General features: G+C 67.4%; 46 protein-coding genes (2 of these 46 cut by a window edge). 20 read left to right on the forward strand and 26 right to left on the reverse strand.

All coding sequences use genetic code 11. The annotated features are described in order from the left end of the window. The 7 genes from ACXJLH_RS01910 to ACXJLH_RS01940 all read right to left on the reverse strand — a co-directional run. On the reverse strand, window positions 1-1,164 hold the 5' portion of the coding sequence (locus tag ACXJLH_RS01910; protein ID WP_457442290.1) for a hypothetical protein. 330 nt of this gene lie to the left of the window's left edge; the window shows 1,164 of its 1,494 coding nt (coding positions 1-1,164); it begins with the start codon at window positions 1,162-1,164; its stop codon lies beyond the left edge, outside the window. A 13-nt stretch (window positions 1,165-1,177) separates the two neighbouring features. Continuing rightward, a complete protein-coding gene (locus tag ACXJLH_RS01915; RefSeq protein WP_056197049.1) occupies window positions 1,178-1,621 on the reverse strand; it encodes a phage tail protein in 444 nt (147 codons plus the stop codon). A gap of 20 nt (window positions 1,622-1,641) precedes the next feature. Then, window positions 1,642-3,510 (reverse strand): phage tail sheath family protein, encoded by a 1,869-nt coding sequence (locus ACXJLH_RS01920; RefSeq protein ID WP_457442291.1) that lies wholly within the window; start codon window positions 3,508-3,510, stop codon window positions 1,642-1,644. 31 nt (window positions 3,511-3,541) lie between these two features. Then, window positions 3,542-4,312 carry a hypothetical protein gene (locus ACXJLH_RS01925; RefSeq protein ID WP_457442292.1) on the reverse strand — a complete coding sequence of 257 codons (771 nt, stop codon included), beginning with the start codon at window positions 4,310-4,312 and terminating at the stop codon, window positions 3,542-3,544. Then, a complete protein-coding gene (locus ACXJLH_RS01930; protein WP_056197052.1) occupies window positions 4,309-4,899 on the reverse strand; it encodes a DUF4255 domain-containing protein in 591 nt (196 codons plus the stop codon). Before ACXJLH_RS01930 ends, ACXJLH_RS01925 begins: the two co-directional genes overlap by 4 nt. A gap of 1 nt (window position 4,900) precedes the next feature. Then, on the reverse strand, window positions 4,901-5,212 hold the full coding sequence (locus ACXJLH_RS01935; protein ID WP_057299541.1) for a DUF3467 domain-containing protein: 312 nt from the start codon (window positions 5,210-5,212) through the stop codon (window positions 4,901-4,903). A gap of 161 nt (window positions 5,213-5,373) precedes the next feature. After that, on the reverse strand, window positions 5,374-6,375 hold the full coding sequence (locus tag ACXJLH_RS01940; protein WP_457442293.1) for a sigma-54 interaction domain-containing protein: 1,002 nt from the start codon (window positions 6,373-6,375) through the stop codon (window positions 5,374-5,376). Between the two features lie 766 nt (window positions 6,376-7,141). On the opposite strand from ACXJLH_RS01940, the gene kaiC reads away from it, so the two are divergent. Genes kaiC through ACXJLH_RS01960 form a run of 4 tightly spaced genes read left to right on the forward strand, consistent with a single transcriptional unit; the run spans window position 7,142 to window position 11,800 of the window. Continuing rightward, window positions 7,142-8,902: a circadian clock protein KaiC gene (gene kaiC / locus ACXJLH_RS01945; RefSeq protein ID WP_162247781.1), complete on the forward strand. Its 1,761-nt coding sequence runs from the start codon at window positions 7,142-7,144 to the stop codon at window positions 8,900-8,902. Next, window positions 8,899-9,201, forward strand: a complete 303-nt coding sequence (locus ACXJLH_RS01950; RefSeq protein ID WP_457442294.1) for a circadian clock KaiB family protein — start codon at window positions 8,899-8,901, stop codon at window positions 9,199-9,201. Before kaiC ends, ACXJLH_RS01950 begins: the two co-directional genes overlap by 4 nt. After that, entirely contained in the window at window positions 9,188-11,611 is a 2,424-nt protein-coding gene (locus ACXJLH_RS01955) for an EAL domain-containing protein (protein WP_457442295.1), read from the forward strand. The genes ACXJLH_RS01950 and ACXJLH_RS01955 overlap by 14 nt, the downstream gene beginning before the upstream one ends. Before the next feature lie 21 nt (window positions 11,612-11,632). Continuing rightward, window positions 11,633-11,800, forward strand: coding sequence for a heavy-metal-associated domain-containing protein (locus tag ACXJLH_RS01960; protein ID WP_457442296.1), 168 nt, complete (start codon window positions 11,633-11,635; stop codon window positions 11,798-11,800). Between the two features lie 94 nt (window positions 11,801-11,894). Here the strand turns inward: ACXJLH_RS01960 and ACXJLH_RS01965 are convergent, their stop codons facing one another. Together ACXJLH_RS01965 and ACXJLH_RS01970 are read right to left on the reverse strand one after the other, a co-directional pair. Further along, the gene (locus ACXJLH_RS01965; protein ID WP_056197063.1) at window positions 11,895-12,230 is read right to left on the reverse strand and encodes an HPF/RaiA family ribosome-associated protein; all 336 of its coding nucleotides are present in this window, start codon (window positions 12,228-12,230) and stop codon (window positions 11,895-11,897) included. A 151-nt stretch (window positions 12,231-12,381) separates the two neighbouring features. After that, entirely contained in the window at window positions 12,382-14,748 is a 2,367-nt protein-coding gene (locus tag ACXJLH_RS01970; RefSeq protein WP_457442297.1) for a nitric-oxide reductase large subunit, read from the reverse strand. 601 nt (window positions 14,749-15,349) lie between these two features. Between ACXJLH_RS01970 and ACXJLH_RS01975 the strand changes: the two genes are divergently transcribed. The 7 genes from ACXJLH_RS01975 to ACXJLH_RS02005 all read left to right on the forward strand — a co-directional run bounded on the left by ACXJLH_RS01975 (window position 15,350) and on the right by ACXJLH_RS02005 (window position 25,549). Beyond that, window positions 15,350-17,968: a DUF2235 domain-containing protein gene (locus ACXJLH_RS01975; protein ID WP_457442298.1), complete on the forward strand. Its 2,619-nt coding sequence runs from the start codon at window positions 15,350-15,352 to the stop codon at window positions 17,966-17,968. A 207-nt stretch (window positions 17,969-18,175) separates the two neighbouring features. Continuing rightward, window positions 18,176-19,099 carry a hypothetical protein gene (locus ACXJLH_RS01980; RefSeq protein ID WP_457325491.1) on the forward strand — a complete coding sequence of 308 codons (924 nt, stop codon included), beginning with the start codon at window positions 18,176-18,178 and terminating at the stop codon, window positions 19,097-19,099. 15 nt (window positions 19,100-19,114) lie between these two features. Next, complete coding sequence (locus ACXJLH_RS01985; protein ID WP_056197069.1) at window positions 19,115-19,570, forward strand: hypothetical protein; 456 nt, start codon at window positions 19,115-19,117, stop codon at window positions 19,568-19,570. A 552-nt stretch (window positions 19,571-20,122) separates the two neighbouring features. After that, on the forward strand, window positions 20,123-22,144 hold the full coding sequence (locus tag ACXJLH_RS01990; RefSeq protein ID WP_457442299.1) for a glycoside hydrolase family 2 protein: 2,022 nt from the start codon (window positions 20,123-20,125) through the stop codon (window positions 22,142-22,144). A 26-nt stretch (window positions 22,145-22,170) separates the two neighbouring features. Next, window positions 22,171-23,745 carry a GH39 family glycosyl hydrolase gene (locus tag ACXJLH_RS01995; protein WP_457391002.1) on the forward strand — a complete coding sequence of 525 codons (1,575 nt, stop codon included), beginning with the start codon at window positions 22,171-22,173 and terminating at the stop codon, window positions 23,743-23,745. Continuing rightward, entirely contained in the window at window positions 23,742-24,614 is an 873-nt protein-coding gene (locus ACXJLH_RS02000) for an alpha/beta hydrolase family esterase (protein ID WP_457442300.1), read from the forward strand. The genes ACXJLH_RS01995 and ACXJLH_RS02000 overlap by 4 nt, the downstream gene beginning before the upstream one ends. 20 nt (window positions 24,615-24,634) lie before the next feature. After that, entirely contained in the window at window positions 24,635-25,549 is a 915-nt protein-coding gene (locus tag ACXJLH_RS02005; protein WP_457442302.1) for a ThuA domain-containing protein, read from the forward strand. A 279-nt stretch (window positions 25,550-25,828) separates the two neighbouring features. Here the strand turns inward: ACXJLH_RS02005 and ACXJLH_RS02010 are convergent, their stop codons facing one another. The 8 genes from ACXJLH_RS02010 to ACXJLH_RS02045 form a co-directional block, all read right to left on the reverse strand. Continuing rightward, window positions 25,829-27,298, reverse strand: a complete 1,470-nt coding sequence (locus tag ACXJLH_RS02010) for an NAD-dependent succinate-semialdehyde dehydrogenase (RefSeq protein WP_457442303.1) — start codon at window positions 27,296-27,298, stop codon at window positions 25,829-25,831. Between the two features lies 1 nt (window position 27,299). Further along, window positions 27,300-28,388 carry a tartrate dehydrogenase gene (locus ACXJLH_RS02015; protein WP_056197080.1) on the reverse strand — a complete coding sequence of 363 codons (1,089 nt, stop codon included), beginning with the start codon at window positions 28,386-28,388 and terminating at the stop codon, window positions 27,300-27,302. Window positions 28,389-28,407: 19 nt separating this feature from the next. Beyond that, window positions 28,408-30,036, reverse strand: coding sequence for an ABC transporter ATP-binding protein (locus ACXJLH_RS02020; protein WP_457442305.1), 1,629 nt, complete (start codon window positions 30,034-30,036; stop codon window positions 28,408-28,410). Then, window positions 30,036-30,905 carry an ABC transporter permease gene (locus ACXJLH_RS02025; protein WP_457442306.1) on the reverse strand — a complete coding sequence of 290 codons (870 nt, stop codon included), beginning with the start codon at window positions 30,903-30,905 and terminating at the stop codon, window positions 30,036-30,038. Before ACXJLH_RS02025 ends, ACXJLH_RS02020 begins: the two co-directional genes overlap by 1 nt. A gap of 13 nt (window positions 30,906-30,918) precedes the next feature. Continuing rightward, window positions 30,919-31,875, reverse strand: coding sequence for an ABC transporter permease (locus tag ACXJLH_RS02030; RefSeq protein WP_457390990.1), 957 nt, complete (start codon window positions 31,873-31,875; stop codon window positions 30,919-30,921). A 24-nt stretch (window positions 31,876-31,899) separates the two neighbouring features. Then, window positions 31,900-33,516, reverse strand: coding sequence for an ABC transporter substrate-binding protein (locus tag ACXJLH_RS02035; RefSeq protein WP_457390988.1), 1,617 nt, complete (start codon window positions 33,514-33,516; stop codon window positions 31,900-31,902). A gap of 74 nt (window positions 33,517-33,590) precedes the next feature. After that, entirely contained in the window at window positions 33,591-34,880 is a 1,290-nt protein-coding gene (locus tag ACXJLH_RS02040) for an NAD(P)/FAD-dependent oxidoreductase (protein WP_457390986.1), read from the reverse strand. Between the two features lie 20 nt (window positions 34,881-34,900). Next, a complete protein-coding gene (locus ACXJLH_RS02045; protein ID WP_457442308.1) occupies window positions 34,901-35,566 on the reverse strand; it encodes a haloacid dehalogenase type II in 666 nt (221 codons plus the stop codon). Between the two features lie 496 nt (window positions 35,567-36,062). Between ACXJLH_RS02045 and ACXJLH_RS02050 the strand changes: the two genes are divergently transcribed. The 6 genes from ACXJLH_RS02050 to ACXJLH_RS02075 all read left to right on the forward strand — a co-directional run bounded on the left by ACXJLH_RS02050 (window position 36,063) and on the right by ACXJLH_RS02075 (window position 42,081). Then, the gene (locus tag ACXJLH_RS02050) at window positions 36,063-36,950 is read left to right on the forward strand and encodes a GNAT family N-acetyltransferase (protein WP_457442309.1); all 888 of its coding nucleotides are present in this window, start codon (window positions 36,063-36,065) and stop codon (window positions 36,948-36,950) included. A gap of 7 nt (window positions 36,951-36,957) precedes the next feature. Continuing rightward, complete coding sequence (locus tag ACXJLH_RS02055) at window positions 36,958-37,887, forward strand: 2-hydroxyacid dehydrogenase (protein ID WP_457442311.1); 930 nt, start codon at window positions 36,958-36,960, stop codon at window positions 37,885-37,887. Window positions 37,888-38,020: 133 nt separating this feature from the next. Beyond that, entirely contained in the window at window positions 38,021-39,460 is a 1,440-nt protein-coding gene (locus ACXJLH_RS02060) for an aminotransferase class III-fold pyridoxal phosphate-dependent enzyme (RefSeq protein ID WP_457442312.1), read from the forward strand. Window positions 39,461-39,509: 49 nt separating this feature from the next. Next, window positions 39,510-40,004: an Lrp/AsnC family transcriptional regulator gene (locus ACXJLH_RS02065; RefSeq protein ID WP_056197100.1), complete on the forward strand. Its 495-nt coding sequence runs from the start codon at window positions 39,510-39,512 to the stop codon at window positions 40,002-40,004. A 366-nt stretch (window positions 40,005-40,370) separates the two neighbouring features. Continuing rightward, complete coding sequence (locus ACXJLH_RS02070) at window positions 40,371-41,333, forward strand: porin (RefSeq protein WP_457442313.1); 963 nt, start codon at window positions 40,371-40,373, stop codon at window positions 41,331-41,333. Between the two features lie 379 nt (window positions 41,334-41,712). Then, window positions 41,713-42,081 carry a DUF1428 domain-containing protein gene (locus tag ACXJLH_RS02075; RefSeq protein ID WP_056197103.1) on the forward strand — a complete coding sequence of 123 codons (369 nt, stop codon included), beginning with the start codon at window positions 41,713-41,715 and terminating at the stop codon, window positions 42,079-42,081. A gap of 499 nt (window positions 42,082-42,580) precedes the next feature. Here the strand turns inward: ACXJLH_RS02075 and ACXJLH_RS02080 are convergent, their stop codons facing one another. From ACXJLH_RS02080 to ACXJLH_RS02090, 3 genes are all read right to left on the reverse strand, one after another. Further along, the gene (locus ACXJLH_RS02080; RefSeq protein ID WP_056197105.1) at window positions 42,581-43,021 is read right to left on the reverse strand and encodes a hypothetical protein; all 441 of its coding nucleotides are present in this window, start codon (window positions 43,019-43,021) and stop codon (window positions 42,581-42,583) included. A gap of 375 nt (window positions 43,022-43,396) precedes the next feature. Then, window positions 43,397-44,068, reverse strand: coding sequence for a hypothetical protein (locus ACXJLH_RS02085; protein WP_157281518.1), 672 nt, complete (start codon window positions 44,066-44,068; stop codon window positions 43,397-43,399). Window positions 44,069-44,413: 345 nt separating this feature from the next. Then, window positions 44,414-45,583 carry a M20 aminoacylase family protein gene (locus tag ACXJLH_RS02090; RefSeq protein WP_457442315.1) on the reverse strand — a complete coding sequence of 390 codons (1,170 nt, stop codon included), beginning with the start codon at window positions 45,581-45,583 and terminating at the stop codon, window positions 44,414-44,416. Between the two features lie 164 nt (window positions 45,584-45,747). Here ACXJLH_RS02090 and ACXJLH_RS02095 point away from each other — a divergent pair, with 164 nt between their 5' ends. From ACXJLH_RS02095 to ACXJLH_RS02105, 3 genes are read left to right on the forward strand one after another with little or no spacing between them, the layout of a single operon-like run. Beyond that, window positions 45,748-47,217 (forward strand): aldehyde dehydrogenase family protein, encoded by a 1,470-nt coding sequence (locus ACXJLH_RS02095; RefSeq protein WP_457356561.1) that lies wholly within the window; start codon window positions 45,748-45,750, stop codon window positions 47,215-47,217. Then, window positions 47,214-47,933: a cupin domain-containing protein gene (locus tag ACXJLH_RS02100; RefSeq protein WP_457442316.1), complete on the forward strand. Its 720-nt coding sequence runs from the start codon at window positions 47,214-47,216 to the stop codon at window positions 47,931-47,933. Before ACXJLH_RS02095 ends, ACXJLH_RS02100 begins: the two co-directional genes overlap by 4 nt. A gap of 20 nt (window positions 47,934-47,953) precedes the next feature. Then, the gene (locus ACXJLH_RS02105; RefSeq protein ID WP_457442317.1) at window positions 47,954-49,279 is read left to right on the forward strand and encodes an NAD(P)/FAD-dependent oxidoreductase; all 1,326 of its coding nucleotides are present in this window, start codon (window positions 47,954-47,956) and stop codon (window positions 49,277-49,279) included. Between the two features lie 11 nt (window positions 49,280-49,290). Here ACXJLH_RS02105 and ACXJLH_RS02110 read toward each other — a convergent pair whose 3' ends face one another. The 6 genes from ACXJLH_RS02110 to ACXJLH_RS02135 all read right to left on the reverse strand — a co-directional run. After that, window positions 49,291-52,431 carry an efflux RND transporter permease subunit gene (locus ACXJLH_RS02110; RefSeq protein ID WP_457442318.1) on the reverse strand — a complete coding sequence of 1,047 codons (3,141 nt, stop codon included), beginning with the start codon at window positions 52,429-52,431 and terminating at the stop codon, window positions 49,291-49,293. Continuing rightward, a complete protein-coding gene (locus ACXJLH_RS02115; protein ID WP_457323117.1) occupies window positions 52,428-53,720 on the reverse strand; it encodes an efflux RND transporter periplasmic adaptor subunit in 1,293 nt (430 codons plus the stop codon). The genes ACXJLH_RS02110 and ACXJLH_RS02115 overlap by 4 nt, the downstream gene beginning before the upstream one ends. A gap of 4 nt (window positions 53,721-53,724) precedes the next feature. Beyond that, window positions 53,725-54,987, reverse strand: a complete 1,263-nt coding sequence (locus ACXJLH_RS02120) for a TolC family protein (protein WP_457442319.1) — start codon at window positions 54,985-54,987, stop codon at window positions 53,725-53,727. A gap of 91 nt (window positions 54,988-55,078) precedes the next feature. Further along, window positions 55,079-55,483: a hypothetical protein gene (locus ACXJLH_RS02125; protein WP_457442320.1), complete on the reverse strand. Its 405-nt coding sequence runs from the start codon at window positions 55,481-55,483 to the stop codon at window positions 55,079-55,081. 106 nt (window positions 55,484-55,589) lie between these two features. Further along, entirely contained in the window at window positions 55,590-56,108 is a 519-nt protein-coding gene (locus tag ACXJLH_RS02130; RefSeq protein WP_457442321.1) for a DUF305 domain-containing protein, read from the reverse strand. A gap of 533 nt (window positions 56,109-56,641) precedes the next feature. Further along, window positions 56,642-57,671 carry the 3' portion of a family 43 glycosylhydrolase gene (locus ACXJLH_RS02135; RefSeq protein WP_457442322.1) on the reverse strand. Its footprint extends 938 nt past the window's final position, so the window shows 1,030 of its 1,968 coding nt (coding positions 939-1,968); the start codon falls outside the window, past its right edge; its stop codon occupies window positions 56,642-56,644.

Genomic DNA, 57,671 nt, shown 5'->3' on the forward strand with positions numbered 1-57,671 from the left:
GCGCAGCAACTGGCCCAGCAGGCGCACGACGCCGGCGCTGCGCCATTCGCGCACGGCACTCAGCGACGGGTCGCTGAGCAGCCGGATGCCGTTGGCCGTGGGGCCGAAGAGGGCGAAGGTCTCGGCCAGCGGCCAGCCGCTGCGGCGGCTGTCGAGGTTGGACAGATAGCCGGCGAACTGGCCGCGCGGGGGCGAGCGCAGCTCCTCGTCGCGCGGCTGGGGCACGACGGCCAGCACGCCCATGGGCGCCTGGCCCGCCGCCGGCCGCACCGGGCCGTTGGCGAGTACCGAGGCGGCGATCAGCCCGGCCAGCGCGCCGTCGGGCGGGATCAGGCCTTCGGGCGTGCGCACCTCGCGCAGCGGCAGCAGCCAGGGCGTGGCGCACTCCACCATGCTGGTCTGCAGCGTGATGGCAGCACTGAGCTGGCGCGCGGCCTGGGTGTCGCGTGCGGCCAGCGGCGCGGCGACCAGCAGCATGACATCGCGGCGCTGGCGCGCGAGCGTGTTGCGCAGCCTCAGCACGTTGACGTTCCAGAGCTCGAAGGCCGCGTCGGACAGCCGCGGTGCCGCAAGTTGCCGCACGCCGTTGGTCGGCGGTGTGGCGAAGGTGGACGTGCCGCATTCGACAAAGACTTCGGGCACGACGGCAGCCACGCCTGGGTCGCCGGGGATGGGAGGCTGGTTCAGGTTGGCGTGCAGCTCGGGCAGGTCAGGCGCCAGTACGAAGCTGACGTCCTCCAGCGTCCAGGCCTGCTGCATGGCGACGTCCAGCGCGTCGAACAGCGTCACGGCGGGTGTCGAGCCCAGCGGCCAAGGCAGACCCAGGCAGAGCACATAGGCCTTGCGCCCGCCGTTGGCGAAGAAGTCGCGCACCGCCAGGCCCAGCCAGTCGTCGGCGAGTTCGCTGCGGCCCTGCACGGCGCGGGCATGCCAGTCGAACAGGTTGTCGAAGGCGTCCCAGGTGTCGATGGGCGCCGGCATGCCGAGCAGGGTCTCGCGCACGGCGGCGTCCTTGAAGCCCCTGGCGTTGAGCCAGTCCGACACCGTCCGCGGCAGCGCCACGCCGGCGCGGCGCGTCGTCCAGCCCACGAACAGCGCGATGTCGGCGCGGGCCGGATGCGGGCGCTCGACAGGGCGGGTCGACTCGAAGCTCAGTCCGTACATGGAAGCGGCCCGCTCACGCGGCCTCGATCTCCAGGCCTTCAGACGACAGCACCAGCTCTTCCATGGCGACGTCGCCGCCGCCCTTGGCCGCCAGCGTCGGGCCGGTGTACTTGAGCGGGATGGCGTTGCGCAGCAGCCAGACCTGCACCGGGTTGCGGGCCTCGTCGAGCAGGGTGATGGAGATGTTCTTCTGCGCGTTGACGCCGGTGGTGCGGGTCTCCTTCACCCAGTCCCACAGGGACTTGGAGCTGATGATGCCGCGCTTGAGCGTCACGTCGCCGACCTTGTGGACGCCGGGGATCTTGCGCACATGGTTCTCGGCGTCGTTGCCGTAGCGGTACTCGGCCACGGTGATTTCCGAGCCGAGGCCGGAGACGTCGGAGAAGCCGCCGAAGGCTTCCGCGCCGTCGAAGTTGACGAGGAAGTTGAAGGCGCCGTAGGGGACTTTGCGTGCCATGGAAGTGCTCCTGCTGCTGGTCAATCACGCGAGTCGGCGGTCTTCTGGCCGATGCGGAAGATCACGAACTCGGCCGGCTTGAGCGCCGCGACGCCGATCTGGCAGACCAGGCGGCCGTTGTCCAGGTCGTTCTGCGTCATCGTCGAGCGGTCGCAGCGCACGAAATAGGCCTCCTCGGCCTTGCCGCCCAGCAGGGCGCCATTGCGCCACTCGTTGTAGAGGAACTGCGCGATGGTTTCGCGGATGTTGGCCCACAGGCGCTCTCCATTGGGCTCGAACACGGCCCACTGGGTGCTGCGGTCGATGGAGGCTTCCAGGTAGTTGAAGTAACGCCGCACATTGACGTATTTCCATTCGGGGTCGCTGCTGGCCGTGCGCGCGCCCCAGACGCGGTAGCCGCGGCCCGGGAAGTAGCGCAGGCAGTTGACGCCGAGCGGGTTGAGCACTTCCTGCTCGCCGAAGCTCACATCACGCTCGAAGCGCAGCGCGCCGCGCACGACCTCGTTGGCCGGTGCCTTGAAGACGCCGCGCTCGATATCGTTGCGCGCATAGATGCCGCAGACGAAGCCCGACGGCGGCAGGGCGATCTCGCGCGGGATGTCGTCGCGGCCCGGCCGGGCATTGGGGTTGGCGATGACGACCCAGGGGTAGTACATCGCGGCGTATTTGCTGTCGATGGTGGCGCGGGCTTCGCGCGCGGCACCGGCGTTGAGGCCGGTGTTGGTGTCGAGCACGGCGATGCGGTACATGCGCCGGCCTTCGGCGTGGGTGATCAGCGAGTTGCGGATGGCGTCGCGCGCGGCATAGGCGCTGGAGCCGGGGGCAGCGACGATGGCGATGTCGTCGAGTTTGGCCAGGGCGGCGAAGGCGCCGATGTAGCTGGCGTCCATGGGCTCGGCGCCGTCGTTGCCGCCGATCAACGCGAAGGAGCCGCGGCGGCCGGTGGCGTTGGCGGCGGTCGGGAACAAGGCGGCGAGCAGCTGGAAGGCGTTGACGGCGCTGCCGAGGTTGGCGGCGTAGAGGTTCTCGATCTGGTCGACGCGGCGGTTGGGTTGCGGCGGCATCACGGTGCCGAGCCAGCGTGGGTGACCGCGGTCGTAGCCGAGGTCGTCGATGGCCAGGCTGCCGCCATCGGCGTCGGTCGCAATGACGGCCAGCGTGATCAGCGAGACGGAGGCGAGCAAGGCTGCCGCGGCGTCGCGCTGGGCCTGGTTGCCGGCGGCGGCGATGGCGGCCTGGGCGGCAGCGTCGGGTGCGGTGACGGCACCATCGCCGGCGTCGGTCAGCGCATGCCAGCCATCGGCACGCTTGACGAAGTAGCTGTGGGGCGCGGCCACACCGCTGCGGGCCAGCGAGCCCAGGGGCGTGCTGTCCAGCACGCGCTGCGGGGCGGGCGCGATGATTTCCCGCGTCTGGATGCCGCGCAGCTGGGGCTGCTCACGGGTGGGCACGGCGCCGTTGCCACTGGCGCCCGGGAAGCGGGCGACGAAGCGGATGCGGTTGGTGTCGTCCTCCGCCGCCAGTACCGCGGGCGCGACGGCGGCGGGGCGCAGGTCGGCCGTGCTTGCCAGGCCGGAGTCGTTGGCGCCGCGCGCCAGGAACACGCGCGCCACATAGAGCCGCGAACCGCCCTCGTTGAAATAGGCCCGCACGGCATGCGCCAGGAAGTTGATCGCGTCGGCCTGCAGGTCGAGATTGGCCGTGCCGCCGTAGATGCGCTCGAAGTCGGCGAAGCTGGTCAGGATCTCGGGCAGCAGCTCGGCCGTGGCGATGGGGCCCTTGCGCGTGGGGCCGGCGAAGGCCGTGGTGCTCGTGCCCACGCCTTCGATGGACTTGGCTCGAAAGCTGGTTTCTTCCACGTACACGCCTGGGGCGAGGTATTCGGGCATGGTGTGCCTCCTTCAATCGGTCAAGCAGGGCTCAGGGGAGCGTCAGGTTCATCACTTCGATGCGGCCGCTGGCGAGGTTGCGCGGCACGATGAGTCGAGAGAGACCGGCGCCCAGGGGGCGGTCGGCCAGCAGGTCGGGGTCGACGAGGGCGCCGGGCGCCAGCGTGGTGTCGGCGCTGACGACGATGTCGACGGCGATCTCGGTCTCGACCACCAGTTCCTCGGCGCCGGGCGTGATCTGCGCCACGCCGACGACGGCCACCAGCGCCTCGCCGCGCACGTCCGTCATGCCGCGACCGAGCACGGCCTCGTTGCCGCTGCGGTGCACGCGGATGGCCGCCTGCGCCGCGGGCGCGCCGTTGCGCCGCACGCTCAGGCGCAGGGCGGCCCAGGTGGGGAGGAGGGCGGTGGCGGTGGTGGGGTCGAGGGTGATGGTGGCGGCTTCGAACAGCGGAGCCGTTTCAGCCGGTGCAGCTGGGAGTGGCGAACGGGGCAATGCCAACGTGAAACGACGCGGCAGATAGCGGCCGGCGGGGTCGCTCACCGTGCCAGGCAGTGACAGTGCCGGGGCGGGCGGGATGGGGTCGAAGGCGTTTTCATAGTCGCGCCGGGCGTCGAAATTGGCGGCATCGTCCAGAGCCGTGACGACGAAGAAACCGCTGCGGTTGCGCTGCAGCCGGGCGCCGGGCAGGTCGACGCGCAGCGGGCTGTCGATGGTGTGGCCCGACATGGCATCGACGAAGCGCAGCGCGCCCCAGACGCGGCGCACGTCGGTCTCGATGCTGTGGAAAACCACGCTCATGCCGGCACGCCTCCATAGTCGAAGCGCCGCGCCACGACGGGCAGGGCGTCCGGCGCCTCGACGTCGAGCTGCACGATGCGGGCCACATACGGCGCGCTCAGCCGGTAGCTGGGCGTGATGGCGTCCCAGATGCGCATCATGTCCTCCACCGTGATCTCGGCAGGGATCAGCTGCACGACCTCCTCGGCCGACCAGCCGCCGTTGCTGGACAGCGTGGACGCGTCGAGGATGGGCTCGCGGTGCAGCTCGCGCAGCACCCAGGCAAACGCGGCCAGCTCCAGCGCGGTGTTGGCCGACCAGATGGACAGCAGCAGGTGCACGTCCAGCGACAACGGCCGGTTGGACAGGCCCGGTGTGCGGCGTGCATCGCTCGCACTCAGGTTGCGCATCTGCTCGTTGACAGTGACGCGATAGGGCCAGACCGATAGCACCGCGCCCTGCACGTTGAGGTCCGCCAGCAGGCCACCGCTGCCGATGGCCTGGAAGCTCATGTCGCCATGCCGCGCGCGCAGTTCGGGCGTCCAGGCGTTGTCCAGCCTTCGGGCCAGCGACTCGGCCAGGGAGAGGAGGGCGGATTCGTTGGCCATGTCAGAACGTGGAGTCCTGCGCGACGATGCCGTTGCCGACCGGGACCACCGGGCCGTACTCCGCCTCGTAGCGCTGCATCGCTTCTGACAGCAACTGCAGCAGGGCCATGGCATAGGACGGCGTCATCACCACGCGCGTGGGCATCCCATGCGTCAGCGCCTCGCCCTCGTAGGCCTGGGCCATGCGCAACAGCACTTCGCTGCGACTGAAGCCGACCTCGAACTGGTTGGCATAGTGATAGCCGGCCGATGAGGCGGCGACCGGGCAACCCTCGGCGGCCCAGTCACGTCGAACGTCGGTTGGCGACTTCATGCGCTGTATTGCGCAAGTGGCGTGCCATGCTCGGCGGTGGCCGCCGCCCCTTATGAATCAAGGAGTTGCGTGTTCGGCCGTGAACGATGTCACATGAGCGATGTGACGTTGCGCTACGAAAACCTCAGCGGATCAAGCACTTGCGGTGTCACAGCGGCGTGTTACGGCGCACGTGCATTGCGGACCGGCTCCGGCGCGATGTGGAACTGCTTCATCTTGCGATACAGGGTCATGCGGGACCAGTGCAACATCTCGGCGGCTCGGGTGCGGTTCCATTCGCAACGCTCGAGGGCTTCGATCACGCGGCTCGATTCATCGTTGACCAACGACGCCGCGCCGGACAGTGGCAGTTCATCGGGCTCCAGCGGCCGGCCGTCGAACACCAGCCCGGCGGCCTCGACCAGGTTGCGCAGTTCGCGGGCATTGCCCGGCCAGCCGTGCTGCTGCATCAGCAGCATGGCCGAAGCCGTCACGCGCACCGGGCCTGCGCTGCCGCCGTCATCCAGTTGACCCGCGAAGTGCTCGAACAAGGGCGCCACATCTTCGGGGCGCTGCCTCAGTGGCAGCAACTCGATGCGGGCCACGTTGAGCCGGTAGAACAGGTCCGCCCGGAATGAGCCCCTGCGCACGGCCTGTTCCAGCGCGCAATGCGTCGCCGCGACGATGCGCACGTCCACATGGCGGCTGCGCAGCGCGCCGATGGGAAACACTTCGCGCGTCTCGAGCACGCGCAGCAGCTTGGCCTGGGCATGCAGCGGCATGTCCCCGATCTCGTCGAGGAAGAGCGTGCCGCCGCTGGCCAGCGAAATCTTGCCGGGATAAGCCGCATGGGCGCCGGTGAAGGCGCCGCGCTCGTAGCCGAAGAGTTCGCTGTCGAGCAGCGTGTCCGGCAGCGCCGCGCAATTGATGCTGACCATGGGCCCGCTGCGGCGCTCGCCGAGTTCGTGCAGGGCGCGGGCCACGCAGTCCTTGCCCGTGCCCGTTTCGCCGGTGACCAGCACGCTGCATTGGGACCGCGCCAGCATCGGGAGCCGCATGCGCAATGCGCTGAGCGAGGCGCTGGGGCCGACGATGCTGGCCAAGGCGTCCTTCGGTTGCTGCACCGGCCGGCGGTTTTCCGACACCCGAGCAGGCAACTGCTTTGGCACGCTTGCTGGAGTCATGGTTGCGCCTTCCTATGCTGCCCGCCGCCTGGCGATGCTGCGTTGGCTTGCAGATCCGGGCTTGATGCAGCGAAGCAGGTTGTACGGCCTCAACCCAGCAAGGTCATCCTTAACCGCGCGGAAAAGCTGTCCGAAACATCTGCCTGTCCCAGTCGTCAAAACTTTCGTTTTGGAATCAATAACTTCTGAAGGAGGAGAGGGTGTTTCTTGACGCCGCGTGGTGACAACAAATACTGCCTGGAACTGGCAGCGACAACAAATACCGACTCGGCCGGGGCAGGGTGTTCAACACCGATTGATTGATCAGGAACTTCATAGTCCGCGCTGAGGCGAGGATTCGCAATCTCTCATCGTGGGATGTCTGCCGTAGAGATCCTCAATGGGTATGAGACATATTTGTGGCGATGGGGCGATGAGGAGTGTGCATCCAAGCTCGGTGGGCATGCTCAGCAGCCGATGAAGGGGGCAACTACCTACCGAGAGGCGCAGATGTCGCCATTTCCTTATGTGCGTTGTCGCACGGAGGCTAACGAACAAACCGAACAGACTGGACTCCCAACGGGAGCCGATGTCATGCCCCTGAACGAACAGGATGTCATGGATTGCTCGCGCAGTGCTGCTTCGGCTGACTCCATTCCCGTTCAAATCGACAGGGAGAGACCATGTCAGCAAGACTCTCTTGCGCCCATCTGGGTGACCATGCCGTAGGGTCCTTCATGCAGCGCGCGCGGTGCCATGCGCGTCAGATCTTGATGCGGAAGGCCTTGTGAGAGTCGCGCGAACGGAGGCCGCACCGGGCAAGGCATCGACCGGCGTGGGTGGCTTCGATGACATCACCGGCGGCGGATTGCCGATCGGTCGCACAACCTTGCTGGTCGGCGGGCCTGGCTCAGGCAAAACGATTTTCGCGCTGCAATTCCTTGCGCACGGCGCGCAGGCCTGCAAGGAGTCTGGAATCTTTGTCGCGTTCGAGGAGCACATCGAGCGCATCGTCGCCAACGCGGGCAGCTTCGGCTGGAATCTGCCCGAGCTTCAGCGCAAGCGGCTGTTCTTCATGAATGCCCAGCCGCTGCCCGATCTGGTGCAGTCCGGCGATTTCGACCTGAGCGGTATGTTGGCGGTTCTTGGGGCCAAGGCCGACGAAATGAAGGCGCGTCGCATCGTCTTCGATGCCCTCGACATCGTGCTGGCATTGCTGCCCGACGCGGCGGCCAAGCGGCGCGAGATCTACCGGCTGCATGAGTGGCTGCTGGCGCGCCAGTTGACTGGCCTGATCACCGCCAAAGCCGGCGGCGATGACAGCAGTCACAGCAACTCGAGCGGCCCGCAACCGTTCGGCCTGATGCAGTTCATGGTCGACTGCGCGGTGATCCTCAATCACGATGTCGTTCAAGGTGTGTCGCAGCGAAATCTGCGGGTGCAGAAGTACCGCGGCTCGCGCTTCGACGAGGACGAGTCGCCGTTCGTGATCGGCAATGGTGGCTTCGAGGTCGCCGTCGCGCGGGCGCAGGATCGCGGTGACGTGAAAGTCAGCAGCGAGCGCGTATCCAGCGGCGTCGCGCGTCTGGACACGATGCTGGGCGGCGGCTACTACCGTGGCGCCAGCGTGCTGATCACCGGCTTCTCGGGCACCGCAAAGACGACGCTGAGCGGCGCATTCGCCGAGGCTGCCTGCGGGCGCGGCGAACGCACATTGTTCGTCAGCTTCGATTCGGATGGCTCCGAGGTGGCGCGCAACTTGGCATCGGTGGGCATCCGCCTCGACCGATACAAGAAAAGCGGTCTGCTGCGCATGGTCTCGGCCCGCTCCATCGCTGGCAGCGCGGAGACCTATCTGATGCGCATCAAGACGCTGACGGCCGAACACAAGGCTCGCTGCCTGGTCATCGATCCGGTCTCCACATGGTCGGAATCGGGCAACTACCTGACCGCCCACAGCGTGGCCGAACGGTTGATCGATTGGTCGAAATCTGAAGGCATCACCTTGATCTGCACCCGTTTGCTGGGCGAGATGTCCAGTCTGGCCGAGGGCGGTTCACCGCTGCAGATCTCGGCGGTGGCGGACACCTGGATCCATCTCGACTACCTGGTGCAGGCGGGCGAGCGCAATCGTGGCCTGTCCATCATCAAATCACGCGGCACGGCGCATTCGAACCAGGTGCGCGAGTTGATCCTCAGCGACTCCGGCGTGACCCTGACCGATACCTACACCGCCGGCGGCGAAGTCCTGATGGGCACGCTGCGCTGGGAAAAGGAACGCGCCGAGCGTTCGTCGACCGACGCCGCCGAGGTCGCCCGCAAACTCAAGCGCGTCAGGCTGGATGCCGAAGAGGCCGAGCTGGAGGTGCGAGTGAAATCGCTGCAGACCGAGCTGGTTGCAAAGCAGGTCGAAAAGGCCTTGCTGGCCAGCGCCACCGAAAGCAGCGAGCGCGAACTGTCACGCGGCCATACCCGCATGCGCGAACTGCGCGGTGCCGATGCCGCAAAACCGGCAGCCAAGGCTGTCACGAAAGCGAGCACTCTATGAACCGCCGCAGCTTGTTCAAGTTCCGGCTCTACGTTGCCGGCGACGCGCTGAACTCGGCGCAGGCACTCGAAAATCTGTCGGCCCTATGCCGCGTTCATCTGCCCAAGCGGCATGAAATCGAGGTGGTCGACGTGTTCCGGGAACCCAAGCTGGCAATGGCGGCCGGCGTGCTGATGACGCCCACGCTGCTCAAGCTCTCGCCTTCGCCAACGCGCCGCATCGTCGGCACGCTCAGCCAGGCCCAGCCCTTGCTGCAGGCCCTGGGTTTGCCGGAAGGCGGCAGCCATGAAGCCGAATGAGCTACCGCCGGCTGACGATGTCAGCGAGGAGATCGCCAGGCTGATCGAATCTTTCCATGCGATCGAACAAAGGCTGGAGGAACTGACCGGGGGCGAGGTGGACACCGTGACTGACCAACTTGGTCGGACCTCCCTGCTGCGCCGCTCCCAGGAGCACTCACGCCACAACGAGGCGGTGAAGCAGGCCGCGATTCTCGATGCTCTGCCCGCCCATATCGCCGTTCTCGATGCACAGGGATCCATCGTTGCGGTGAATGAGGCGTGGCGCTGCTTCGCCACCGCGAACGCGCTGCAGGGGCCACGTTATGCGGTCGGTGTCAATTACCTGAAGGTGTGCGATGACGCGATAGGCGACGGAGGGAGCGAGGGGCCCATCGTCTCAGCGGGCATACGTGCGGTGCTGATGGAAGGAGCGAAGAGCTTTTCGATCGAGTACCCCTGTGACTCGACGACCGAGCAAAGGTGGTTTTTGCTGACAGTGACGCCGTTGGCCCAGCAGCGCCCGAATGGCGTGGTGGTCATGCACCTCAACATCACCGAGCAGAAGATCGGCGAAAGCAGGATCAGGCGCCTGAACCGCGTCTATGCGATGTTGAGTGGCATCAATGCGCTGATCGTGCGCGTGCGCGGTCACGACGAGTTGTTCCGCGAGGCGTGCCGGCTGGCGGTCGAGCTCGGCGCCTTCAAGATGGCCTGGATCGGCGTCATGGATCCCTTGACCCTGGAATGCAAGGCAGTCGCCTCGTACGGCAGCGAGCCAGGCAATGTCAACCCTATCCCGCCGAGTGCCCGCGTAGACGCACCGAGCAGCGACCGGCCGGCCTGCCGAGCGCTTCGGTCATCGCAGCCAGTGATCTGCAACGATATCGAGAGCGACCTGGCGATGGCGCCATTCCGCGCCGAGCTGCGGGGCCGGGGCTACCGATCATTTGGCTATTTCCCTTTGACGCTGCACGGGCAGCCATGGGCAGTCATGGCGCTGTTTTCGGGCGAAGCCGGCATATTCGATGCGCAGGAAATGCAGCTATTGCAGGCGCTGGCCGGCGATATCTCCTTCGCGCTTGACCATATCGAGAAACTGGAGCGGCTGGAGTACCTCGCCTATTTCGACGTGCTGACCGGATTGGCGAACCGCACGCTGTTCCTTGATCGGGTGACATGGCATCTGCTCGCCGCTATCGCCGGCGGCCACCCCATGGCCGTGTTCCTGTTCGATCTCGAACGCTTCAAGAATATCAACGACAGCCTGGGCCAGGTGACCGGCGACGAACTGTTGCGTCAGGTCGCCGCGTGGCTGGTTCAGCAAATGGGCGACGCTGGTCTGGTGGCACGCATCGGTTCGGACCGCTTCGCCGCGGTGCTGCCGCGTGTCACGCGCCTGGGCGGCGTACGGCAGCTGCTGGAGCAGACTTTGATGGCGTTCTTGAACCATTCCTTCCCGCTCAATGAGGCGGTGTTCCGCATCTCCGTCAAGGTGGGTGTCGCGGTGTTCCCGGACGACGGCGCCAGCGCCGAGAGCTTGTTCAAGAACGCCGAGGCGGCCTTAAAAAAGGCCAAATCCAGCGGTGACCGCTACCTGTTCTATACGCCGCAGATGACCGCCTCGGTAGCCAGCAAGCTGGCACTGGAGAACCAGCTGCGACAGGCGCTGGAGAACGAGGAATTCGTACTTCACTACCAACCCAAGGTCGATCTGCGCAGCGGCTTGCTGACTGGCGCCGAGGCCTTGATACGCTGGAATGACCCACGCACGGGTCTGGTACCGCCGACCCAGTTCATTCCGATCCTCGAAGAGACCGGTCTGATCTACGAGGTTGGGCGCTGGGCCCTGCGCAGTGCAGTCAGCGACTATCTGCGCTGGCGCCGCGACGGCTTTTCAGCCGTGCGTATCGCTGTCAATGTGTCGCCGCTGCAGCTGCGCAATCGCGACTTCATCGCCGAGGTTGAGCAAGCCATCAGCATCGACCCGCAGGCAGCGGCCGGCCTGGAGTTGGAGATCACAGAAAGCCTGATCATGGAGGACGTGCTGCATAGCATCAGCAGCCTGCGCGCGATCCGCGCGATGGGCGTTCGCGTCGCCATCGACGACTTTGGTACCGGATTTTCGTCGCTGAGCTATCTGTCCAAATTGCCGGTCGACACACTCAAGATCGACCGTTCCTTCGTCGTCGACATGACCACCAGCTCGGAAGGCCTGGCACTGGTCTCGACCATCATCACGCTCGCGCACTCTCTGAAGCTCAACGTGGTGGCCGAAGGCGTGGAGACCGAGGCGCAGCGGCGCTTGTTGCAGGAGCTGGTCTGCAATGAGATGCAGGGTTATCTGTTCAGCCGGCCACTGCCCTGCGATGCCTTCGAGGCGCTCTATCTTGATCCGCCAGCGGGCGGCGCAGATCGGCTCGATGCATGAATCCGGCACTTCAGACTCGTCATGATGGTTGCATTTCGGGTGAGCGACATGATCAACGCCCGCTGCGTCGCCGCTGTGACGAGGGCGCTGCGGAAAGTCGACCCACGCGCGGTGGTGCAGATCGACCTCCATGCCCATGTGGTCGAGATGGAAGCCCACAGCGCCACGGCCCGACGCTTCGCTCGCTGATATGAAGGACAGCCTTTTCTGCGCCACGCATCAGGAGCCAGGTCCGTGACGCCGCGTCGGCGCTTCGCCGCCGGCAGCGACGAAGCGAAGGCCGTCAGGGGTGCACGGGTTGATGCCGTGGATGATGCTTGGCAATCGCAGCACCGACTGCGCGTTTGAGCTTGTGCACCGCCCCGGCGATGGCCTGGTGCGCGTTGGCGGCGCTGTCGTTCACGACGATGGCCTCTTCGCCGCTGAGCCGTGCATCGAGCATGCAATGAATGTCGTCGGTTCCAGACTTGGCCCGGCTGTTCGCGTCGGACAGATGAACTTCGACGCGCGTGACGCGTTCGCCAAAGCGCCCGAGTGCGGCATTGACGACCGCGTCGAGATGGTCGGTCATCGCCGCGCTGCCGTCGGTGTTGGGGTCCGTGTGGAGCAAGATCTGCATGGAGTCCTTCAAAGTCGTGCGAAGCGTTTGTGCGGCCGGAGCGGTCAGCCCTAGTTTGTGCGGTGCGATCGTCCGGGTCCGTGCGCTGTCGCACGGTCGCGTACCGTGCTCGTCATGCCTGCAGCGAGCGGGGAGGGTGCGATCACAAGCACTACACCGGCAGCTTCGCGGGGACGAGCAATGGGCGTATCGACTTGGCGCCCTCCCGCACGCCAAGGTACGCCTTGACCGACGCGATCACCAGCGGCACGGCCCCGAACACGATGAACACCACGTCGCCCGGCATGCGCATCCATTCGAGCAGCTGCGAACGTTCGCTGGCGATGTAGTCCAGGCTGCGGGCATGCCAGTAGCCGTTGTGCAGGACGTCCCACAGCTGCAGCAGCCCCGCCGGGAACAGGCTCAGGCCCACCATCAGCGCCAAGCCGCCGTTGGTGCCCCAGAACGCGACCCGGACATACCTTTCGATCGCAGGCCAACGTGCGTCATTGCTGGTCTGGCGCAGCACGAAGACCATCAGCGCGATCCCCAGCATGCCGAAGACACCCATCATGGCCGAGTGCCCGTGGGCGGGCGTCAGCAGCGTGCCGACTTCGTAGTAGCTGACGATCGGCAGGTTGATCAGGAAGCCGAGCATCCCCGCGCCGACGAAGTTCCAGAAGCCGACCGCCATCAGGAAATAGAAGGCCCACTTGTGCGGGATCTCGATGGCTTTGCCCGTGGCGTCGCGCACGCCGCGCGTGGTGCGCACGAAGTCCCATGCGTCGAGCGTCAGCAAGGTCAACGGAACCACCTCGAGGGCCGAGAACAAGGCTGACAAGGCCATGTTGAAGTTGCTCTGGCCGGTGAAGTACCAGTGATGGCCGGTGCCCATCAGGCCACCGAGAAAATACAGGATCGCGTCGAGATAGATCACACGCAAGGCCACATTGCGGCGAGCCAGGCCGAGCTGGAAGAACGTGAGCGCCACCACGGTCGTGGCGAAGAACTCGAAGAAGCCTTCGACCCACAGATGGATGATCCAGAAGCGCCAGGTGTCGACCACCGTGTAGTTGGCCTTGGCACCAATGAACAGCGCCGGAATGTAGAACAGCGGAATCGCGATGGCGGCGACCAGGAACATCCTGACGATGGGCCGCACCGTGGGGTTCGCGAGCGCGTTGGGCCGCACCAAGATCCACAGCAGTGCGAACCACGCGAAGAGGCCGGCCACCAGAAGGTATTGCCACACTCTGCCGAGTTCGAGGTATTCCCAGCCCTGGTTGCCGAGCCAGAACCACCAATCGCCAAGCACCTGCGAGATTCCCAGCCATTCCCCGAGCAGGCTGCCGCCAATCACCAGGGCGAACGCAGCGAAGAGCACGTGCGTCAACGGTGCGAGCCAGCGCGGTTCGTCTTTGCGCAGTGAACGCCCGAGAAACAGCGCCGCAGCGACATAGGCGGTCGCGATCCAGAAGATCGCCAGCTGCAGGTGCCAGGTTCGCAGCAGATTGCTGGGAAAGATGCGTTCGAGGTCGAAGCCGTAGAAGCTGCCCGGGTCGGCGCGGTAGTGTGCGACACCGCCGCCGACCAGCGTCTGCCCCAGCAAGAGTACGGCGACCACCACGAAGAACTTGACCAACGCTTTCTGCCCGTCGCTGGACTGGCCCGGCAGCAGCTGCGGCCTGACCTTGTGGCCCCGGGTGACCCAGCCGAGGTAATCGAACTTGCCGAAGGCCAGCAGCACCACGGCGATCCCGGCCAACAGCACCACGAGGCTCAGGGCGCTCCAGAACAGGGCTCCGGCGACCGGCCGGTTGCCAACGTTCGGGTCGTAGGGAAAGTTGTTGGTATAGGAATAGCTTTCGCCCGGCCGCACGGCGACGGAAGCCCACGCGGCCCAGCTGACGAAGGCGGTGAACTGCCTCAGCTCCGCGCGGTCCGTGATCAGGTCGGCCGAGAGCCCCCCATTGAGCGCCGGGTCGTGAAAGTAGCGGGTCCAGTGCTCGATCAGCTCTCGATGAGCCGTCGCTTGCGAGGCGGTCAGCCGCAACACCCCGGTGTCGGGGTCGTAGCGGTTGGTCTTCAGCTCGACCGCCGCCTCGGCGCGCACCGCCGCCTGCTGAGACGGCGTCAGATCCGAAAAGGGTTGCTGGTGACGCGCCAGCGCGATGGACTGGGCCGTGACTTCGCCCATTCGGTGCAAGGCCGCGGCCGCGTAGTCTGGCCCAAGGTAAGCGCCGTGGCCCCAGATGCTGCCGTTGGCCATCAGCCCGTATTTCAGGAACACGGCCTGGCCCTCTGCGATGTCGTCGCCGCTGAATTGCAGCGAGCCTGCAAGGTCCGTCGCCTGCGCGGGGATGGGCGGTGCATTGCGGTAGGCGAGCAACGTGACTGCGATGAGGCCGGCAAAGCCGAGCGCCATCACGATCAACACGGTGCGGACCCACCATGGCGACAAGGGGCCGTCGTCCTCGTCGGTCAGAGGCAGCGCAGCTTCATTCATGATGGTTCCCAGCGGGCGGACATTGCCGGCCATCGTGCACGCCCTTCAGCCTGGTGTATGTGCGCCAGCAGACGCACGCGGCCGTTTTACGCGGCTGGCTTGGGCCAGCGAGTGCCCATCACCGTTTAGTAGTGGGAGCGCGCCAGCCCTTCCACAGTGTTGGGGATGCCTTCCTGAGAGAGGCCGAATGAAATCAGGCCCAGGGGAGGGGAGTGCCATGAACGCAATACTGGGAGATCGCGCCGTGGGCAATTTGGAGTTCCGAGCGCTGAAATCGGCGCTCGGTGTTGGCCTTGCGATTGGACTCCCACAGTATCAGCTCCGGCCCGGACAAGGCCTCCGTACCGCTCGAATGGAAAGATGCTTTCGCCCAGCTGGGTGAAGCGCCTGTCGTGAAGCGGCTACGGATGCACCGCGCCTATGACGCCTCCTTCGTGCCGGCCGCGGCCACGGCCAAGAAGCCCAGCTGGTCTCGGAGCTGGGCGTGGCACTCGCGTTCGACTATCACGTGCAGAACGGCGACTCACGCGTGCAGGCGTGGCCGAATTAGCCGCAGCGGCCTGAAAGGCCAGTGTGTGGCGCCGCCGGCGTCGATTCATTGTTGGGAGTGGGAGGGGACATGCCAAAGAGACTCGTGTTGTGCTCGGACGGAACGGGCAACAGTTCCGCCAAGGCGGAAAAGACCAATGTCTGGCGCATCTTCCAGGCACTGGACCAGACCGAGCCCGACCAGCTTGCGCACTATGACGACGGCGTGGGCACGTCGTCCAACAAATACCTGGCCGCCCTGGGCGGCGCGTTCGGCTACGGCCTCAAGCGCAACGTCATCGACCTCTACAAGTTCGTCTGCCGGGTCTGGGAGCCGGGCGACGAGATCTACGGCTTCGGGTTCAGCCGGGGCGCATACACCATTCGCGTGGTGGTCGCACTGATCGAGAGCCAGGGCCTGGTGCAGGGGCGGTCCGAGTCTGAACTGCATGCGCACGCGCTGGCGGCGTACCGCCGCTACCGCAACGAGACCTATCCGTCCTGGAGCCCCATCGTCTGGCTGGGCCGCCGGCTGCGCGACCTGCTGCTGCTGCCCTCGACGCTCGCCGGCAGGCGCCACATTCAGGACTTGCCGCCGGAGCGGCGCAAGGTCCCTATCCGCTTCCTTGGCCTGTGGGACACCGTGGCGGCGTATGGGATGCCAGTGGACGAGCTCAAGTGGGGAATCTCGCTGCTGATCTGGCCCATGGTGTCAAAGGACCATCACTTGAGCGTGCAAGTCCAGCGCGCCTGCCATGCGCTGTCGCTGGATGACGAGCGCCAGACCTTCCATCCCATCCTCTTCGATGAGGCTCACGAGGCTGCGCTGGTCGCCGCGAACAAGGTGCCGCCGGACCGGTTGACGCAGGTGTGGTTCTCCGGCGCCCACTCCAACGTGGGTGGCGGCTACCCGGAGGACCAGCAATCGCTGGTGACGCTGGACTGGATGATCAGCCAGGCCAGTGATGCAGGCCTGCGGCTGGACGCGCGAACCGTGCAGGAGGTGGCCCAGGAAAAGTCGCCCTTTGCCCGGCTGTACGACGCCCGCGCGGGCGCAGGCTCGTACTACCGCTACGCGCCGCGGCGCGTGGACATGGGCATGGACAAGACCACGGGCCAGCCCATCCGCGCCATCGTGCATGGCAGCGTTATCGCGCGCATCGCCTACGGCTCGGATGCCTACGCGCCGATCGCGCTGCCCGCCGAGTTTGATGTGCTGGCGCCGGACGGCTCGCTGCTGCCCATGGTGGGGTTCGAGGACCGGGGCATGAAGCTGTCCAAGTCCACGACGGCGCAGGCCAGCGTGGCGGCATCAAGGACCGAGAAGGTCAGGGTGGCCATCGAAAAGATCGGCGCGCCCTTGCAAGGCATGGTGGAACAGATCCGCGACACCGTCTGGTTGCGCCGGGTCGCGTATTTCGCGTTTTTGTTCGCGACGTTGGCGTTGGTGATTTATCCGTTGGACGCCAAGAAATTCGCCGCGGCGATGTTTGAAACGCTTGGCCGGGCCAACGAACAGCTGGGCGGCCGCGCGGAGGCTACATCGGACGGGATCAACGAGACCTTGAAGGGCATCGTCGAGCCCTGGAGGCCGCAGTTGCGCGAGCTGGCGCCCAATTGGGCCAGAAGCTGGGTCGAGGCCTTCTGCGAGCAGCCGTTCGGGATGCTGGTCGTCATCGCGATGGTGGGGGGCCTGTTCCAGGTCAGCAACTTCCTTCGGCAGCGCGTTCATGACCGTGCCTGGTTTGCCTGGCATGCTGACCGGCGCGAGGACTACGTGACCTGGGTCCGCGACTCGGCGAAGAACTCCACCCTCAAGGCGGCGGCGCTCCTGGGCGTCGTGGTGGTGGTGGTCCTTGCATACACCAAGTGGCAAACATGGGCCGATGTCAGCCCGGTTCTGAAGCTGCTGGTTGTAGCCCTGCTGGCGGTCCTGCTCTGGCGGGTGCGCGTCCAGCAGCGGATCGAGAAGGTCATCGACGGCCACGTGCCCAGCACGCCCACGCTGAAGGTGGCCCGGGTGTTGCGCAACAACCCGTTCCTGATTGGCGCGGCCTGGCTGATTTCCCGGGGCATCGTGCCGCTGATCTTTGCGTTGGCGCTGCTGTACCTGATCGTGGGCGGCGTCAGCCACTTCGTCGCGCGCAGCGCGGACTCGGCGGGAGCGTTCTGCACGCCTTCAAAATCTTTACGGGACGTCGGCGACAGTCCCCTTGCTCCTAAGGCGCGTTTCGACACGAGCGAGGTCTGCTGGGCCACGGGCCTTTCCGTCAAGGCGGACCAGTCGTATGAAATCGAGCTGGACACCGGCGCCAGCCCGCCTTGGTACGACAAGGGCGTTGAGGCCAGCGTGGCGGGGCTGAAGGCACGGGGCTGGCCGCACAACCTCTTTGCGCTCATCAAGCGCTCATGGGATGTCGACTACTTTGTTCCCATGATTCGCATCGGCCAGCGCGGCAACGTCGAGCCGGCCTTGAAGACGCAGCCTATTGAAAAGGGCTCTGGCAAGGCGAAGCTGACGTTCACGGCGTCGCGCGACGGTGAGCTGTTCCTGTACCTCAGCGACGCCATCGTGCCGGTCCCCTACATTGCCAACTGGTTCTACAGCAACAACTGCGGTTCGGCGGCCGTGACCGTGGGGCCTTCGCCGTCCGCCTCGGCCGCGAGCACCGCCGAGGCCACCCCGCCGGCGCCGGCTGGCGAAAACTGTCCGCGCAGGCATTGAGCGTGCGATGCCCGGACCGCGTGCCGGCATCGCGCTCCGACGTGCAGCGGCGTCCATTCACCTGTTGCGGCGCGTCGAGCTTGCCGCCTTCTGGTGCATGAGTTTGCCTCGGGGGAATTTGTTGGCGGCCTCATTAACTTTTGGGATGAGCCTTCCCCCAGCGCCGCCGATCATTCACAGGCCTACAGGCTCAAAGGGGAGTGAGACATGAGCGTGCCATTGCGTGCGATTGCGGCCTTGGCCGTCCTGGCGTTGGCAGGCTGCGCCAACTACAAGGCGATCACCAACTTCGCCGGTGAGACCACGAAGATGACGGGTGCCGTTCGACAGGAGATTCAGCAGGTCGCCAAGCTGTGCAATGACGCGGCGGACGTGCGCGTCTTGCTGTCGGAATCAACGCCAACGGGCGATGTAGAAGGTGCCAAGGCGCTCAAGAAGAGCTGTGGGTTGACGGGTGACGCCACCGTTGCGTTCCAGGAGGTCACTGTCGACACCTTGGAGCTCTACGCCAAGACCCTGCTAGCGATGGTTGACGACAAGCAGTTCGAGGTTCGCAGTTCCATTCAGGGAACGGCCAAGAAGTTGAGCGCACTCAAGGACAAGGACGGCGCTTCGATCGTCAATCCAAAGAAGGTCACCGCTGTCGCCAGCGTGTTGTCGCTGCTCGCTGATGTCCTTGTGAAGGCCGAGCGAGAGGACGGCATCCGGCGGCTGGTGGCCGCAGGGCCGGACCTCGTGGCCAACGCGCGCGTCTTGCGAAGCTTTTTTGTCGACGAGGCCCAGCAGTCCAACTACGACGGCTGGCTGACCACGACCGCGCGCGTGACGCGGGGCAGCGAGATCAGTGTGGGCATGGGGAAACCCATGGCCGTAGCGGAGCCCATCCGAACAGCGGAACTGCGCCGGCAGATCGGGGTGACTTCGAAGGCGATCGACTCCCGCCTGGCCAAGGCGGGCAAAGCCGGCGATGTGCCCACCAAGATCGTCGCCGCCATCGACGCCTGGATTGTCTCTGTGCCGGTGTTTCAGCAAGAGGCGCTCAAGTCGGACCCGCGTGCGCTGCTGAACCAGTTGGACGACTTCCGGACCAAGACACTTGAGGCTCGGGATGCCATCGAGGCGGGCTTTTAAGCACAGGAACAGAGCATGAGCACCGAAGCGAACAATGAATCCACAGGCACTTCCGGGCCTGAGCAGCAACTCATCGCGGTAGCCCAGGTCGGGGATCAGCTTGACGAAGCCTCGCTGGCCTCGTTGAGAACGTTCCTGAACGACCAGCTTGATGCGCTCAATGAGGATTTGAAGAAGGCGACCGCGCAGGAGGTCATCGACGCCGTCCTGGCGACACAAGACCGCCTTGCAGCGAAAGCTACCGCTCTCACCGGCTTGAGCATCCTCTTGCAAGCAGGTGAAGCGAAGATTTCAGCTGAGCACATCAAGTCGGCGGTCGACGCGGCACAGCAGGTGATTGCCAAGGTCAAGAGCGTCAAGGCCAAGCTCGCCAAGATTGGCGCCGTCATCGACTTCGCTGCAGCGGTGCTGACGGGCAACGGCAAGACGATCGTGGAAGGTGCGGAGACCTTGAAGGAAGCGCTTAAATAAGTGGAGTAGTCGCTGCGAGGGACCGAGTGCGTCGATTTCTTGGCGCCTTTGTGGGAGGTAGCGCAGGATGAAGCCATTGCTGCGAGCACTTGGGCCGCAGTACTACGACGTTTTTTCTCGAGGCGACTTGGCTCTTCCTGGCCTGAGCCAGCATGGAGGGCATGCTGTACCTCGTCGGCTGCTTCAGCACCGACGGCGACGTAAACGCGAATTGCGCGTCAAGGGCTCAGCTTGGCGCTGCTATTTGGCAAGCTGAAGTTCCTCATGGGCGCCGTACGTCATTGGTTTTACATAATGCACATTGTCGCCAAACCAGGTGGTTGACGCGGTGTTGCGATAGAGCGCTTTCGAATTGGGTTCCTACACTTCCGATACTTGCTGCCTGTTGTGTTCATGCTCCTGATGCTCCCATCAAAAACTTATGTCCTCGTTGATGACCAACTTCTTCCACGCGTCAGCAAAGGTGCGCTTCCAGGGTCAGCCCGACCGGCCCTTGCAGAGAACCCCATGACGAAGTCTCGAAGAATTCGGCACGCCCTGTTGGGGCGGGCAATGCAGCAGTTGTCACTGGCCTTGGCGGTGATGTTGACAGCCATGCCCGTGATGGCGCAGCGTCAACAGCTTCTGCTTGACGGGCCTTGGCGCTTCCAGGCTGGAGACGCCAAGGCGGCGGCCGAACTGGATGATTCCACCTGGACGCGAGTCGTTTTGCCGCACAGCTTCAATGCCGTCGACGGTGAAGCGGGTGGCGCCTACTACCGCGGCGCCGCCTGGTACCGACGCGTCCTGGAGCGCCCGGCCGTAGCCGCGGGCCGGCGCCAGTTCCTGGAGTTCGACGCCGCCACGATGGCCGCCGAGGTCTGGGTCAATGGCCAGCGCGCCGGCCGCCACGACGGCGGCTATGCGCGCTTTCGCTTCGACATCACGAACCTGCTCCGCCCCGGCCGCAACCTGCTTGCCGTGCGCGTAGACAACGGCGCGCTGCCGCAGGTAGCGCCGCTCGGCGGCGACTTCACCGTCTTCGGCGGCCTGGTACGGCCGGTGCGCCTCATCGAGACCGACGACGCCCACATCGAGCTGCTCGACCACGGCGGCCCTGGCGTTCAAGTCGACACCGAGGCCCTGACCTCCGCGGCCGCACAGCTGAAGGTGCGCGTGCAGCTGCGCAACGACGGCGCCCTGCCCGCCCGGCGCCTGCTGCGCCTGACACTGCGCGACGCCGCGGGCCGCACCGTGCTGCAGCAGAGCCAGGCGGTGGAGCTGCCGGCCGGCGCAGCCGACGACGCAAGCGTGCAGCTGAACGTAGCCAAGCCGCACCTGTGGCAAGGCGTGTTCGACCCTTACCTCTACCGTCTGAGCGCCGAACTGCTCCAGGGCACCAGCGTGCGCGACAGCGTGCAGCTGCCGCTGGGCCTGCGCCAGGTCGCCGTCGACCCGCAGCGCGGCTTCCTGCTCAACGGCAAGCCCTACCCGCTGCATGGCGTCAACTACTTCCACCCCGGCCGCCCCGGCCACGGCGTGGCCGTGGGCGATGCCGAGGTCGACGAGGACCTGCGCATCCTGATGGAGCTCGGCGTCACCGGGCTGCGGCTGGTGCACTACCAGCACCCACCGCGCGTCTACGAACGCGCCGACGAACTCGGCCTGGTGCTGTGGACCGAGATCCCGCTCAACGCGGCGATGAGCGAGGCGCCGGCCTTCCGCGACAACCTGTTCCAGCAGCTGCGCGAGCTGGTGCGCCAGAACCGCCACCACGCGTCGGTGGCCGTCTGGGGCGTGGGCAACGAGGTCTACCGTTCTGACGACGCCATCCGCAACCTGCTCGGCGAGCTGCACCGCCTGGCCAAGCAGGAAGACCCGGCACGCCTGACGACCTATGCGCACTGCTGCGCGCCGGACGACCATCCCATGGCGCTGCAGACCGACCTGGCCTCCTACAACCGCTATTGGGGTTGGTACGACGGCGAATTCACCGACATCGGCCCCTGGGCGGACCGCCTGCATGCCAAGCTGCCGGCCAAGCCCATCGGCCTGGGCGAATACGGCGCCGGCGCCAGCGTGCTGCAGCAGGAAGACCCGCCGCAACGGCCGCAGCCGGGCGCGCGCTGGCACCCCGAGCAGTACCAGGCCCTCTTCCACGAGGCCTATGCCCGCCAGCTCTCGGCGCGCCCCTTCTTGTGGGGTCATTTCGTCTGGCTGGGCTTTGACCATGCCTCGGCAGGCCGCAACGAAGGCGACGCCCCCGGCGTCAACGACAAGGGCCTCGTCACCTACGACCGGCTCTTCCGCAAGGACGCCTTCCTGCTCTGGCAGGCCTGGTGGCAGCGCGAGCCCGTGCTGCACCTGGCCAACCGCCGCGCCAGCCCGCGGCCCGCGGGCACCGTGGCCGTGAAGGCCTACAGCAACGGCCGCCAGGCCAGCCTGGAAGTCAATGGCAAGCCGATGGGCACCGTGCCCGTCGTCGACCGCATCGCCGCCTGGCCCGCGGTGCCATTGGCGCCGGGCCGCACCACCCTGCGCGTGCGCGATGAGCGCGGCGCCACCGACAGCATCGAATGGGACATCCAACCTTGAACGCCATCCCGCGCCGCCCCACCCTCATGATCAAACGCCTGACTTCCCTCTCTGCCGCCGTGCTGGCGCTGAGCCTGTGCGCCCAGGCGGGCGCCGCCGGCCCGGCCGAACGCAAGGTCGACCTCGACATCGCCGCGGCCAAAGCGCCAGTCGATCGCTTCTTCGATCTGGCGGTCGGCTCCGACTATGTCGGCACCACGGGTCGCCCGGAGAACCTCGCACAGCTGAAGACCGCCGTCGATGAACTGGGCTTTCGCTCCGTGCGCTTCCACGACGTCTTCCACGACGTCTACGGCACCGTGAAGAAGGAAGGCGACAAGCTGGTGTTTGACTGGACCGGCATCGATCGCCTGTACGACGCCTTGCTCGCCCGCGGCATCAAGCCCTTCATCGAACTGGGCTTCTCGCCCAAGGTGATGACGACCTCCAACCTCACCATCTTCCACTGGAAGGGCAACACCTCGCACCCGCAGCCGGGGCCCTGGGCCGAGCTGATCGATGCCTTCGCGCGCCATTTGATCCAGCGCTACGGCGCCGAAGAAGTGCGCAAGTGGCCGTTCGAGGTCTGGAACGAACCCAACCTGGACGGCTTCTGGGAGAAGGCCGACCAGAAGGCCTACTTCGAGCTCTACGCCAACACGGCGCGCACCCTCAAGAAGGTCGACCCGGCGCTGAAGGTGGGCGGCCCGTCCACTGCCGGCGCGGCCTGGGTGCCCGAGCTGCTGGCCTATGCCAAGCAGCAAGGCGTGCCGGTGGACTTCGTCACCACCCACACCTACGGCGTGACCGAGGGCTTCCTCGACGAATACGGCCAATCCGACCGCATCCTGGCCCCCGACGCCAACTCCATCATTGGCGACGTGCGCCGCAACCGCAGCGAGATCGAGGCCTCGGCTTTCCCCGGCATCCCGCTGTACATCACGGAGTGGAGCACCAGCTACAACCCGCGCGACAAGGTGCATGACAGCTACATCAGCGCACCGTGGATCCTGACCAAGCTGCGCGGCGCGCGCGGCTACGCGCAGGCGATGAGCTACTGGACCTACAGCGACCTGTTCGAGGAGCCGGGCCCGCCGGATCGCGCCTTCCATGGCGGCTTCGGCCTGATGACGCGCGACGGCGTGCGCAAGCCGGCGTGGTTCGCCTACAAATACCTCAACGCCTTGCGCGGCAAGGAGGTGCCCAGCAAGGACGACAAGGTGCTGGCTGCCGTGGATGGCGGCAAGGCCGCCGTGGTGGTCTGGGACTGGCAGCATCCGGACCAGAAGAAGAACAGCAACGGCGTCTTCTTCGGCAAGCCGGTGCCCAACGGCCCGGCACCCGCCGTCACGCTGAACCTGCGCAACGTCAGCGCCGGCAACTACCGCGTGCTGGTGCGCCGCACCGGCCACAAGGTCAATGACGCCTACACCGCCTACCTCGAAATGGGAGCGCCCAAGGACCTGAGCGCCGAACAGTTGGCCCAGCTGCAAAGCCTCACCGAGGACCAGCCCGAGGCGGACCGCATCGTCAAGGTCGGCAAAGACGGCAAGCTGCAGTGGAAGCTGACCATGCGCAGCAACGACATCGCGCTGGTGACGGTGGAGCCCGTCAAGCCATGAGGCGGCTGCATTCGACGGTGGCGCGGCGAGTGCTGGGCGCCTTCCTGCTCCTCTGTGCGCTCGCCGCCTGTGGCGGTGGCTCGGCGTCCGAGAGTTCCTCGACGCCAACGCCCACGCCACCACCCCCGGCACCAGTCGCCACCGGCAGCGCCGGCTGCGGCATCACGGCCAAGTTCAGCACCGGCCTCCAGTCGATCACGTCGGACAACGTCCAGCGCAGCTACTGGATCGAGATGCCGGCCGGCTACGACCGCAACAAGACCTATCCCGTCGTCATCGGCCTGCACTGGCGCGGCGGCAGTGCCAACGATGTCTATACCTGGGGCGGTTTCTTCGGGCTGAAGCCGCTGTACGGCAACAACGCCATCTTCATCGCCCCGCAAGGCCTGGATGCCGGCTGGGCCAACGACGGCGACCGCGACATCCGCTTCATGCGCAGCATGATCAGCCAGGTCCAGCAAGGCGTGTGCACCGACCCGCAACGGGTGTTCGCCACCGGCTTCAGCTTCGGCGGCATGATGTCCAACGCCATCGGCTGCCAGATGGGTGACGTGGTGCGAGCCATCGCCCCGCTGTCCGGCTCGCTGTGGAGTGGATGCGGCAGTTCGGCGCATCGCGTCGCCGCCATCTTCGACCACGCCATGGACGACAACGTCGTGCCCTACTCCGCCGGCGAGGATGCCCGCAACACCTTCCTGGCCCGCAACAGCTGCAGTGCCACCACCAAGCCCATCGGCAGCAACGGCTGCGTGGAGTACCAGGGCTGCAGCGCGGGCAAGCCGGTCGTCTGGTGCGGCCACGCGACCGGCGGGCATTGGCCGCCCGGCTTCTCGGCAGCCGAGACCAAGGCCTTCTTCGACCGCTTCTAGCGCGGCCGTCGGGTGCTTCCATGGGACGTGACCGAAGGACCTTCCTGTTCACCGCACTGGCCTTGGCAGCGGCCGGCCTGCCACTGCTGACGCGCGCCGCCGAAGCCCCGCGCATCCGGGTGCTCATCATCGAGGGCATCAGCAACCACGACTGGCCACGCCGGCTGGCACTGGTGCGCGAGATCCTCGCCCGCGACGGCGCGTTCGAGGTGGACGTGTCCATCACGCCACCGGATGCAAGCGACCCCGCCGCCTGGGCGCGCTGGCGGCCCGACTTCACGCGCTACGACGTGGTGCTGTCGGGCTACAACAACCTCGGCGGCAAGCCGGGCTGGCCGGCCGAAGTGCAGCGCGCCTTCGAGGCCTTCGTGCGCGGCGGTGGCGGCTTCTACGTGTACCACGAGGCGAACAATGCCTTCGCCGAGTGGCCGCAGTACAACGAGATGATCGGCCTGGGCTGGCGCGACAAGCACTTCGGCTCGGCGCTGCTGGTGCGCGAGGACGAGACACTGCAGACCGTACCGGCCGGTGACGGCGACGACACCTGGCACGGCGATCGCACCGACACGCTCGTGCACCAGCGCGGCCAGCACCCCATCCATGCCGGACTGCCGCGCAGCTGGCGGGCCGCCGACATGGAGGTCTACCGCTACGCCCGCGGCCCGGCCCGCAACGTCGACGTGATCGCCTATGCACACGACGGCGTGGACGGCCGGCAGTTCCCCGTCGAATGGACCGTGAGGTACGGCCGGGGCCGCGTCTTCGTGTCCGCCTACGGGCATGTCTGGTTCGGCCAGGGCGCATCGCCGGGCATGCGCTGCGCCGCCTTCCAGACCGTCATGCCGCGTGCCTTGAAATGGCTGGCGGGGCGCAACCCCGACACCCAGCTGCCGGCCGACTTCCCCGGGCCAGACGCCACCTCGCTGCGACCCTGACGGCGGGTACCCGTCCTGGACTACGTCCGCGTCGGCAAAGCCGTCGAGTTCATCGACGCGCAGGGACATGGGCGGTAGACAACACCCTCGCGGCCGATCGGAACACGTCCCCGCCCACGCTGCTGCCGCTTGCAGATCAGCTACATGCAGGAGCGCTGCTGCCCATAGCAAACCTTCCTGCGGCGTTCGAGCAAAGACGCACCACGTTGATCTTTGCGGCCAGTGCCGGCGTCACCGGACACAGCATTTGAAAGGCGGCCTTGCAGAAAAGGTATGACCTCAAAGCTGCCCCTGGCACACGTATTTCAGGTGCATGTAGTCGTCCAGGCCGTGCACCGAGCCCTCGCGCCCATAGCCTGACTCCTTGACGCCGCCGAACGGTGCCGCCTCGGCAGCTAGCGCGCCTTCGTTGACGCCCACCAGGCCGGTCTGCAGGGCCTCCGCCATGCGCCAGATGCGCCGCACGTCGGTGGCATAGAAATAGCCCGCCAGGCCGAAGGGTGTGTCGTTCGCCGCGCGGATCACGTCGGCTTCGGTCTCGAAGCGAGTGATGGCCACCAGTGGTCCGAAAGTTTCCTCGCAGGCGCAGGCCATGCCGCCGTCGGCGCCGACCAGCAGCGTCGGCGCGAAGTAGTTCGGTCCGAGGGCCGGCAGCCGCGCGCCGCCGACCAGCGTGGCCGCACCGCGCTCGACGGCGTCTTGCACATGGCGCTCGATCTTGTCGACGGCCCTCGCGTTGATCATCGGCCCGATCTGTGAGGCCGGGTCGCTGGCCGGGCCGACCTTGAGCGCCGAGATGCGAGCGGCCAGCTTCTCGACGAAGGCGTCGTGCACGGGCGATTGCACGAACACCCGGTTCGGGCTCACGCAGGTCTGCCCGCCGTTGCGGAACTTGGCCACCATCAGGCCCTCGACGGCGGCATCGAGGTCGGCGTCCTCGAAGACGATGAAAGGCGCGTTACCACCCAGTTCCAGCGACAGCCGTTTGAGCGTGTCGGCGGCGCGACGCGCCAGATGCTTGCCCACTGGTGTGGAGCCGGTGAAGGTGATCTTGCGCACGCGCGGGTCGTCGAGCCAGACATCGACGACCTCGGGCGTGCGTTCACGCGAGGCTGTCACGATGTTCAGCACCCCCGCGGGGACGCCTGCCTCCTCGGCCAGCTTGACCAGCGCCAGCGAGGTCAGCGGCGTGTCCTCGGCCGGCTTGCAGACCACGGTGCAACCGGCGGCCAGCGCAGGGGCGATCTTGCGCGCGATCATCGCCGCGGGGAAATTCCAGGGCGTGATCGCGGCGACCACGCCGACCGGTTCCTTCAGCGCGAACATGCGCCGGCCGGGCACCGACGCGGGGATCACGTCGCCGTTGGCACGCGTGGCTTCGGCAGCGAACCATTCCACATAACTCGAAGCGTAGGCGACCTCCCCTCGCCCTTCGGCCAGCGGTTTGCCCTGCTCGCGCGAGATCAGACGGCCGAGGTCGTCCTGGTGCGCGAGGATCAGTGCGTTCCAGCGATTGAGGATCTGCGCCCGTTGCTTGGCCGGCACCGCACGCCAGATCAGAAACGCCGCGTGGGCCGCCTCAAGCGCCGCAGCGGCGTCGAGAGCACCGCTGTCCGGCACGGTGGCGAACACCGCGTCGGTCGCCGGGTCGGTCACCCCGAAACGTTGGCCCTCCAGCGCCTCGCGCCATTGCCCCGCGATGAAGTTGCGGCCGGGCAGCAGGTCGTCATGTTGAATCGTCAACGGCATTTCAGAATTCCTTCACTCGATTGGCAATTGCCTGGCCGACGTCTTCGGTATGGGCGTCGCCGCCAAGGTCGGGCGTGCGTGGCCCGCGCAGGATCACGTCCTCGATGGCGCGCACGATGGCGTCGTGCGCTGCGCGGCCGGCGCCCTGCCCTTGCGTCAGGAAGTCGAGCATCAGCGCACCCGACCAGATCATGGCGATCGGGTTGGCGATGCGGCGGCCATAGATGTCGGGCGCCGAACCATGCACCGGCTCGAACAGCGACGGGAACTGGCGTTCCGGGTTGAGGTTGGCGCTCGGTGCCAGGCCGATGGTGCCGGTGGTCGCCGGGCCGAGGTCGCTGAGGATGTCGCCGAACAGATTGGTCGCGGCGACGACATCGAAGCGCTGCGGCTGAAGCACGAAGCGGGCGCAAAGGATGTCGATGTGCTGCTTGTCGACCTGCACGTCAGGGTACTGGCGCGCCATCTCGTCGGTGCGCGCATCCCACCAGGGCATGCTGATGGCGATGCCGTTGCTCTTGGTGGCCACGGTGAGCGATTTGCGCTGGCGCGAGCGCGCCAGCTCGAAGGCGTAGCGCAGCACGCGGTCGGCGCCGTGGCGCGAGAACACCGACTCCTGGATGACGATCTCGCGCTCGGTGCCAGCGAACATCACGCCGCCGAGGTTGGTGTACTCGCCTTCGGTGTTCTCGCGCACGACGACGTAGTCGATGTCGCCGACCTTGCGCCCCGCCAGCGGGCACGGCGCGCCCTCGAAGAGCCGCACCGGCCGCAGGTTGATGTACTGGTCGAACTCGCGCCGGAACTTCAGCAGAGAGCCCCACAGCGAGACGTTGTCGGGCACGGTCGCCGGCCAGCCGACGGCGCCGAAATAGACGGCGTCGACGCCGGCCAGTTGCTCCTTCCAGTCGTCCGGCATCATCTGGCCGTGCTGCGCGTACCAGTCGCAGCTGGCCCAGTCGAACTCGCGCAGTTCGAGGGCGAAACCGAAGCGATCGGCTGCGGCCCTCAGCACGCGCAGGCCCTCGGGCATCACTTCCTTGCCGATGCCGTCGCCGGCGATGGCGGCGATTCGGAACGTGTTCATCATGGGTTTTCCTTCGTCGTTGTCAGGCGACCAGCACGGGCCGCGGCGAGTCGAGTTCTTCAAGCCAGCCGCGCCGCAGTTCGGGTACGGCTCGCGCGAGCTGCTCGTAGTAGGGGTGGTGCGGCCCGCGGTCATAGTCGGCCCGCGCCACCTGGGCCAGCTTGCAGCCATGCCGCATGACGACGATCTCGTCGCAGACCGCGCGGACCGTGTGCAGGTCATGGCTGATGAACAGGATGGACAAGCCCAGCTCGCGGCGCAGCTCGGCGATCAGGTCGAGCACGGCAGCGCCGACGACGGTGTCCAGCGCCGAGGTGACCTCGTCGCACAGCAGCAGCTCAGGCTCGGCGGCCAGCGCCCGCGCCAGGTTGACACGCTGCTTCTGGCCGCCCGACAGCCCGCCGGGCAGGCGGCCAGCGACGTTGGCCGGCAGCTTCACCAGGTCCAGCAGCTCGGCGATGCGGCGCTGCAGGGCAGCACCTTTCATGCCGCGGTAGAACTGCAGCGGCCGCGCGAGGATGCTTTCGATGGTCTGCGACGGGTTCAGCGCCGTGTCGGCCGACTGGAAGACGATCTGGATGCGGCGCAGGTCCTCCTTGCTGCGTGCGCCAAGCGTTGGCGCCAGGGGCCGGCCGTCGAAACGGATGGTGCCGGCGCTCAGTCCCAGCAAGCCCGCGACGGCGCGGGCCAGCGTCGTCTTGCCGGAGCCCGATTCGCCGATGACGCCCACGGCCTGGCCGCGCTCGAGCCGCAGGTCGATGTCCTGCAGGATGCACACCCGCGGCCGGCCCTGGGCATCCCGCGCGCCGTAGCCGGCGCTCAGGCCGCTGACCTCCAGCAGCGTCGGCGTGCTGCCGGCGTCATGGCCCGCATCGCGCGCCACCGGCCGTGCGGCGGCCAGCAGTTCGCGGGTGTACTCATGCGCTGGCTGGCTGATCACACGGTCGGTGCCACCCAGCTCCTGCATGCAGCCACCGCGCAGCACCAGGATGTGATCGGCCATCTGGGCCACGACCGCCAGGTCATGACTGACGTAGACCGCCGTGACCTGGCGCTCGCGCACCACCCGCTTGAAGGCGCGCAGCACCTCGACCTGCGTGGTTACGTCCAGCGCCGTGGTCGGCTCGTCGAGGATGACAACATCGGGGTCGGTGATCAGCGCCATCGCCGCCATCAGCCGCTGCAGCTGGCCGCCTGACACCTGGTGCGGGTAGCGCGCGCCAATGCCTTCAGGATCGGGCAGCGCCAGCTCGCGGAACAGCGCAATCGCCTTCAGTTCAGCCGCCGGGCGCGACAGCGTGCCGTGCAGCGTCGCCGGCTCCACGACCTGGTCGAGGATGGTGCGCGACGGGTTGAACGACGCCGCCGCGCTCTGCGCGATGTAGGTGACCTTGCGGCCGCGCAGGCCACGCAGCTGGCGCGGGTCGAGCTTGAGCACGTCGACATCGCCGATGCGGACCTGCCCCGCCGCGATGCGGCAGCCTTGACGCGCATAGCCCATCAGGGCCAGCGCCGTGGTCGTCTTCCCCGAACCGGACTCGCCGATCAGTGCCAGCACTTCACCGGGGTGGATCGTGAACGACAGCGCGTCGACCAGCGTCGCGTCGCCGGCTGTGACCGTCAGATTGCTCACTTCAACAAGGCTGCCCATCAGCGTGCTCCCCTCTCGCGGGCCTTGCGACCCGGCAGGTTGTCGATCACCAGGTTCACGGCGATGGTCAGGCTGGCTATTGCCCCGGCCGGTGCAATCACCGAGGCGCCACCATCGGCCAGCGCGCCGATGTTCTCGCGCACCAGCGAACCCCAGTCCGCCATCGGCGGCTGCACGCCCAGGCCGAGGAAGCTCAAGGACGCCAGCAGCAGCACGACGTAGACGAAGCGCAGCCCCAGGTCGGCCAACATGGGCCCAAGGATGTTGGGCAGGATCTCCCGCCGCATCACATACCAGGTGCCCTCGCCGCGCGTGCGCGCCACGGTCACGTAGTCCATCGCATTGATGTTCACGGCCAGCGAGCGGCCGATGCGGTAGGCACCCGGCACATAGATAACGGCGGCCGTCAGGATCAGCACGGGCACCGACGAACCGAAGCCGGCCACGATCAGCAGCGCGAACATCTTGCTCGGAATGGCCGTCAGCGTGTCCAGCAGGCGGCTCAAGGTCCCGTCGATCCAGCGCCCGCTGGCGGCCGCCAGCAGCGCCACCAAGGTGCCCGTGCCGCTGGCCAGCAGTGTGGCGACCAGAGCCACGCCGACGGTGTAGCGGGCACCTTCGATGACGCGGGCCAGCATGTCGCGGCCGAGGTAGTCGGTGCCCAGCCAGTGATGAGCGTTGATGGGTGCGAACACGGCACCACCGCCCTGGGCGCCGGTGCGGGCCAGCAGCGCGGGGCCGAACAGTGCGGCCAGGACCCAGAAGGTCAGGACCACGAGGCCGAGCAGACCCGACGGGCCGAACTGCGCGAGCCGGCGGCGCCAGGCCGCAGGCCGCCCGGCCGGCAGGGGAATGGAAATGACGGTCATGCCTGTGCTCCGTTCAGCGGTGACGCAGCCGCGGGTTGGCGACGATGCCGCAGATGTCCGCGGCCGTGACGAGGATCAGATAGCCGCTGCAGAACAGCATGGCGCAGGCCTGCACCAGTGGCGTGTCGCGTTGCGCGACGCCGTCGACCATCAGCTTGGCCACGCCGGGATAGTTGAAGATGGTCTCGACGATGATCACGCCGCCCAGCAGGTAGGACAGGCTCAGCGCCACCGCGTTGGCGATCGGGCCGACGGCGTTGGGCAAGGCGTGGCACATGACGATGCGCAGCGACGAGGCGCCCTTCAGGCGAACCATCTCCACATAGGGCGCCTCCAGCTGGTCGATGACCGCCGCACGCGTCATGCGCATCATCTGGGCGACGATCACGCAGGTCAGCGTCAGCACCGGCATTGCGAAGGCCTTCAGCAACTGGCCCATCGATTCGATGTCGTTGACATAGGACAACGCCGGCAGCCAGCGCAGCTGCACCGCGAACACCAGCACCGCCAACGTCGCGATCAGGAACTCCGGCACAGAGACGACGCCCACCGAGGCCGTGGACGCGGCACGGTCGAACCACGAGCCCCGCCACACCGCCGACGCGATGCCGGCCGCCAGCGCGATGGGCACCGAGAACAGCGCCGTGATGGCAGCCAGCAGCAGCGAGTTGGGCAGCCGCGAGCCGATCAGCTCGGCCACCGGCTGGTAGGCCGTGACGGACTTGCCGAAGTCGCCGCGCGCCAGGCCGCCCAGCCAGCGCAGGTAGCGCGTAGGGGCCGAGGCGTCCAGGCCCATCTGCGCCCGCAGTGCCGCCAGCGCCTCGGGCGTGGCGTCCTGGCCGAGCTGCTCCTGGGCGGCGTCACCGGGCAGCACCGCCGTCACGGCGAAGACGATCACCGACACCGCCAGCAGCGACAGCAGCGACAACGCGACGCGCTGCGCGAGCAGCTTGAGGATGATCCCGTTCATAGGATGCCTTGTGCGGTGGGGGTGTCAGGCGGCGAGCCAGACGTTCTCGGCAAAGTTGTAGCCCATCAACCCGCCGAGCGGGATGGGCGACAGGCCCTTGACCTTGGTGCTGTGGCCGTCCAGGCTGGCCAGGAACAACGGGATGCCGATGCCGGCCTCCTGGTGGATCAGCGTCTGCATGTCGGCATACATCTGGCGGCGCTTGGCGAGGTCGGTCTCGCCGCGCGCGGCAACGAGCAGCTGGTCGAACTTCTCGTTCTTCCAGCGCGACTCGTTCCACTGCGCATCCGACTTGAAGAACTGCGTCAGCAGCATGTCGGCGCTTGGCCGCGGGTTGACGTTGCCGAAGCCGACCGCGCTGTTCAGCCAGTGGTTGGACCAGTAGCCGTCGGCCGGCATGCGCTTGACGTCGATGTCCAGACCGACCTCCTTGGCCGTCTGCTGCAGCATCAGCGCCATCTCGACCGAGTACAGCGCCGCAGGCGAACACACCACAGGCACGGCGCTCGAGACGCCCGCCTTCTTCAGGTGGAACTTCGCCTTCTCGGGGTCGAAGGCGCGCTGCGGCAGGCCGGCGAAGTGGAAGCGGTTGGTCGGGTCGATGGGCTGGTCGTTGCCGATGACGGCCTGGTCGAGGGCGATGGTCTTCTTCATCTGCTCGCGGTCGAACAGATGCTTCATGCCCAGCACGAAGTCGGGGTTGGCGCCAGGGCCGGTGTCGCGCCGCATGGTGAGGTCGGAGTACTGGCCCGACTGCGTCTTGAACACGGCGAAGCCCGGCGTGCCGGCGATGCGTGCCAGCGAGCGCGGGTTGACGGCGCCGACGAGGTCGATGCCACCCGACAGCAGCGCGTTGACGCGGGCGTTCTCGTCGCTGATGCCGACGAACTCGATCTCGTCCAGATAGGGCTTGCCGGGCTTCCAGTAGGCCTCGTTGCGCACGACGACCGAACGCACGCCGGGCTTGAACTCCTTGAGCTTGTAGGGGCCGGTGCCGATGCCGGTGTTGAAGTCTGTCGTGCCGTCCTTGACGATGTGGAAGTGGAAGGTGCCCAGGATGACCGGCAGGTCGGCGTTCGGCGAGGTCAGCACGATGGTCACCTCGTTGGCGCCGCTGGCCTTGATGCTCTCGATCTGGTCGGTCTGGACCTTGGCCTTGCTGGCCGTGGCGGGGTCCTTGTGTCGCGAGATCGAGAACACGACGTCGGCAGGCGTCAGCGCCTTGCCGTCATGGAAGGTCACGCCCTTGCGCAGCGTGAACACCCAGGTCTTGGCGTCCTTGGTGTCGAAGCGCTCAGCCAGGGCGGGCTGCGGCGTCAGGCTGCCATCCAGCGACGTGAGCCCGTTGTAGAGCATGTTGCAGCGCGAGTAGTCGGCTTGGTTGGACTGCTTGGCCGGGTCCAGCGTGTCGCTGGCCGCGGCCGTGGCGCCGGCCACGCGCAGCTTGCCGCCGCGCCTGGGCGCCTGCGCGTGGGCCGTCATCGCCGTGCCGGCCAGCGCGCCGGCGAGGCCGGCCTGCATGCCCGCCCCGACGAGCAGGCTGAGGATGTCGCGGCGGCTGGCGCCGCGCTTGAGCGCGTCGAACAGGCGCTGGCTGTCTTGCGGGCCGACAAGGGCTTCGAGGGGTTGGCGATGGCTCATGGTGTGTTTCTCGTTCAGTGTTCTGTGGGGTTGACGAGTTCGGGGCGGGTCTTGGGAGAGCCGCCCGCTCCAGGCTAGGCGAGGCGATCCTTCAGCCGGTAGTACAGGCCGACGGCGGGCAGGAACCAGGGCGGGCCGACATGGCCGGGAATGGCCGGCCAGGCACGGTCCGCCCACGGGTTGGCGGCGGTGTCGCCGCCCATCAGCGCGGCCATGCGCTGGCCCATCAGCACCGACATCTGCGTGCCGTGGCCGCTGTAGCCCATCGTGTAGTACAGGCCGTCGCGCTCGCCGGCATGGGGCAGGCGGTCCTGTGTCATGTCGACGAGGCCGCCCCAACAGTAGTCCAGCCGCACGCCGGCCAGTTGCGGAAAGGTCTCCAGCAGGCCGGCGCGCAGGACCTCGCCGCTGGCGGCGTCCTGCTGCGGGCTGCTGATCGCGAAGCGAGCGCGGCCGCCGAAGACCAGCCGGTGGTCGGCCGTCAGCCGGAAGTAGTGGTGGATGTTGGCCACCGTCGTGTAGGTGCGGCGCGCCGCCAGCAGCGCGGCCGCGCGCTCCGCGCCGAGCGGCTCGGTCACGACGATGAAGCTGCCGATGGGCACGATGCGCCGGCGCAGCCAGCCGAAGCTGCGGTAGCCGCCGTGGCGCGAAGCCCCGGTGGCCAGCAGCACCTGGTCGGCCGCCACGGTGCCGCGCGTGGTGTGCAGGCGGTGGGCGTGGCCGTGGGTGCGCTCAATCCGCTGCACGCAGGTGCCGGTGAAGATGCCCGCGCCCTGGCGCTCGGCGGCCTCGGCCAGGCCGTTGGCGAAGCGGCCCATGTGCATCTGGCCGCTGCGCCTGTAGAGCATGCCGCCGTGGAAACGCTCGCTCTGCACCTCGGCACGCACGGTGGCCTCATCGAGAATCTCGGTGTCGGTGTCGACACCGTCGGCATGCAGGCGTTCCACGCTGCGCCGCAGCGCCTCCAGCTGCGCCGGCCGTGTCGCCAGCTTGAGCTTGCCGGTGCGGCTGAAATCGCAGGCGATGCCTTCCTGCTGAACCAGCTGCGCCACGGCGTCGACGGCGTCGTCGTAGGCGCGGTACCAGGCGGCTGCCCGCGTGGCGCCATGGCGCGCGGCGGCTTCCGCATAGTCGACCGCCAGGCCGTTGTTCACATGGCCGCCATTGCGCCCCGAGGCTTCGGACGCGACGCGCGCACCGGCCTCCAGCACGGCCACCGTGGCACCGCGCTTGGCCAGCGCCAGGGCGGCGGACAGGCCGCTGAAGCCGCCGCCCACGATGGCGACGTCCACGCGCTGCGGCAGCTCGCGCGCCGCCGGCACGAACGCCGGCACGCTGTCGGTCCAGTAGGCATCGAGTTTCATGGCCTGGCCGCTATCGACGTTCAGAGACCGACCACGCCGGCCAGGCCGCCGATGTCGGCGATCTCGGTGTAGCGGTAGGCCGGGCAGCCGGGGCCATGGCCGCGGTTGACGAAGACCTTGTTGACGATGCCGATGTCGTCGGCCGACATCAGGTCGTAGCGCAGGCTCGACGACACATGGAGCAGGTCCTCGGGGTTGCAGCCGAGCGAATCGATCATGTACTCGAAGGCCTTCAGCCGCGGCTTGTAGGCCTGGGCTTGCTGGGCGGTGTAGACCCGGTGGAAGGGTGCGCCGAGCATGGCGACGTTGGACTGGATCTGATGGTCCATCGCGTTGGACAGGATCACGAGCGGGATTTCCTTGGCGACCTTGGCCAGGCCTGCGGGCACGTCGTCGTGCGGCCCCCAGGTGGGCACGGCATCGACGTAGCGCTGCGCCTCGGCGTCAAGGTATTGCAGCTTCCACTTGCGGCACAGGCGGCGCACCGCGTTCTTCAGCACCACGTCGTACGGCTGCCAGTCGCCCAGCACTTCGTCGAAACGGTAGGCCGTGAAGTCGGCGATGAACTGCTCCATGCGGTCGGCCGGCACGCGGTCGAAGAAGATATCCCGTGTGATCTCCGCCATGCGAAAGCGGGTCAGCGTGCCGTAGCAGTCGAAGGTGATGTACTTGGGTCGGATGCTCATGTTGCGCGTCTCGCTCAGTGGGTTGTCATCAGGGCTTCATTGCAGCATGTGCAGTGAAGTGGTTTGTGGGGAAAACGGGCTGTCGCAGGCGCTGAAACTGCCGTTCGAAGGCGGCTCGGCGGCATGCCCTGCGGCGTGCACTTGGACGGGGACGAGCGCCCTTCAATGGAACCCTGAAGGCACCAGCCGGTGGCGCAAATGGGGGACCGCGAATCGACCCTGCGTGACCCCGGAGTCCGGGCGGGCATTGGCGAATGCGGCTGGGCGACTTGCATGCGATTGACCTGCGATGTCATGGGTGAATGGGCGCTGATGGTAGGGACGGCGCCGCGAAATTTGTGGTCGCAGACTGGCCCGCCGCAGCATTGAATGCCGTGCGCGGCAGGCCTCACAGCGCAAGCTGCCGAAATGGGTGGCGGGTCGTATTTGGGCTGGCGCGGCACCCGCGAAAGGCCGCAACATCGGCAACCCCTTGCTCTTCAGGAGACCCCGCCACATGGGTGCCCCCGCCAACACGAATGCAGCTCCCGCCGACGACGGCGTGCGGCTGCGCAAGATGAGTGCCGCCGATCTTGCGGCCGCTCACGACCTGTCCGACACGCTGCGCTGGCCCCACCGCCTGGCCGACTGGAAGCAGGTCTTCCATCACGCCGAGGGCGTCGTCGCCGAGCGCGACGGCGAGATCGTCGGCACCGCCCTGCGCTTTCGCTGGGGGGCGCAGGACGCGACCATCGGCCTGGTCATCGTCGCGCCGGCGCAGCAGGGCCGGCGCATCGGCCACCGCCTGATGAGTGCGGTGCTCGACGGGCTGCAGGATTGCCGCGTTCGGCTCAACGCCACGCTCGAAGGGCGCGGCCTCTACGAGCGCCTGGGCTTCGTGCGCGTCGGCGAGCTGCGCCAGCACCAGGGCATCGCGCAACCTGCGCCGCTGGTGGCCCTGGATAGCGGCTGGCGTCTGCGGCCGGCGGGCGCTTCCGATGCGCCGGTGCTGAAGGCGCTCGACGCGCAAGCCTGCGGCATGCCGCGCGACGCGTTGCTGGACGAACTGCTGGCCGAGGCGGAGTCCACCGTCGTGCTGGACGACGGCGGCACGGTGCGCGGCTTCGGCCTGCTGCGCCGCTTCGGCCGCGGCCATGCCATCGGGCCGGTCGTCGCGCCGGACGATGAAGGCGCCAAGGCCCTCATTGCCCACCTGGCCGGCACCAACGCCGGCCGCTTCACGCGCATCGACATCGACCTGGACAGCGGCCTGGCCGAATGGCTGGAAGCGATGGGCCTGCTGCGCGTTGACGCGCCGGTCATGATGGAGCGCGGCCCGACTGCCAAGCCAGCGGCGCCGGGTGCGCCCAAGAGTTACGCCATCGTCACGCAGGCCCTGGGCTGAAGCACCGATGGCCACCTTCCTCTACATGGCCGACGCCGAGCGCGGCCGGCGCTGGGGCGAGCTGTTCCGCCGTGACGCGCCGGCGCTGGACTTCCGGCTCTGGCCGGATGCCGGCGACCCGGCACAGGTGCACTACCTCGCCACCTGGCAGCAGCCCGAGCAGCTGGCCGAGCGCTTCCCCAACCTGAAGCTGCTGTTCTCGACCGGCGCCGGCGTGGACCAGTTCAACCTGGCCGCGCTGCCGCCAACCGTCTCGCTGGTGCGCATGGTGGAGCCGGGCATCGTGCAGGGCATGGTGGAGTACGTGCTGCATGCCGTGCTGGACCTGCACCGCGACATGCCCGCCTACCGGCGCCAGCAGGCCCAAGCGCTGTGGCGGCCGCTGCCGGTGCGCACCGCGGCGCAGTGCCGCGTCGGCGTGCTGGGGCTGGGCTCACTTGGCGAAGCCGTGCTGCAGGCGCTGCGCGGCCTGGGCTTTGACTGCGCCGGCTGGAGCCGCAGTCGGCGCAGCATCGAGGGCGTGCGGTGTTTTGCCGGTGAGGGCGAGCGCGCTGCCTTCCTGGGCCGCAGCGACATCCTGGTCTGCCTGCTGCCACTGACCGACGCGACGCGCGGCCTGCTCAACAGCGCGTTGTTCAACGCACTGCCGCGCGGCGCGGCGCTGGTTCACGTCGGCCGCGGCCCGCAGCTGGTGAGCGCAGACCTTTTGCGCGCCCTTGACGACGGCCACCTCGGCGAAGCCGTGCTCGACGTGACCGATCCCGAGCCCCTGCCGGCGGACGACCCGCTGTGGCGCCATCCGCGCGTGCAGATCACGCCGCACATCGCCAGCATGACGCAGCCTGACACGGCGGCCGCGGTGGTGCTGGACAACCTGCGGCGTTTCGAAGCCGGGCTGCCGCTGGTGGGCCTGGTGGATCGCAGCAAAGGCTATTGAGCGCGAGCGGCAGCTTCTGCCGTGGCGGCCCGCAGTTCAGCGCAAGACGCTGCCGCGAGCGGCCAATGCAGCACCCACCGGCGAGCCCGAACGCCCAAACTGAGCGTCAGCCATCCACTGCAACACGCTGCTCATGACCGCCCTCCCCCTCGCCCAAACCACCGCCCGAGCCGCCATCACCACCCCGGAACAGCACGCTGCGCTGGCCGGCCTGGACCGCGCGCATCTCATCCACCCCGTGGCACCGTGGCGCCGGCACGAGGAGCGCGGCCCGATGGTGCTGAGCTCAGGCCACGGCGTCTGGCTGCAGGATGCCCAGGGTCGCGAGCTGCTCGACGCCTTCGCGGGCTTGTGGTGCGTCAACGTCGGCTACGGCCAGGAGAGCGTCGTGCAGGCCGCCGTCGAGCAGATGCGCCGACTGCCCTATGCGACCGGCTACTTCCATTTCGCCAGCGAGCCGGCCATTCGCCTGGCGGCCAAGCTGGTCGAGATCACGCCGGCCTCGCTGACCCGCGCCTACCTGACGCTGGGCGGATCGGAGTCGGTCGACGCCGCGGTGCGCTTCATCGTGCAGTACTACAACAACACCGGCCGGCCGGCCAAGAAGCACTTCATCGCGCTGGAGCGGGGCTATCACGGCTCGTCCTCCACCGGCGCGGGGCTGACGGCGCTGCCGGTCTTCCACCGCGGCTTCGACCTGCCGTTGGCCACGCAGCACCACATCCCGTCGCCCAACCCCTACCACCATGAAAGCGGCGGTGACGCGCAGGCGCTGATCGCCGCCTCCGTCGCCTCGCTGCGCGCCAAGGTCGCCGAGCTGGGCGCGGAGAACGTCGCCGCTTTCTTCTGCGAGCCCATCCAGGGTTCCGGCGGCGTCATCGTGCCGCCGCCGGGCTGGTTGAAGGCGATGGCCGACGCGGCGCGCGAGCTGGACGTCCTGTTCGTCGTCGACGAGGTCATCACCGGCTTCGGCCGCACCGGCACGATGTTCGCCTGCGATGCCGAGGGCGTGCAGCCCGACCTGATGACGCTGGCCAAGGGCCTGACGTCGGGCTATGTGCCGATGGGCGCGACGATGATGTCCGAGCGGGTCTACGCCGGCATCGCCGACGGTGCCCCGGCCGGCCAGCCCATCGGCCACGGCGCGACCTACTCCGCGCATCCGGTGTCTGCAGCGGTGGCGCTGGAAGTGATCCGCTTGTACGAAGAGGGCGGCATCCTCGCGAACGCCCAGCGCGTCGCCACGCGCTTTGCCGCCGGGCTGGAGGCCTTGCGCTCGCACCCGCTGGTGGGCGACGTGCGCTACCGCGGCCTGCTCGGCGCGCTGGAACTGGTGAGCGACAAGGCCAGCCGGCGCGGCTTCGACCCGGCATTGGGCCTGGCCGACCGGCTGTTCGCCCTCGGCTACCAGCACGGCCTGGTGTTCCGCAGCTTCGGCGACCACGTGCTGGGTTTTGCTCCCGCGCTGACCATCACCGAGGTCGAACTCGACGAGTTGTTCACACGCCTGCGCCGCGTGCTGGACGATGCGTTGGCGGCACCCAACGTGCGCGCGGCGATGTCCGGCGGCTGAACACCGGCGCCACACAATCGCGCCATTCGCCAACCTTTGGGCACCCACCATGGCAGAAGCTCTCAAACTCGACCGGTTGGACCTGCGCATCCTGGCCCAGCTGCAGAAGAACGGCCGCATCACCAACGTCGATCTCGCCGATGCGGTCGGACTGTCACCGAGCCCCTGCCTCATCCGCGTCAAGCGGCTGGAGCAGGCCGGCTACATCAGCGGCTACGGCGCCCATCTGCGGCTGGAGAAGCTGGGCGACACGCTGACGGTGTTCACCGAAGTCACGCTGACCGACCACCACCGCGAGGACTTCATCCGCTTCGAGAGCGCCATCCGCGAGGTCGACGAGATCCTCGAGTGCCACCTCGTCAGCGGCGGCTACGACTACCTGCTGCGCTTCATGACACGTGGCGTGAACCACTACCAGCAGGTCATCGAAGGCCTGCTCGAACGCAACATCGGCATCGAGAAGTACTTCAGCTACATCGTCATCAAGTCGCCGTTCGTGAAGACGCATTGCCCGATCGAGAAGCTGTTCCACGAAACGCGCTGAGCGCCCGCACTGACCTGAGCAGGCCCGCACCATGCGGGCCTGCTGCGCATTGGGCCGCCTCCCACTTCATGCCGCTGACACAAGCCACCTGAACCCGCGCCGCCGCGTCGTGATGACGCCGCAGACGCTGCCGGCAACACCCCTCCCAACCGCAGCAATCGCCTGCGCGCCGCTCGGTTTCGGCATCGGCGCAGATCGCGCTGCCCGCGCCTTCCACAACCGCAGTTCGTGCCGCTGCGGGCGGCCACAACGCGACGCTCTACGAAGCCCCCGGTGCTGGAATGCCCTGGCACCGAGCGGTGCGGCTTCCGGATCGAAGTTGCAGCCCCTCGTCGTCGCCGACAAGCAACCTACAAGAGGGAATCCATGACAGCTTTCACCCGTATCCGCCTTCTCGTCGTCACCGGCGCTGCCTTGTGCGGCAGCGTCGCCAACGCGCAATCCAACGTCACGGTCAGCGGCAGCATCGACGCAGGGGTGTTCCGCGACACGGCGGGCCGCACCAACGTTGGCACCATCCAGCGCAGCCACCTGGAATTCACCGGCACCGAGGACCTCGGCGACGGCCTGGCCGCGACCTTCCGCCTGCGCCACCGTTTCGATGCAGACACCGGCGCGTCCGAGGCCGGCACGGGCAGGCCGTTCTGGCACGGCGAGTCGACCGTCGGCATCAAGGGCGGCTTCGGCGCCTTGCGCCTGGGCCGCGCGCTCGACGCCATCCAGGCGCAGGACTGGGCCTTCGACGCCTGGAGCAACTACGACCGCATCGTGTCGCCCGCCTGGGACCTGTGGCACTGGAACTACTCCGCCGACCCGGCCGGCGGTGGCTCGGGCCGCGTGGCCAACGCCGTCTTCTACGACTCGCCGAAGTTCGCCAACGTCTCGCTTCACGTCAGCGCCTCGCCCGAGTCGCCCGCAGGCGCTGTGGCGAAGACGCGCGCCGCCACCCTGCTCTACAACGACGGCAAGCTGCGCATGATGCTGGGCAGCGGCAAGAACAGCGCCGGCGCCACCGAGACCTCGGTCGGCGTGCGTGCCGCCTTCGGCATGCTGTCGTTGATGGGCATGTATAACGTCAGCGAATCCGTCGCCGGCTCCAAGGCCAAGGTGACGACGCTGGGCGCGGTCTATGTGATGGGCGCCACGACGCTGAAGGCAGGCTGGGGCCAGGCCGACGTGGACGGCCTGAAGAAGGAGAAGATGGTCTCGGTGAGCGCCGGCTACAGCCTGTCCAAGCGCACCACGGTGTATGCGGACCTGGCCTCCAAGCGCCTGCTCGGCACCGGTACCAAAGAGGTCTACGGCGCGGGCATGACGCACTCGTTCTGACCGGGCCTCGCTACGACCCCTTCGCGAGATTGAACTGGCCCGGCACACCGCCCCGATGCGCTCGCAGCCGGATCGACCACCCTGCCAGCAAACGGCGCTCCCGACGCCGGCGCCGGGTTGCGCCGACCGGCGCCACGTCGCAGGCTCCGAAACAATTGCAGTCGGGAGCCGGGTCGCTCGGCGTAACCTGCTGGGCCAAGGCGTCTACGCTGCGGGCACCGCGGCGGCTGATCCCACGGGCATGCTGTTTCGGCGCCGCCACAGGGCGCATGTGCTCCAACGGGCAGGCCATGTCGATTTGGGTTCCCGTCGTTCGTCGATGGGAGACGAGGTGCCCTCAGGGGGCGCTCCGTCCGGTCAACTTAGCAGGAGTGAAGACATGTCATACATCGATGGTTTCGTGATCGCGGTTCCCACCGCCAACAAGCAGAAGTTCATTGAGCATGCGCGCCACTTCGACGCGATGTTCCTCGAGTTGGGCGCGACCCGTGTGATCGAAGGTTGGGGCGACGACGTCCCTGACGGCAAGGTCACCGATTTCCGCCGCGCAGTCCAGGCCACGGCCGAGGAGACGGTCGCCTTTTCGTGGGTCGAATGGCCGGACAAGGCCACGCGCGACGCAGGCATGAAGAAGATGATGGAGGACCCGCGCATGGATCCGTCCACACCCGGCAACCCGCCCATGCCCTTCGACGGCAAACGCATGATCTTTGGCGGCTTCGAACAGGTGGTCGAAGTGAAGGCTTGAGCGACGGGGCGACACCGCCCCTGGTCCGCGCGTAACGATGGGCATCTGGCGCAACCTTCGGTCCGCAGGCGGTGCCTCCGGGATATCGCGCCGGGCACCCCCTCCGGGGACCAGCAAACGCCGCGCACCCCGTCGTTGCGGGCCAGTATGTCGGCTCTCGGGACTCTGCATGGCTTCACACTGGCGGCCAGGAGCGGTCGTCGCCTCTGCTGCTTCGGGCGCCGGCTTCGTGCCCATAGCGGAAGGTCATGATCGACGACCGAGGACGGGACCGCAGCGCTAGCCGTCATTGATACAGCCAAGTCCGCCGCCCACTTCATGACACCCCTCGGCCGCTCGCGCGGTAAGTGCGATCATGGCGCCGTCGATGTGCCGAGGCTTGGCATTCCAGCGCGAGAGGGTCAGGCGTTGCTCGTGCTAGGGCTTGAAACTTGAGCCCCGACTCTGAGCCTTGCGTGACCCCGAGCGTGCGAGCCTGATCTCTGCGGGGTTCGGCCGCTCATACCTTGGCGAGGAAGGCCGCAGCATCACCCGCTTCACACTTCCAGTCTGCGAAGACCCCGACCAGATTGCATTCCACGCAGCGGCAAGCGATGTAGTACCAGCGCACGTCATGTGTGCCCGCGTACACGGAGACGCCGGACATCAGCTCGAACACCTCGTTCTCGCACACGCACTCGTGCGCCTCGGGCACGGATTCTTCAACGTAGTCCGCGCTGTTGCCCATCAGGTGTTCCTGCCCGCAGTCGGTGCAGGTGCGGATCGCCACGCCGGCTTCTTCATCGGTCTGTAGCGCGAAGGTCCGGCACCCGCAATCGCATTTGGACGCGGCAAACCGGACGGCCTCATGGCGATTCGCAACGCTGTAGCTGCGCAGCTCGGCCTGGGTGTCGCCGGACGTCGTCCCGTACCAGAACTCGCCCTTCTTCGTCAGTGCCATTGACGCTGCTCCATTCTTAAAGGTGGGCTTCCCGGCAGGCCTGACGCCAGGGTCGCCCCGATCATCTGGATTTTGCCTGGGGGCCCGGCCAGTCGTCGTTAAGGGACCGGGTCGGGGTGGCCGCCGACAAGAGCTGGCCGACAAGGTGCCCGCGACTTCGCGACAAGCCTGCATTCCTCGCTGCGCGCGGTGCAGCCCTCAAGCCGCCGTCGGCTCCAGGCTGGTTGCTGCCGTTCACGGCAGGCCAGACGGCAGGCAGCTATCCAAGCTGAGCGGTCACCTCAAGCGCGAAATTCGTCACTCGTTAGCAGAAGCTCACGTTGAAGTTGAGCCGCGGCCTGAGGCTTGCCGAAGAACACTTGCTCGGCCACCCGGTCACACATCCGGCGCCCGTTTCTTTGGGAGCCTGTTGAACTCCCAGAAGCGATCTCTGGTCTCGGGCGTAGGGTCCGCCGTGCTGAAGCACTCAACCTCGTCTTGACGGAGTTGGTCTGAATAGCAGTCATGTTGCACCCTTCCGCTGGAGCCTGGCTCGATACCAGCCACATTGAGCCATACGGCGCCGATCAACTTGGTCCCTCCTCGGCCCTGAACTCCAACGGAGAGGTATGGCAATCGCATGTCCGATCCGTTGTGCACTTCAAATATGGCGTCTCCGTTTGAAGCAAAGCCGGTATGACGCCATACGAACTTCTTCCGTGCAGCGACGATCTTCAGCTGCTTGTCGGTGAAAGGCTTCGACGGTTTGGCAGCAGGCGGCTCGACTCCATCTGTCGACCAATCGCAGTCACATCCGAATATCTGACCTCCACACGAAGGGCAGCGTTCAACATCGCACCCAGGAACATGGAGTTCGCCTTTGATGACGCCACAGTCGTGGCATGCCCGGTCGTTCGCGCCCCAGTCGTCCTCCTCCGCGCCATACCGAACGCGCCCCATCTCCTTGCCGTTCGGGTGACAAGTGAGAAGAAGTTGAGCCTCTTGAATTCTCTCCGGCCACCCTTCTACGACCTCGATGCCTCGGAACTCGACCATCTTCTTCGTCACACTCTTTCTCCGATGGGATGCCTACTCAAGAAAAGTCGGCAGCGAACGACAGCAATGGCCGAATGTTGCCACTCGATTGTCCTGATCGAATTACTGCAACCGCTGCGGTGCCGCCGTCCGCCGTCGGTCTCGAGCTTCAGCTTTGGGCACGTAGCTGTCGCCCAAAGCCGCAGACGCGATGACTGCAACGGGTCGGAACCGCCAGCTGGCCGACTGTGATACCTGCCGTTGATCCGAGAGGTACCTAGATCCTGGGTCGGCGGAGGCAAGGCCCACTCTGAAGGGCCGGTCCCGGAGGCGCCGCGGTCACTTCACGAATGCCCGTCGCTCCAGCTTTGCCGACGATCATTCGCCGGGCCGAAGCACGCGCTCCACCAACGCACAGAACCACCGCACCCCGTTCGGCAGCGCCTCGTCGTTGAAGTCGTAGCAGGGATGGTGCAGCGGCCTGTCGCCGCCCTGCCCCAGCCACAGATAGGCGCCCGGCCGCTCGCGCAGCATGAAGGCGAAGTCCTCGCTGGTGAAGGCGGGCTTGGGTGCTTCGGTGGCGTGCAGGCCGGCATCGGCAGCGGCGGCCAGTGCGAGCGCGGCCTCCGCCGACGTGTTGATGGTGGACGGGTAGTAGCGGGTGTAGGCCACGTCGACCGCCAGGCCATGGCCCAGCGCCACGCCGGCCGCCGCGTCGCGCAGCGCGGACTCGATGCGGTCCTGCACCGCTGCGTCGAAGCTGCGGACCGTGCCGGTGATGCGGGCTTCGGCCGGCAGCACGTTGTGGCTCTGGCCGCCCTCCAGCTTGGTGACCGACAGCACGGCCGAATCGGCCGGGTCGATGCGGCGCGAGACGATGGTGTTGAGCTGCACGACCAGCTGGCTCGCGGCCAGCAGCGCGTCGGGCGTGTGGTGCGGCTGCGCGGCGTGGCCACCCCGGCCGCGCAGCGTGATGTCGAAGCGGTCGGCCGCCGCCATGATGGGGCCGGGCCGTGTCTGCGCGTGGCCCAGCGGCAGGTCGGGCCAGTTGTGCAGTGCGTAGACCGCGTCGCAGGGGAAGCGTTCGAACAGCCCTTGCTCCACCATCACACGGGCGCCGCCCTGCCCCTCCTCGGCCGGCTGGAAGATGAAGTGCACCGTGCCGTCGAACTGCCGGGTGCGTGCCAGGTGCCGCGCGGCGCCGAGCAGCATGGCGGTGTGGCCGTCGTGGCCGCAGCCGTGGTGTGCGCCGGCATGGCGGCTGGCATGGCCCAGGCGCGACTGTTCGGCCATCGGCAGTGCGTCCATGTCGGCACGCAGCCCGACCGAGCGGCCGCTCGTGCCGTGGCGCAGCGTGCCGACGACACCGGTGCCACCCAGGCCTTCGTGCACTTCGAGCCCGAGCAGGCGCAACGCCGCCGCGACGATGCCGGCGGTGCGCCGCTCCTGGAAGGCCAGCTCCGGGTGGGCATGCAGGTCGCGGCGCAAGGCGACCAGGTCGGGCATCAGGTCGTCGACCGCAGTGGCGGGGATCTGTTCTTCAAGCATGGCCGAGCTTAGATCCGGGGCAGCGGCCATCCACAGCAGCGCTCGCTGTTCTGCGGGGCCGGCACGACAGATTCTTGCGAAGTCCGGCGCACATCCGGCACGCCCTCAAGCGGCCCTTCATGTCTACTTTCGTTCGCCTTGTCAGGTCCCAAAGGACACACTGAATGAACCCCGTCATCGAGCGTCTCATGAACGCCGGCCACCTGGATCGCGTCTTCATCGGCGGTGAGTGGCGCACTCCGGCGGGTGCGGCCCGCAGCGCCGTCACCAACCCGTCGACGGAGCAGGCCGTCGCGGAGATCGCGCTGGGCAATGCGCAGGACGTCGACGCCGCCGTGGCCGCAGCCCGGCGGGCCTTCACCACCTGGTCCGTCAGTGCGGTCGAAACCCGGGCCGCGCTGCTCGACCGAGTGCACGCCTTGATCCTGGAGCGCGCGGAGTGGTTCGCGCAGGCCATCTCGTTGGAAATGGGCGCCGCCATCAGCGTCGCGCGCAGCACGCAGGTGCCCATTGCCGCAGAGCACATCCGCGTGGCGCGTGACCTGGCACGCAGCTATCCCTTCCTGACCCATCGCGAGGGTGTGTCCATCCTGCGCGAGCCCATCGGCGTGTGCGGGCTGATCACGCCCTGGAACTGGCCGCTTTACCAGATCACCGCCAAGGTCGGCCCCGCGCTGGCGGCGGGGTGCACCGTCGTGCTGAAGCCCAGCGAGCTGTCGCCCTTGAGCGCGCTGCTCTTCGCCGAGGTGATGCGCGATGCCGGCGTCCCTGCCGGCGTGTTCAACCTCGTCAATGGCGAGGGGCCGGAGGTTGGCGCAGCGCTGGCGGCGCACCCGGATGTCGACATGATCTCGATCACCGGCTCGACGCGCGCCGGCGTGCTGGTGGCCCAGGCGGCCGCGCCGACGGTCAAGCGGGTCGCGCAGGAACTGGGCGGCAAGTCGCCCAACATCGTTCTGCCCGACGCGGACCTCCCGCGCGCCATACCTCTGGGCGTGGCCGCGGCCTTCCGCAACGTCGGCCAGTCCTGCAGCGCCCCGACCCGCATGATCGTCCCGCGCGAGCGCCTGGCGGAGGTCGAGCGGCTCGCCGCCGAAGCGGCCGCGGCCCTCGTCGTGGGTGACCCGCGCTTGCCGCAGACGACGCACGGTCCGGTCGCCAATCGCGCCCAGTTCAACCGCGTTCAGGAAATGATCGAGGCCGGCCTCGCCGAAGGCGCCCGGCTCGTCTGCGGCGGCCCCGGCCGGCCGCCGGGCCTGGAGCGCGGCTTCTACGTCCGCCCGACCATCTTCTCCGACGTGCAGCCGCAAATGCGCATCGCGCAGGAGGAGATCTTCGGGCCGGTGCTGTCCATCATTGCCTACGACGGCGTGGACGAGGCCGTGGAGATCGCCAACGACACGGTCTACGGCCTGGGCGCCCATGTGCAGAGCCGCGACCCCGCCGCCGCGCGTGCCGTCGCTGCGCGCATCCGCTCGGGGCAGGTGCACATCAACCATCCGGCGTGGAACCCAAACGCCCCCTTCGGCGGCTACAAGCGCTCGGGCAACGGCCGTGAGTACGGCGTCGAAGGCCTGCAGGAATACCTGGAAACCAAAGCCATTCTTGGCTACATGAACGAGGAGCACGCATGACCGCAGCCCTGCTGCTGCACCGCGCCGACGGTGCCCCCCTTTCGACGACCTTCCACCAGGCGGCCTTCGGCAAGGACGACCCGTTCGCGCCATGTCGCGAGATCGCCTGGGAAGGACCCGGCGCGATGATCGCCGGCCGGGTCAACTTCACTGGCGATATCGACGTGGCCAGCTTTCCTCATACCGAGACCCTCGTCGTCGTGGCGGGCCAGCTGACGCTGACAGCGGCTGGCGCGGCGCCGCTGGTGCTCGGTCCCGAGGCGGGCGCCGTCATCGCACGGGGGACTGCGGTGCGCATCCAGGCCGGGGTTGGCGTGCGCTTCGTGTGCTGCGCGGCCGCAAGTGATGGCCCATCGGCGCCCGGCATCACGCCCTTGCACGCCGAGGCCGACCTGAAGCCCTCCAACCCGCCACCGGCGCAAACGCTGCTAGGCCCGAGCCCGGCCTGCCGCAGCGACAACGTCTTCACTGAGGAGCAGACGCAGTACCGCGCCGGCACCTGGGACTCGACGCCCTACCACCGCGTCGTCCGTCCGCATCCCCTCAACGAATTCATGCACCTGCTGGCCGGCAACGTGCGATTCGCCAGCCCCAACGGCAGCGTGCTGTCGGCGGGCGCTGGCGATGCGCTCTTCGTGCCGCAGGGCGCGCCCATCGGCTGGGAGAGCCACGACCACGTCGCGAAGTTCTACGTGGTGCAAACCGTCCCGGCCTGAAACGACTGTCAAGATCCAATATGTCCCAGCCATTGCGCCTCATCGAGACCTCGCCCAAGCCGCCGGCCAGCGCCGACGTTGTCGTGATCGGCGGCGGCATCATCGGTGTCTTCACCGCCTACTACCTGGCCCGGCGCGGCCTGTCGGTCGCCGTGGTCGAGAAGGGCCTCATCGGCGCCGAGCAGTCGAGCCGCAACTGGGGCTGGTGCCGCCAGCAGAACCGGGACGCCCGCGAACTGCCGATGGCCACCAAGAGCCTTGAACTCTGGGATCAGTTTGCCGCCGACACCGGCGAGGACACGGGCTTCAAGCGCTGCGGCTTGCTCTACCTGAGCGACGACGATGCCCAGATTTCCGGCTGGGCCAGCTGGCGCGAGCTGGCGAAGACGGCTGGCGTGACCACCCACATGCTCAGTGGCCGCGAGGCGTCGGAGCGGGGCCAGGCGACCGGCCGCGTGTGGAAAGGCGGCGTCTTCTCGCCGAGCGACGGTACGGCCGACCCGGCCAAGGCGGCACCTGCCGTGGCAGCCGCGCTCATGAAACTCGGCGGCACCGTCCACCAGAACTGCGCCGCTCGCGGCATCGAGCTGGAAGGCGGCCGCGTCAGCGGCGTCGTGACGGAAGCCGGGACCATCAAGACCCGCACCGCGGTTCTCGCGGGCGGTGCGTGGGCGTCATCGTTCTGCAACCAGCTCGGCGTGCGGTTCCCGCTCGCCACGGTGCGTCAATCCATAGTGCGTCTGGCACCGGTGGAACAGCGCCTGCCGGACGCCCTGGCGGGCCCGCGCGTCGCCGTCACCCGGCGCCCTGACGGCCACTACGTCCTGGCAATCAGCGGGCGTGGGCGCGTCGACCCCACGCCGCAGCTGCTGCGCTTCGCACCGCAGTTCGTGCCGATGTTCGCCAAGCGCTGGCGCAATGTATTTCCCGGTGGGCTGGAAGGCATCCGCTGGGGTCACGAAACCCGTGCGCGATGGAAGCTGGACGAGCCCACGCCGATGGAACGGGCGCGCATCCTCGACCCCAAACCCGACCCTGCCGGCGTTCGCGAAACCCACCGCCGCGCCGTCGACTTGTTGCCGGCGCTGCGCGCGGCCCGCATCGCCAGCACCTGGGCGGGCTACATCGACAGCACGCCCGACGGCGTGCCGGGTATCGGGGAACTGCCGCAGATGCCCGGCTTCATTCTGGCCGCGGGCTTTTCCGGCCACGGGTTCGGCATCGGCCCCGGCGCAGGCCACCTGATCGCCGACCTGGTCACGGGTGCCCGGCCAATCTTCGATCCCGCACCTTTCAACCCCGCACGATTCAACGAATCGTCCTGGGGCAAGGTGGCTGATTTCTAGTGCCAAGCGTGTCACTGCAGGCATGCAGCTGGCTGCGGCCTTCCCCGCATCAATGTGAAAGCCGCAGGCACGACGAAAAGGGACAGCAGCGGCGCCGTCAACATGCCGCCAAGCATGGGCGCGGCAATCCGGCTCATGACCTCGGAGCCGGTGCCCGAGCCGCAGACGATGGGCAGCAGGCCGGCGAGGATCACGGCCACCGTCATTGCCTTGGGCCGCACCCGCAGCACGGCGCCCTCGCGGACGGCGTCGAGCACCACGTCCCGCGTCATGGGCATGCCGGCGCGCATCCGGTCTTCGAGCGCGTGCTTGAGGTACAGCAGCATCACCACCCCGAATTCCGCCGACACCCCCGCCAGCGCGATGAAGCCCACGCCGGTGGCCACGGACAGGTTGTAGCCCAGCAGGTAGAGGAACCACACCCCGCCGGTCAACGCGAGCGGCAGCGTGGCCATGATCAGCGCAGCCTCCTCGGCACGCCGGAACGTCAGGTACAGCAGCACGAAGATGATGAGCAGCGTCGCCGGCACGACGACCTTCAGCCGCTCGTTGGCGCGCTCCATGTACTCGAACTGCCCGGAGTACGCCAGGCTCATGCCCGGCTCCAGGCGCACCTGCTGGGCCACCGCGCGCCGCAAGTCACCAGCGACCGACGCCAGGTCACGGCCGCGCACGTCGACGTAGACCCAGCCGGATGGCCGGGCGTTCTCGCTCTTGAGCATGGGCGGGCCGTCGACAAGCGCGACGGTGGCCAAGCTGCCCAGCGTCACCTGCTGGCCGCCGGGTGTGAGCACCGTCAGGTTGCGCAGCTTCTGCGGCGTGTCGCGCAGTTCGCGCGGATAGCGCAGGTTGATCGGGAAACGGGCCAGTCCTTCGACGGTCTCACCGACGTTCTCGCCTCCGATGGCGCCTGACACCACCGCCTGCACGTCGCTCACGTTCATGCCAAACCGCGCCGCTGCCGCCCGGTCGATCTGCACGTCGACGTAGCGGCCGCCAGTCAGTCGCTCGGCCAACGCCGAGCTGACACCGGGCACATTCTTCGCCACCGCCTCGATCTGTGCAGCGACCCGATCAATGGCGGTCAGATCCGTGGCGGAGACCTTCACGCCGATGGGGCTCTTGATGCCAGTGGCCAACATGTCGATGCGGTTGCGGATCGGTGGGATCCAAATGTTGCTCAGGCCAGGCACCTTCACCGTGCGGTCCAGTTCCTCCACCAGCTTCTCCGGCGTCATGCCCGGGCGCCACTGGTCGCGCGGCTTGAGCTGGACGGTGGTCTCGAACATCTCCAATGGCGCCGGGTCGGTGGCGGTCTCGGCCCGCCCGGCCTTGCCGAACACCCTTTGCACCTCGGGCACCGTCTTGATCATGCGATCGGTGATCTGCAGCAGCTCGGCGGCCTTTTGGGCCGACAGGCCAGGGAGCGCCGATGGCATGTACAACAGGTCGCCCTCGTCCAGGGGCGGCAGGAACTCACCCCCCAGGCGCATCAGAGGCCATAAGGTTGTCGCGAACGCCGCCACGCCCACCACGATCGTGGCTTTGGGCCAGCGCAGCACGACTTCCAGCGCCGGCCGATACATCGCGATCAGCCCCCGCGTGATGGGATTGCGCCGCTCGTCCGGGATGCGTCCGCGAATCCAGTAGCCCATCAGCACCGGGATCAGCGTCACCGACAGGCCTGCGGCAGCTGCCATCGCATAGGTCTTCGTGTAGGCCAGAGGCCCGAACAGCCGACCCTCCTGCGCCTGCAACGTGAAGACCGGCACAAAGGACAGCGTGATGATCAGCAGCGAGAAGAACAGCGCTGGCCCCACCTCGACGGCGGCGTCAGTGATGACCGCCCAGCGGGCCTCACCCTTCAACTCTTCATCCGGGTGCGCGCGCTGCCAAGCCTCCAGCTTCTTGTGGGCGTTCTCGATCATGACGACGGCCGCATCCACCATGGCGCCGACGGCAATGGCGATGCCGCCCAGCGACATGATGTTGGCGTTCAGCCCCTGGTATTGCATGGTCAGGAAGGCCGCCATGACGCCCAGCGGTAGCGAGATGATGGCTACCAGCGCGGAGCGCAAGTGCCACAGGAACACCGCACAGACGAGCGCGACCACGATGAATTCCTCGACCAGCTTCATCGACAGGTTGTCGATGGCCCGCTGGATCAGCGAGCTGCGGTCATAGGTCGTGACGATCTCGACGCCTTTGGGCAGGCTGGCCTGTAGCTGCTTGAGCTTGTCTTTGACCGCGGCAATGATGGCCTGGGCGTTCTTGCCGGTGCGCAGGATCACCACGCCGCCCACCGCCTCGCCTTCGCCATCCAGCTCAGTGATGCCGCGGCGCATCTCCGGGCCGATCTGGACGGTGGCGACCTGGCCCAGCAGCACCGGCACGCCATTGCGGTTGGCCAGCACGATGCTGCGGAAGTCGTCCAGTGACTTGAGGAAGCCGCTGGCGCGCACCATGTACTCGGCCTCGGCCAGTTCCAGCACCGCGCCACCGGCCTCCTGGTTGCCGTTCATCAGCGCCTCGCGCACCTGGTTGTGCGTGATGCCGTAGGCGACCAGCTTGGCCGGATCCATGACCACCTGGTACTGCTTGACCATGCCGCCGACGGTGGCGACCTCGGCGACATTGGCGACGGCCTTCAGCTCGAACTTGAGGAACCAGTCCTGCAGCGCGCGCAGCTGCGACAGATCGTGCTGCCCGCTGCGGTCCACCAGCGCGTACTGGAACACCCAGCCCACGCCGGTCGCGTCGGGCCCAAGCGAAGGCTTGGCCGTCGCCGGCAACCTGCCCTGGACTTGGTTCAGGTACTCCAGCACGCGGGAGCGTGCCCAGTACAGGTCCGTGCCGTCCTCGAAGATCACGTAGACGAAGGAGTCCCCGAAGAACGAGAACGCACGCACGGTCTTGGCGCCCGGCACCGACAGCATGGTCGTCGCCAGCGGGTAGGTGACCTGGTTCTCGACGATCTGCGGCGCCTGGCCGGGGTAGCTGGTGCGGATGATGACCTGCACGTCCGACAGGTCCGGCAGCGCGTCGATGGGCGTGGAGCGCAACGACAGCACGCCGGCGACAGCGAGAAAGAGCGTGGCCAGCAGCACCAGGAAGCGGTTGCCGACCGACCAGCGGATCAGTGCGGCGATCATTGGGCGCCTCCCTTGGGTTCAAGGCGCAGCGCGGCGCTGGCGGCAGGCGCACCGGGGCTCGCCTGCCGCTGCATCACCCCCTGCATGCTGGCCTCGGAATCGATGAGGAACTGGCCCGAAGCGACAACCTGCTGGCCCGGCTGCAAGCCCTGCAGGACCTCCAGCTTGTCGCCCAGCTCGCGGCCCAGGCGAACCTGGACCGGCGTGAAGCGCCCGGGCTGCTCGACGACGTAGACCACCACGCGCTGGCCGGTGCGGATGACCGCCTCGGCGGGGACGACCAGTGCTTCCTCGCTGGACCCGCCCAGCCGCATCGTTGCAAACATGCCGGCCCGCAGGCGCCCCTGGGGGTTGCGCAACTCGACCCTGACGCGCAGCGTGCGCGTCTCGCTGCTGGCCTCCGGCAGCACCGCGCTGATCTTGCCGCGCAGCGTCTCGCCCGGGAAAGCCGTCAGCACCACATCGACCGGTTCGCCCACCCGCGCCATGCCGGCCTGAGCTTCGGGCAACGCAGCCTCGATCCAGACCGTGGACAGCCCGGTGATGCGGGCCAGGCTCATACCTTGGGACACCGTCATGCCCGGACGGACCATCAACTCCTGCACCAGGCCTCCGGTGGGCGCATGCACCGTCGTCAGCGCCTGGACTTGACCCGTTCGCTCGACCTGCTGGATGAGGGAAGCTGGCATGCCCATGAGCACGAGGCGCTGGCGCGCCGCGCTAGCCAGGGCTTCGTCGCCGGTACCGCGCACCGCCAGGAACTCCTGCTGGGCGCCGGCCCATTCCGGCACGAGCAGTTCGGCAATGAAGGCGCCGGCGGCCACGACGTCACCGGGTGCCAGGCGGGCGACTCGCTGGACGAAGCCTGCCGTGCGGGCCTGCAGGATCGAGATATCGCGTTCGTTGAGCTGGACGGTGGCTGGGACTTGCAGCGCGGTGCCGATGCGCTGCTTTTCTGCAGTTGCGGTGCGCACACCGAGCATCTGGGCCACACGGGGATCGACGGCCACGCCGCCGGTCGGTGCGTCGTCTGCATATTTCGGGACCAGCTGCATGTCCATGAAGGGCGACTTGCCGGGCTTGTCGAATTTCTGCTGCGGCGACATGGGGTCGTACCAATAGAGCACCTTGCGGTCACCGGTCACCGCGCCGCTGGCGGCGGCTGGCGAGGTTGCGGAATGCCCGACAGGCGATACCCCGGCGCGCCACTGTGCGACGCCATAGCCAAGCCCGGCGCCGAGGGCGACGAGGACCATGGCCGCGGCAGACAACTTGCTGTTGGAGGTCATGGGGTCACTCCGCAATGAGATAGGCCAGGCGGGCCTGCTGCGCAAGCACCTGGGCTTGGAGAGCGAGATCGCGCAACTGCGCCTCGATGGCGTTCTTGCGCGCGGCGAGCACGGCACCGAGGTCGGCACGACCCGACTGGTAGCTGGCCAGCGTCACTTGGGCGCGCTCCTGCGCGAGGGGCAAGGCGACGCTGCGCTGGCGCTGCTGCACGCGCTCCAGGCGCTGCAGCTCGGCCACCTGGCCGTCGACGTCGGCACGGATTCGGCGCAATGCGTCCTCGCGTTCGGCCTGCAGCCGTTCTACCTCCTTCTGGCGCGAGGCGATCACAGGTTCCTGACGGGTGGACTTGGAGACCGGCAGCTCGAACGTCAACTGGAAGGACACCAAGTCGCCAAATGCGCGCGGCCGATTGCCGTAGGCCACTTCCCAACCCCAGTCCCCTCGGCGCGTTGCCACGGCCTCATCGACATCCGCGCGGGCCATGGCCAGCATCGGGTTGAAGGCGAGCAGCTCGGCGTGCCGGTCAAGCCCACCCAGCAGCCTCGCGAGATCAGGGTGCAAAAGGGGCGTCTCGGCACCTGTCGTCAAGTCAGGTTGCTCCCCCGTCCAGCGACGCAACTGGGCGCGTGCCTGCTCAACGCCCGCTTGAAGCTCGTCCCTGCGGTCGGCAAGGTCCAGCACCTCCTGACGTGCTGTCAGCGCATCGGCAGGCGTTGTAGCGCCAGAAGCGACGCGCGCGGCCAGGGTGTCCTGCAGCAGCTGGTTCTGCTGTTCGAGGGTGGCAAAGGCGGCGAGCTTGCGCTCGGCGAAGTGCAGGTTGAGCCAGGCCAGCGCGGCCTCGCGGCGCACGGCCAGCCGTTCGGCCTCCAGCATCGCGCGCTCACGGTCCGCTTTGGCGCCGGCAGCGTCGCGTTGTGCGGCCCGCTTGGCGGCGTTGGGCACCTCCTGCATGACGCCAACCCGGCGCATCGTCATCGGCTCGCGGTTCCAGCTGAACCGATCCGGCCCCGAGATGGGAAAGTTCTCGACGCCCACTGCCAGCTTCGGATCGGGCAGTTGCCCGGCAGCGACGCGCGCCTGTTGCGCGCCGTCGGCGGCGGCCTGTCGCGCTGTCAGCGCCGCCGAGCGCTGCTCGGCCAGCAGCTGTGCTTGCTCGAAGCTCAGTGGTGCGGCATGGGCCGTTGAGGAGGCCAGGAAGACGGCCGCCGCGAAGGCGGCCGCGACGAGACAACGGGGCTGCAATGCCGCCCGAAAGAAGATGGCCATGAAGGCTCTCCACAAAGACCCTGGAAGCGATCGGGCACGATCGCGAGACGTGGTCGCACCGCCGCGAACGCGGCCGCGCGAGCGTCAGGGCTCAATTGCGGAAGACTTGGAGTGCGAGATAGACCGGCGGCGTGCCGTCAGGCGGGCCGGTGTGGGCGGTGATCACCGCCGGAAGTGCCTCGGCCGCTTCGGGCGGCAGCCAGAGGGCCAGGCGGGTCAGCAGTGGGTCGAGGATGACGGTGGGCGCCAGATCCGGTGCAGGCACGTTGCTGACCGTCTGCTTGTCGCGGTCGCAGTGCGCCTTGCACAGCTGCGGCTGTTCGGTGTCCATCGCGGACATCTGCTCGCAGTCGGCCATGCCTGCCATGCTGGCCGTCGGTGAGCCTGCGGGCGCAGGCGCCGGGCATGCATAGGCCGCGGTGGCTAGTTGAAGACACACCATCACTGCCGCGAGCAAGCTCGCGATGCAGCGCAGGTAGGCCTTTCTCACTTTCACGTCGCCAGTCTAGCGGCGCCGTGAAGCGGCACGAGGGCGTGAGCTTGCGCCAGCGCAAAGGGAAGCGTCATATCGCCTGTGGGCCAGGTCAAGGGGACGTTTTTCGCTACGAGGCCGAGCGCAGGCGTGCGGCGATCGCCTCCATCTGGTTGATCTCGGCACGTTGTGCCTTGACGATCTGGCCGCACAACGCGAGGAGCTCCGGGTCGGCGAGCCTCGCCTCCCGACACATGAGGATGGCCCCGGAGTGATGGGGAATCATCGAGTCGACAAATTGCTGGTCGTCGACCAGCGCCTGGCGGCGCGTCGCCAGCAGTGAGGCGATGAACAAGGCCGCCAAGCCCGCATAGAGCGCAAGGTTCAGCCGCCTGTTGCGATACATCTTGCCCATCGTTGCCAGCATGATCACGCCCATGGGAGCGAGCATCGTCACAGCCATGTAGAGCATGTTGACGTTGTTCCGGAAGTCATGCCAGCCATCGATCATGGTGAACATGGCCAGGTACATCGGAATCAAGCTCAATGCGAGGTTGATTGCAAACATCCCATAGGAATGTGCGGATGAGTCGTGATGGGCGGAGCCGGATTTGCTAGCGTGGTCGTGGTCGTGAGCCTGATGGTCCATGTTGAACTCCTTGCTGCTGGATTCGATGGGACTGCGCGTAGTGGGCAAGTCACGCTCCCAAACCAGGATTCCCTGCGTCGCGCCTGCGGCGACCGCAGTTGGACGCAATCCCGTACCGGCCGTGGCTTGGCTCCGACTGCGTTGGCATCATCAAGGTTCCAACATTGGCAAGGTCAAGAGGTCGTGGTCATCCGCCACGAGCCTGGCTCCGCCGATACCGAGGAGCTGGCCGAGGCCATCAGGGACGCGGGATATAGCCCGACATCCGTCGCGCCGACCAACGCAGAGCTTTGCGGCTCGTGACCGGATCGGCGCCTACCTCGAGGCGGCGGCCGTCATCATCTCGCTGCCCTTGTTGGGGCAGATGCTGCAACTCAAGGCGCGGTCGCGAACCTCAGCGCCTGCGCATCCGCCCCGGAGAGAAGGTCCCCGCGGATGGCGTCGTCATCGAGGTGGGCGAGCGCCATCGCCCATTGGCATCGCTGATTGCCAGCCGGCACGTTGGCTCCCCGGATTCGCCGGCACGGCCGCGTTCAATGCGACCAGGTGAAGCGCGCGCCGTCGCTGTTGTCCGGCATGGGGCCAGGACTGTCGGCCCGGATATCCCCGGTTTTCGGATCGATGCGCAGGAAGCGGTTGGTGGCCAATGACATCAGCACCAGTTCGCCCGTCGGCGTTTCAATCCATTGGAAGCTTTGCGCCGTGCCGGGCTGGCCGGCCACCAACGTCAACGCACCGTCGTCTCCGACCGTGACAAAGCGTCCGCCCGAGCGCAGGGCAACGCGGCCCAGCTTGCGGTCGACGATCTCGAACCGCGTCGGCGCGTCCGACCCCAGGCGTCCACTGCTGACCGCCAATCCGGTCGGAGCGTGAAAGGACGTCAGCCGGATCGATCGGCCATAGGGTATGGGCCGCATCAGGCCGCGGGTATGCGGCTGATGGACGGCGATGCTGTCGAAATCGGCGGCACCGCCCTCGGCGCCGGTCGTGTTGTAGTTGAACAAGCTATAGCGAACACCCTGGAAGGTGAAGGTCTGGTAGAGCAGCACGACCTCGTTGCCGATGGGCGTGAAGGTGGTGCCGTCCAACGAATAGCTGAAGCGCGCCCGTTCGGTGAGGAAGTCGCAATCGGCCCGCAGCCAGAGGCGCGTCCCGGTCATCTTCACCCGCACCCGCTGATCCAGGCGCTGGTCGTAAAAGACAACGTTGAGTTCGTCGGCGAGTTTCTCGACGCCCAACGTCGCATAAGGGAGATTGAGCAGACCCAGGCCGGCCGTGTCGCCTGGCTTCAGGTTGGCCACATCGAGCAGGACGGTCGGCGTGGACATCGGCCCGATCGCCCGCTGTGTCAACGTGTTGCGCGCGTCGTAGAACGAGGTCGCCGGCAGGGCATGCAGCCGCAGGAAACCGGGCCGTTCCGACAACGACCACTTGTCGTCGACCGGGACGTGGTTCCACTGCCACAGGGGTTGGAGCTGCGGCCCCGAGAAGTCGTCGCTGCGCTGAAAGGGCACACGCACGGGCTGCGGCGTGGCCGTCTTCGGCTTCACCCACGTCCGCGGC

The organism is Roseateles sp. P5_E4, from assembly GCF_054049255.1.

Excerpts from the sequence above, each read along its gene's own strand:
- ACXJLH_RS01940 (WP_457442293.1), bottom strand. The coding sequence starts at position 6,375 with ATGACTCCAGCAAGCGTGCCAAAGCAGTTGCCTGCTCGGGTGTCGGAA.
- ACXJLH_RS02065 (WP_056197100.1), top strand. The coding sequence starts at position 39,510 with ATGGCAGAAGCTCTCAAACTCGACCGGTTGGACCTGCGCATCCTGGCC.
- ACXJLH_RS02080 (WP_056197105.1), bottom strand. The coding sequence starts at position 43,021 with ATGGCACTGACGAAGAAGGGCGAGTTCTGGTACGGGACGACGTCCGGC.
- ACXJLH_RS02095 (WP_457356561.1), top strand. The coding sequence starts at position 45,748 with ATGAACCCCGTCATCGAGCGTCTCATGAACGCCGGCCACCTGGATCGC.
- ACXJLH_RS01965 (WP_056197063.1), bottom strand. The coding sequence starts at position 12,230 with ATGCAGATCTTGCTCCACACGGACCCCAACACCGACGGCAGCGCGGCG.
- ACXJLH_RS02110 (WP_457442318.1), bottom strand. The coding sequence starts at position 52,431 with ATGATCGCCGCACTGATCCGCTGGTCGGTCGGCAACCGCTTCCTGGTG.
- ACXJLH_RS01995 (WP_457391002.1), top strand. The coding sequence starts at position 22,171 with ATGATCAAACGCCTGACTTCCCTCTCTGCCGCCGTGCTGGCGCTGAGC.
- ACXJLH_RS02105 (WP_457442317.1), top strand. The coding sequence starts at position 47,954 with ATGTCCCAGCCATTGCGCCTCATCGAGACCTCGCCCAAGCCGCCGGCC.
- ACXJLH_RS02090 (WP_457442315.1), bottom strand. The coding sequence starts at position 45,583 with ATGCTTGAAGAACAGATCCCCGCCACTGCGGTCGACGACCTGATGCCC.
- ACXJLH_RS02130 (WP_457442321.1), bottom strand. The coding sequence starts at position 56,108 with ATGGACCATCAGGCTCACGACCACGACCACGCTAGCAAATCCGGCTCC.
- ACXJLH_RS02100 (WP_457442316.1), top strand. The coding sequence starts at position 47,214 with ATGACCGCAGCCCTGCTGCTGCACCGCGCCGACGGTGCCCCCCTTTCG.
- ACXJLH_RS02040 (WP_457390986.1), bottom strand. The coding sequence starts at position 34,880 with ATGAAACTCGATGCCTACTGGACCGACAGCGTGCCGGCGTTCGTGCCG.
- ACXJLH_RS02030 (WP_457390990.1), bottom strand. The coding sequence starts at position 31,875 with ATGAACGGGATCATCCTCAAGCTGCTCGCGCAGCGCGTCGCGTTGTCG.
- ACXJLH_RS01920 (WP_457442291.1), bottom strand. The coding sequence starts at position 3,510 with ATGCCCGAATACCTCGCCCCAGGCGTGTACGTGGAAGAAACCAGCTTT.
- ACXJLH_RS01935 (WP_057299541.1), bottom strand. The coding sequence starts at position 5,212 with ATGAAGTCGCCAACCGACGTTCGACGTGACTGGGCCGCCGAGGGTTGC.
- ACXJLH_RS02045 (WP_457442308.1), bottom strand. The coding sequence starts at position 35,566 with ATGAGCATCCGACCCAAGTACATCACCTTCGACTGCTACGGCACGCTG.
- ACXJLH_RS01980 (WP_457325491.1), top strand. The coding sequence starts at position 18,176 with ATGAGCGTGCCATTGCGTGCGATTGCGGCCTTGGCCGTCCTGGCGTTG.
- ACXJLH_RS02010 (WP_457442303.1), bottom strand. The coding sequence starts at position 27,298 with ATGCCGTTGACGATTCAACATGACGACCTGCTGCCCGGCCGCAACTTC.
- ACXJLH_RS02060 (WP_457442312.1), top strand. The coding sequence starts at position 38,021 with ATGACCGCCCTCCCCCTCGCCCAAACCACCGCCCGAGCCGCCATCACC.
- ACXJLH_RS01955 (WP_457442295.1), top strand. The coding sequence starts at position 9,188 with ATGAAGCCGAATGAGCTACCGCCGGCTGACGATGTCAGCGAGGAGATC.
- ACXJLH_RS02050 (WP_457442309.1), top strand. The coding sequence starts at position 36,063 with ATGGGTGCCCCCGCCAACACGAATGCAGCTCCCGCCGACGACGGCGTG.
- ACXJLH_RS02075 (WP_056197103.1), top strand. The coding sequence starts at position 41,713 with ATGTCATACATCGATGGTTTCGTGATCGCGGTTCCCACCGCCAACAAG.
- ACXJLH_RS01985 (WP_056197069.1), top strand. The coding sequence starts at position 19,115 with ATGAGCACCGAAGCGAACAATGAATCCACAGGCACTTCCGGGCCTGAG.
- ACXJLH_RS01915 (WP_056197049.1), bottom strand. The coding sequence starts at position 1,621 with ATGGCACGCAAAGTCCCCTACGGCGCCTTCAACTTCCTCGTCAACTTC.
- ACXJLH_RS02020 (WP_457442305.1), bottom strand. The coding sequence starts at position 30,036 with ATGGGCAGCCTTGTTGAAGTGAGCAATCTGACGGTCACAGCCGGCGAC.
- ACXJLH_RS02005 (WP_457442302.1), top strand. The coding sequence starts at position 24,635 with ATGGGACGTGACCGAAGGACCTTCCTGTTCACCGCACTGGCCTTGGCA.
- ACXJLH_RS01990 (WP_457442299.1), top strand. The coding sequence starts at position 20,123 with ATGCAGCAGTTGTCACTGGCCTTGGCGGTGATGTTGACAGCCATGCCC.
- ACXJLH_RS02070 (WP_457442313.1), top strand. The coding sequence starts at position 40,371 with ATGACAGCTTTCACCCGTATCCGCCTTCTCGTCGTCACCGGCGCTGCC.
- ACXJLH_RS01925 (WP_457442292.1), bottom strand. The coding sequence starts at position 4,312 with ATGAGCGTGGTTTTCCACAGCATCGAGACCGACGTGCGCCGCGTCTGG.
- ACXJLH_RS02055 (WP_457442311.1), top strand. The coding sequence starts at position 36,958 with ATGGCCACCTTCCTCTACATGGCCGACGCCGAGCGCGGCCGGCGCTGG.
- ACXJLH_RS01970 (WP_457442297.1), bottom strand. The coding sequence starts at position 14,748 with ATGGCCGGCAATGTCCGCCCGCTGGGAACCATCATGAATGAAGCTGCG.
- ACXJLH_RS02115 (WP_457323117.1), bottom strand. The coding sequence starts at position 53,720 with ATGACCTCCAACAGCAAGTTGTCTGCCGCGGCCATGGTCCTCGTCGCC.
- ACXJLH_RS02000 (WP_457442300.1), top strand. The coding sequence starts at position 23,742 with ATGAGGCGGCTGCATTCGACGGTGGCGCGGCGAGTGCTGGGCGCCTTC.
- ACXJLH_RS02015 (WP_056197080.1), bottom strand. The coding sequence starts at position 28,388 with ATGATGAACACGTTCCGAATCGCCGCCATCGCCGGCGACGGCATCGGC.
- ACXJLH_RS01930 (WP_056197052.1), bottom strand. The coding sequence starts at position 4,899 with ATGGCCAACGAATCCGCCCTCCTCTCCCTGGCCGAGTCGCTGGCCCGA.
- ACXJLH_RS01960 (WP_457442296.1), top strand. The coding sequence starts at position 11,633 with ATGATGGTTGCATTTCGGGTGAGCGACATGATCAACGCCCGCTGCGTC.
- ACXJLH_RS01950 (WP_457442294.1), top strand. The coding sequence starts at position 8,899 with ATGAACCGCCGCAGCTTGTTCAAGTTCCGGCTCTACGTTGCCGGCGAC.
- ACXJLH_RS02025 (WP_457442306.1), bottom strand. The coding sequence starts at position 30,905 with ATGACCGTCATTTCCATTCCCCTGCCGGCCGGGCGGCCTGCGGCCTGG.
- ACXJLH_RS02035 (WP_457390988.1), bottom strand. The coding sequence starts at position 33,516 with ATGAGCCATCGCCAACCCCTCGAAGCCCTTGTCGGCCCGCAAGACAGC.
- ACXJLH_RS02120 (WP_457442319.1), bottom strand. The coding sequence starts at position 54,987 with ATGGCCATCTTCTTTCGGGCGGCATTGCAGCCCCGTTGTCTCGTCGCG.